This is a genomic window from Phormidesmis priestleyi ULC007 (assembly GCF_003003695.1).
GTDB classification, from domain to species: domain Bacteria; phylum Cyanobacteriota; class Cyanobacteriia; order Leptolyngbyales; family Leptolyngbyaceae; genus Phormidesmis_A; species Phormidesmis_A priestleyi_A.
Genome location: NZ_PVWG01000018.1, coordinates 1 through 57,671, shown reverse-complemented (window position 1 = coordinate 57,671; position 57,671 = coordinate 1). Strand labels below are relative to the sequence as shown.

Sequence of the window (57,671 nt, the reverse complement as noted above, 5' to 3'; positions counted from 1 at the left end):
GACGAACGTCAGCGGTCTGAAGAAACAGCCCGGCAGCAATTTGCAGAGATTGAAGCGATCTATACGGCCGCTCCTATTGGGCTATGCTTCATCAATACCGATTTCAAATTTGTCCGAATCAATGAGCGGTTAGCCGAGATTAATGGCTTGCCTGTGTCTGAGCATATTGGGCGCACCCTGCGGGAGGTCGTGCCAGAGATGGTCGATCAACTAGAGCCGATCTATCGACAAGTGATTGAGTCGGGTAAACCGATTCTTGATTTAGAGGTGAGTGGGATCAATCGTGCCCAACCTGGAGTAGAGCGTCACTGGCTGGTTAGTTACTATCCCCAGAAAGATACGGACGATCGCGTGTTCGGCATCAATGTGATGGTGTTGGAAATCACCGATCGTAAACAAGCTGAAACTGAACGAGGTCAGCTACTTAGAGAAGCTCAAGCTGCCCGCGAAGAAGCCGAAGCCGCAAACCGCAGCAAAGACGAACTCTTGATGATCGTTGCTCACGAATTGCGATCGCCCCTCAACTCAATTTTTGGCTGGGCGCGGCTATTGCAAACTAAACCTTCTGATCAAGCGACATTAACTCGTGCGTTGCAGTCGATCGAGCGCAGTGCCAAAACTCAATCGCAACTGATCGAAGATCTGCTCGATATCTCGCGCATGGTGCAAGGCAACCTGAGAATGGATCGCGTGTTGGTCAATCTGCCCTTTGTGATTGAAGCCGCGATCGACATGATTCGCCCCTTAGCTGAGTCAAAACAAATTCAAATTAAATCAAACATCGATCACGCCGCGAACGAAGTTTTAGGAGATTCTAATCGTCTACAGCAAGTGATTTGGAATCTGTTGACGAATGCAATCAAATTCACTCCAGAGAATGGTCAAGTAGAGATTACGCTAACGCAAAAAGACTCACAGGCAGAAATCTGTGTGAAAGACACCGGAAAGGGCATTAATGCAAACTTTTTACCCTATGTGTTTGATCGCTTTAGGCAAGCTCAAACCAACGTTCCTCGATCGCAAGATGGGTTAGGACTCGGACTCGCGATCGTACGCGAACTGATCGAACTTCACAACGGCACGATTCAAGCTGAGAGCCAAGGAGACGCGCAAGGTGCAACCTTCACGGCAAGATTGCCCCTCGTCAACTGTTGCTTGCCGCTCTCTGATCCTCAAAATGGCGCTTCTGAAGGCTTTGACCAACTGCAAATTTTAGTGGTTGATGACGAACCCGATAGCCTTGAATTCGTCAAATTTTTGCTCGAAAACGAAGGCGCGACGATCACCACAGCAACCTCAGCAGACGAGGCGATCGCCGCCTTTCAACAACTCACCCCGACGTTGATTATCAGCGATATTGCAATGCCGCTAAAAGACGGTTATGAAATGTTGCGTGAAATTCGTGCCCTAGAAGCAGGTCACAATGTTCCGGCGATCGCGCTGACTGCCTATGTGGATGAAGATGTCAGGCAGCAAGCATTTGCCGCAGGCTATCAAATTCATCTACCTAAACCGTTGGATATTGGGCAGTTAATCGAAGCGATCGGGGCGCTGACAAAACAGTGCCCAACTCAACGTTAAAGATGGTGGATTAAATAAGACCCGGATTTACCCTCACCCCAGCCCTCTCCCGCAGGAGAGGGAGCCAGAGTCCGGTAGGGCTAGGGGCTGTGGGCGAAAGGCTAAAACTAATCCCAATTTGATTTGTGAATGCGACCGATTCGCATGAGGACACGGCAGCGCCATGTCCGTACAAAAAGCGTAGGGGTATGGCATGCCGTGCCCCGTCGGATTAAACGATCCGTCGCAATTGCTTCCAAAATTGGTATAAAATGTAGCTTGAACAATGTAGGGTTCTATTTAATTCACAAGTTTAAATACCCTTCAATCAAATAATCTCCCTCGATCGCGCTCCATTGGACTCGCTCTAAAGTCAGTGCTTGAGTCATGTCCATCAGTCCTAAGTCGCCGACGGGTGAAGGGGCACCGATGCCGCCAATAATTTTGGGCGCAATAAACGCCAGAATTTTCTGCACACAGCCATCAGCGATCGCGCGAGCTGCCAACGTGCCGCCACACTCCCATAAAACAGCAGATAAGCCGCGATCGTACAAATGTGTCATGGCTGCAAATGGAGTTAGCTGCTCAAGCTCCATGACTTCGACTCCTTGGTCAACTAAGCGTTTCTGAATATCTGGATTCGCTCCCAAACTTGTCAAAACAAGCGTCGGAACCGTTTGAGTTTGCCAAAGGTTTGCACTTGTGGGCAGATCGAGCGATCGACTCATCACCACTCGTAAAGGATTGTGAGCAGTCGCGCCATGAGTCGTCAAATGAGGATTATCTTTGCGAACAGTATTACCGCCAACGACGATTGCCTCACAGGTCGATCGCACCTGATAGACTCGCTGTCGCGATGCCGTTCCGGTGACCCAACTACTATGCCCGGTTGTGGCGGCGATTTTGCCATCTAAAGTCATGGCATATTTCAAAATGCCAAACGGACGGCGGTGCAGAATGCGATGGACAAATGCCTCGTTTAATGCTTGACACGCCGCCTCTTCTACGCCGATCGTCACCCCGATTCCTGCCTCCCGCAGTCGAGCAATACCTCCACCCGCTACTTTAGGATTTGGATCGACCATGCCCACCACCACCCGTCTTAGCCCTGCCGCAATCACCGCTTCAGAGCAAGGAGGCGTTCGCCCATAGTGATTACAGGGTTCTAGATTGACGTAGAGTGTTGCACCTTGGGCAAGTTCTCCAGCGTCTCTCAAGGCAAAAATCTCAGCATGAGGGTCGCCCGCTTTGGGATGAAACCCTTCGCCTACAATTTTCTGGTTTTGCACAATCACCGACCCAACTAATGGGTTAGGTGCCGTCTGACCCTGCGCGGCTTGGGCAAGTTCCAGACATCGCCGCATCATGGCCCGATCGAATTGCTCTTGTTCGGCGGTCTGGCTATCTATGCTCAAGACGATCGCGATGTAGAATATTGGCTCAACACTTCTTGCCCCCAGCGCACCAGTTTTTCGGGTCCTTCCATCATCAGCAGATATTGCCCCCGGTTGAGGTGATGACGATAAACACTAACGGTTGTGCCTTCGCCAAACAGGCCAAACAGTCCGCCCACAAAGGCTCCAAAAAACCCGCTAACTACCCCAGCAGTCGGGATTAGCCATAGAGGTTTCAGGCTATCGAGGTTGCTGTAGCCGTGACTTTGCACTAAAACCAGCACAAAAGCAATCAGCGAACCGATCGTGCCTGCCACGATTGACCAGCTACGCGCTTGACGCATAACAATTTGCATCGGTCTGAGCAACCCGATGTGGTCAGGGTTGCTATAACCCTTGCCCACGATCGCCAAATGTTCGGGAGAAATGCCGTAGTAGTGCAGCAATCGATATGCCTGAAAAGCAGAGGCTTCATCTGGAAATATCGTGACTGCGAGATGAGTCTGTCGGCGCACGAGACCCGTTTTTCGCAAGAACCTGGTAACTGTCACAAAGTGAATGGGGGAAATGGCGGTTTCTGTCTGAATTCTAAACCGTTGCGATAGATTTGCTCAGTATCAAACAGACTAATTTAATTATTTTTCACCCTTCGCGCCTGCCTGTCTACTCTTCTCTTTTCCCCTTTCCCGCTACCATTGAGATATCACATTTCTGCTGTGGGTTTGTTCTATGCCTCCTCGTTGGTCTCGGATTCCCGATCGTAAAGATGCTGACTATCGTCGCCTTGATGATCGTATGACGTTTGCCACTCACGTCCCCCTGTTTACGGCAGTCAATTCTGGGATGTGGTTTTTTAAGATTTTGCAGAAGGCTGACTGGTCTTGGTCAGTCTGGGTGACTGGCATTTGGGCGGCGATTTTGCTGGCTCACGGAATTTATGTGTTTGCGATCGCTGACTATTCTGAACCTGTGGCAACAACTCCAGCCCCAGCAACAGGCTTCAAGCCACGAGAGAAATCTGCAAAATCATCCAAAGGATAGGGGTCGCTAGGAGGAGTTGACCGTTAGTAGTTAATTATCACTCAAACCTTTTTAATTTACTCTTATGGCAAAGTTAAGCACGTCTGAAACAATCGAGTCTCTAGCGGCAGACATTGGCGAAAACATCTACATGGATGTTGCAAAGTGGCATCTTTATTTATCGGATGCCCATTTGCACACCGTTTTAGCAGAAAAGCTTTATCCTCTAATGTCTGAGAAATCGATTCAAGAAGAACAGGTATTAGAGATTCTTCGCGGCATCCCTGTAAAGCTGGGCGGCGGTAAGCGTGAGGTGCCTCTGATCGACCTGCTGCCGATGCAATGCCAGGTCAATCTGATCGATTTAGTAGAAGAGTTCCAGCGAAATTTGTAGGGACATAGCATGCCATGCCCGGTGTTGCAAAATTAAGGGCGATCGCTGCGATTGCTTAAACATTGCGTTTGACTATTTCATCAAACAAGTGTCAAGTTCAGAATATTGAGAAAATAAACCATCCACACTGGCAAGCTTCGCTCTATATTCCAAAGCTGTCGCAATAATCAAGCGATCGAACGGATCTCTGTGAACAGGAGATAAATCGACTGCACGGCAGGCAATCTCAGGAGTTAAAGGGAAGAGCGTGATTCCTGCTGGTTCTAACGCATCTTGAAACCATTGATTAGCAGGACAAGGCAGCTCTAGTCGTCCTCGCCGCTGTGCTAGAGCAATTTCATAACATGAGATTGCTGATACACCGACTTGTCTAGCTGTTGCGATGATATCTCGCCAATGGGATGGAAATCGCTCAAACTCCTGAGTCATTGACCAAAACCAAATGTGGGTATCAAGCACAATCACTTGAGACATTCCCAATCCTCTTCATCCACGATCGGACTCACAAGGTCGCCCAAGGTTTTGCCCTTACCCGCGATCGCATCTGGCGGAAATCGACGTTTCACAGGCAATGCAGTCTCCTCTAAAACTGTCACAATCACACGGGCAGACTGCACCGAAGGCTGTTCTCCTAACCACTTCACCTGACCATTGTCATAAATCGCTTCGTAGCTTTTCAGCATGGCTATTTCCTAGGTAATCTCGATACGCTAATTGTATCGATCGTCTCCCTGTTTATTCTCAGAGCATTAAGCGATCGAGACATTGACTGCCAGCTTTTGCCCTAATCGGAGCCAATGTGGTTGAGAACTGTCCTGCGAAGATTGCAGCCATTGCAGATACAATTCTTGAGCTTGGGCGAGGTTGAGATTAAGCCGAAGTTGCTGACCTAGATCGAGCAAGCGTTCTAAACGCAGAACTTCTCTCGCTGCGGTTTTAGAATCAAAGTGCAACAGTTGCCAGAGCGATCGCTGGATAAATCGCTCTAGGATTTGTTTTGCTTCGAGCGCCGTCAGATTGCAGTGGAGGTGGTTGGCTTCGGTCGCGATCGCTTCCAATTCGAGCAGGTGATTTAAACTTGCGTCGAGACGATCACTGGCAGCATCGCTGGTTTCTTGTTCGAGCGATCGCAGTGCTAACAGCAGACGATGACTCAGGGCAATCTCTGCGGCGACCTGCAATTCTCGCGGTGCGGGCAACTCGTCCCGATGGAACGCCATCAGCACTCCATAATTGTCTCGATAAACCTGTGTGTAAAGCTGATCCAATCGAGTCAGGGTTTCTTGAGTCAAAAGCTGCATAATGCGGTGACGCTCTTCGGCAAACAAGGTCTGCAAACTGTAGGACTGATTGCCAAAAATCTGACTCATCGCCAAGATAGTCTGTGCCGCGCTGCCTTGCTTGAGCGATCCCATCAAGGTTTCTTTGAGCGAGGTATAGCTACGTCGCCCTGCAAACGGCTGAATGCAGCAGTGAAAATCCCAGCCGCCTAGGTGCAGCACAGCAAACACTAGATGAGCGGTTTCGCGGGTGATTTCTGACGTGAGATGCAGTTGCCCGATCGCCAGAGTGAGAGAACCCATCCGCTGCTGCTGATAGTCGAGTTGATGCGCCTCATAGCAATAGACCCGCTCTTCTGTGGTGTATGAGGTAAATAGCGAACTGATGGCGTAGTGTGACGCGACTTGCTCAAAGCTAATTTGGGCAGACACGACGAGTTGACGATAGACTTCGGCACCATTTTTGAAGGAGTCTACGTTGCTCGGTGCCAGCGCTAGTCGCTTCACAAATCCTTTTTCAAGCTGCACTCCGGCGACATCTCCGGCGAGTTCTAGCGCTCTTGAGGCATAGCGAAGAATCTGCGTTCCTTCGGGGCGTGACAGTTCTTCAAAAAACCAGCCGCAGCTTGTGTACATCAGCATGGCGTGGCGCTGCATTTCTAGCAGCCGCAAAGCGTCGATGCGTTCGGCAGCGGTGAGCTTGTGAGTTTGGTGCTGGGCTAAGAAACGATCGACATTGGTGGAGGTACGATCGCGCATAATTTGAATCGATTCATCTCGCGCTAACCAGGGATCGCGAAAAAATTTCTTGCCTGTGTCTTCGTAGACTTTGGTTAACTGATCTCGCAGCCAATCGAGGGCATCGCGCAACGGTCGTCGCCATTGCTGATTCCATAAACCGCCGCCGCCACAGCCACAGTCATCTTGCCAGCGATCGACCCCGTGAGCGCAACTCCAAGCCGTGACGGGCTTTAGTTCGACTTCCCAAGTCGGCGGCGTAAGGCTGAGATAGTGGGCGAAGTTGGTGACCGTCCAACCTTGATGCGAAAACTCTTCATCGAATGCGTAGGCGAGACATTTTTCAGTCCCAGCTTTGTGGTGTCCAAAGGTTTCGCCATCGGTTGCCACTGCGATTAGTTGAGTAGGTCGGTGATCCCCGCGCACGGCTTGACCTAGCCGACTCGCAAGATTGTGAGAACTGCTGAGGGCGCTGTCAAATCCCATATCGCGCGAGATCGGGCCGTCGTAAAAGAAGATATCAAGGTAAGCATCGGGATCGGGTTCCAGGTTCCAGGAGTCAGAGAGCGAGCGATCGCGTCCTTTTTTTAAGAAGCAGCGATAGGGACGAGTCGTATCAATTTGACTGCCGCCGACTTCGCTCCAGAGGTTGGGTTCAGACGCGACTAGAGGACGGCAGCGCTGCGCTTGAGAAGGCGCGAGGATGATGAATTTGATGCCTTCAGCAATCAGTGCCTCGACCGTTGCATCGTCAACGGCAGTTTCAGCCAGCCACATGCCTTCGGGATCGCGCCCAAAGTGCGATCGAAAGTCTGCTTTGCCCCAGCGAATCTGAGTCTGCTTATCTCGCTGATTTGCTAACGGCAGAATCATGTGATTGTATGCCTGCGCGATCGCGTTTCCATGCCCGTTAAGTCGATCGCAGCTCTTGCGGTCGGCTTCTAAGATGCGCTGATAGACTTCGAGATCATGACGCTCGATCCAACTCATTAAAGTGGGGCCGATGTTGAAGCTCAAATATTCGTAGTTGTTGACGATCTTGACGATATTGCCGCGATCGTTCAGCACTCTGGCAAAGGCATTGGGGCGATAACATTCGTGGTGAATCCGCTCATTCCAATTGTGGAAAGGGGCAGCGCTGGGCTGACGCTCGATCGCATCCAAATAAGGGTTTTCGCGAGGCGGTTGATAAAAGTGCCCGTGAACGGTGATGTAAACTCCGATCGCGCGCTTGAGAGGGTTTTGCGAGTCGGATAGCGTCAACGGTTCATGACCTGGCGTGAACTCAATTTCAGAATGGGGATCGGTATCCACTTGAGTCTGCGGAGTTGCATCGATCGTCATAAAAATACTCTTAGGTGAAGGAGAAACCTGGAAGTCGGTGAGATTCAAAAACTGCAAAGCGATCGCACCGAGCTTCTAAAAACAAAGCTGACCCGCACGATAGCGGAGTTGAAAAGAGACAAAAATCTGACTAAAAGCTTAAAGTTGTGGGGATCAACTCAGTCTAAAGGGTGACACCGCTTGATCAACTTTTAAAAACTAGACTTCTCTAGAATTCCCACAGCACTGAAGCTTTGCAAGAATAACTGATTGAATCGCAAGTTCTAGACCAATTTAAGATGAACTTAAGGTTTACAGGGTCATTGCTTGAATCGCTAATTTGCAAAATCACCAAGGATCGTAAATTAAAGAATGTCGGTTACTTGCAAGGCTAATGGGCATAGCAGTGCCATGCCCGTTCGTAAATCTGCCTCTTAAATTTAATTCACGATCCTAAGCTCCGATCGCCGCAGACACTTCCCGATCCGAAATCTTGGTTTGATGGCTCCAGGTGGCGAGATCAGAGAGGGAACGATCGCGATACACGCCATAGCGTTCTTGCTTGTTGCGAATCTTCTGCGGCAGCGCGGGCAAAATGCCAAAGTTGGGCGGCATCGGCTGGAAGTGCTTGGGCGACGCGGAACTGATGAAGTCAAACAAAGAACCCATCATTGTTGTGACAGGGAGTGAGACGGTTGGCAGTCCCAAGGCGATACGAGCGGCATTAGTACCAGCCAACCACCCTCCGGCAGCAGCAGCCGTGTAGCCTTCGGTGCCACTCAATTGCCCAGCAGCAAGCAGCGTCGGGCGTTGTTTAAATTGCAGTGTGGCGTGCAGAAGTTTGGGAGAATTGATAAACGTGTTGCGGTGCATCACACCCATGCGGACAAACTCAGCATTCTCTAAACCGGGGATCAGTTTGAACACGCGCTTTTGTTCGCCCCATTTCAGGTTGGTTTGAAAGCCGACCATATTCCAAAGCTGTCCGCCCTTGTCTTCTTGACGCAGTTGCACCACTGCATAAGGTCGATGGATCTGATTTTCGGGCGCACGGAAATCGCCGAGGCGATCGTCAAACAGTCCCACGGGTTTGAGCGGGCCATAGCGCATCGTGTCTTCGCCGCGTCGTGCCATCTCTTCGATCGGCAAACACGCCTCAAAAAACTTGGCGGTTTCTCGCTCAAAATCTTTGAGTTCTGCCTGTTCTGCCTGACCTAATTCTCGCCAAAAATGCAAATATTGGTCTTTGTTCATCGGGCAGTTGAGATAGGCGGCTTCTCCCTGATCGTAGCGAGATGCCAGAAATGCCACTTCAAAATCAATCGATTCGCCCACGACGATCGGGCTAGCAGCATCGAAGAAACTCAGATATTCCATGCCCGTAAAGCGACGTAGATCCTCCGTTAGGGCGGGACTGGTCAGCGGCCCCGTTGTGAGAACGACAATTCCTTCGGCGGGAATTTGAGGAAGTTCGCCGCGACGCAATTCGATCAGTGGATGGTTGGCGAGAGTGTCAGTCAGGTCTTTGCTAAACTGGGCGCGATCGACCGCCAACGCTCCCCCCGCCGGAACTTGATGTTCGTTAGCTTTGCTAATGACGATCGAGCCTAGCCGACGCAATTCTTCATGGAGTAGACCCGATGCCCGATCGGTGGCTTGTGCCCCAAACGAGTTGCTGCACACTAACTCAGCTAAATGCTCACTGTGGTGAGCTGGGCTAAGTCGTTGAGGACGCATCTCGTGCAAAATCACAGGTACGCCCGCTTGGGCAATTTGCCACGCGGCTTCGGTGCCCGCAATTCCTCCGCCAATCACCTGAATCGGTTGCAAATCTGTCATCAGAAAATAGTTGTAGGTTGACACACTTCGTTAACCTAAGCATGGAGGTCGCCTCCCATGCTTGGCTTCAAAACCGGACGTGAGAGTTTCCGCTTACTCGGCTCCTCTCCAGATTGACCCTGGGTATGGGTACTCAATTGAGTTGAGAGATTGCCGTTTCCACCGTGTATCCAGTTGTGACAGTGACGGTTGAATGGCTGTCAAATTCTCCATTTTGGTATTGCGATGATTTCCATCAAGGTGATGAATTTCAATCGCGTCATCCAGATGGAAATGAAGTCCCCATTCAGCACATTAGCCTTTCTGACGCTTGATGGCAGTTGAGACTCTGTGCTGATGCCAGGGTATACACCCCGTCTTTTACTCCAGTACGTCCAGTTCCCATCGTAGAGGGATACCGTTCCTTTGACCTTGACGTGGCGCTTGATGGGAGTTTCGGCGTGTTTTAAGAGCTTCAGAACTCCATCGCTGAATCTCCATCCTTCACCTTGTCACCACAAAGGGTCGGAATTTCACCGATACGAACATTGTTGGAGTCGAGGTTCAACGGGACTTGCGTTCCTGTGGCTCCTTGCCGCTAATCCCCCAATCTAGAAATAGATTAGTTTCTAGCGAACGAGTCGCACCCGTCCTTTTAGGGCAGGGGAGTGTGTCAACCTTTACCCTTGTGAGTCTTTGGCTCTGGAGGCGACTGAAGCGCCTGATCTAAGACGATACGGGCCTCTTCTGCCTGGGCGCGAGCTTCTCGATATCGCAAATTTGCTTGAGCATAAGTTTTGAGAACTTTGAAGCCATCCTTGAGTTGGATGACTTCTTCCTCGCTCACAAAATCGTCTGAAAACAAAATATCAAGCTGTTCGCGCACTTGTAGCGCCTCAGTGCGAGACTCTTGAACCTTCAGCTTGAGCGTGGCGAGGCTGCTCAAAATCTGAACGGCTTGATTGAGTGAATCTTCATCACCAGCAGCGATCGCTCCGGGGTCTTTGACTTCAATAAACTGTTTCGGACTGAACCCATCTGCTAAATCAGTCGGCAGTTTACCGTCATCCATCAATTCCATGAGTTGATCCATTGCCTTTTCACGGGCTTTTGCGGAGTCTTTGCCCGAAACTGTGAGAATGACTTCGGGGCTTTGAGCAAGCGTATATTGAACCATTGGAGAAGCTAATAACCACAGCACTGGCTTGATTTTAGAGCCTCAAACAGAAATGAGGGCAGAAAATCACGTTCAGTTGTGCGGCAACGAGAGGGCACGACCTATCATGCCCATACCCCGCGCTCTTTCTGGATGAGCATTGCTGTACCCTGATGAGGATCTGTACACGTAAATCGAATTAGGATTATTTTTTCTTAAGGCGCTTATCTTGTCGTCTTCTCGTGAACGCGACTAAGCCAAGTGCCAGTGTAGACCCCAAAAACGTCGATGGTGTCGGAATTGGCTTACCCGGAGGAAGGGTATCTTTGGGCGGAGGCCCTGGTGGATTGGTTCCTGGTGGATTGGTTCCCGGTGGATTGGTTCCTGGTGGAGTAGTTCCCGGTGGATTGGTCACCCGCGAGGAATTATCCTTTTTATGGTCATCCGGTGCCAGGAGAGCGATCATTGCCCCCAGTGCACCTAGACCCCCAATCAGTCCACCGTCTCCCCCCCCGCCAGATGCACCCGGCGGCACACTGCCAGGAGGAGCACCTGCTATCACACCCGGAGGCTCACTTGCCTTGGGGGCACAGGCACTATCGCGCAGTCTGACAATGTAGTCATCAAAATCTTCGTCTTGCTGCTGTCGAGTTTTGACTAGTTTTGAGCCAGTGTCATCCCACGCTATGAGCATGCCGTCTGGGTTGCAAAGATCGGCGGGTTTGCCTGCAAAAACAACTTGCCGTTCTTGATTGGGGTTAAGGGTGTCTGTGGAGTAAACAATCCCAGCGGGGCGACCATTGAGAGTGGATTCTAAATAGAAAACATAATTATTGTTCGCCCGAAACGTGAACTTGGAGATCGGTTGGGGGACGGTATTTCCGGGGGTGCCTGCAAAGTCTAATCGAGTATCTCGATCGTTTACTTTTGTCGAGGGGCGACCTACCGAAGCAGATGCGTCAGCAGGCTTAACTTCAACCAATAGAGGGATCTTTTCGTTGGTGTCAACGTTGAGGACTCCAAACGTAGACTGATAAGCCCCATGAGACTCTAGAAAGCTTGGCTCAAGGGTGGTATCCCGATCGAACTTAATGCCACCGTTGCCGATCGCGATGTCTGCCGCGATCGCTTGGGCTGAGAAGTTGCTTGCTAGCCAGCCAGCCAACACTCCGATCGCAATTTTGGACTGAAAACAAGGTCTTTGAGACGATTTTCGAGTTTGATTACTCATTAGAGGAACACCAGAGAGACTGCGGTCAGATCGGGGGGTACTTAAAAACTGCACTCTTAAAGTCATTGCTATAGGGCTTTTTTTCAGCAGGGTGAAGAAAATTGAGTACTGGGGAAAACACCTAAGTGATGATACTGTAGCGTTCTGTGCCCAATGATGCTGCACTGTGGGTCAAACACATGGAAACTACATAATGCTCCACAAAGAAGCTTTACATAGATTTATTTGCGCCCAACGTAAAAACTTTGAATCGACAAACATCAGTCGATCGGAGCATCCACCAAAGGGAAAACTTACACCCTGAGAAGTACGTTCGTTACACCCTTTTTGCACATGCAAGATATTCGCTTAAACGTAAAAGACTGGCAAGGATTATGAACATCTTTGAAGCCAGATCGAATACGCAATCTTGAGTAGCTTAGTATATTATTCTACGCAGTTTTACTATCAGTGTCAGGAAATTTATTAGGTTAAATTGTAAGGAGTTAACCCTGACCCCAAAATTCACTCGTCTAGCGTTAGGAAAGCTTTAAACAAACCTTACTGAATTGAGCGTTTGGCGACTCTGCCATTCTGTCCCGGATGGCTCATGTTAGGAAAGCTTTAAACAAACCTTACTGAATTGAGCACCGCTTTCTAGATAGTTCAAAGCTTCACGGACTTCGTTAAACGAAAAGACTCGATCGACAATGGGTCCAAGCTGGTGCAGCGCGATCGCTCGATTCATAGTTTCAAACATATCGCGACTGCCCACATAGATGCCTTGAAGCCGAATGTTTTTTTGCAAAATCGTTACAGTACTCACATCCCCTTGAGATCCAAACAAGACGCCAAACAAACTAACGTGCCCTCCTATAGACTCTAGACATCACTGGCATCAAAATAACCTTGCAGATTTTCTGGCTCAAATTGGCGCAAAATGCTGGTTGCTTTGCGAGTCAGTGCATCTGACCCTTTGACGACCACGATATATTTGCCAGCGTTGAGGCGATTGCGATAGGGCAAGGCATCTCCACTGCCCACCACCAGCCCTACGCCACCGCCAATAAAAAAGCTGCCCATTGCGCCCCCGATCGCGCCCAGCACCCCACCGATTAGCTGATTTCCTAACGCGCCCGCCCATGGAAACGTGTCCAACTTAGTGATGGAGTTAAACAATAAGCCAGCCGCAAACCCAAATGGCACCAACCAAACCGCCATTCCCTTGGCTTGTTTTCCGGCTTGCTCGTTGGGGTCAATCAAGCCATATTCGTCGGCACTTTTATAGCCTCTGCCCAAGATTGATACTTTGTCCATCGGCAAGCCGTCTTTTTCTAGCGCAGAGTAAGCGGCTTCTGCCTGAATGCGATCGTCCAGCACTGCCACAAGATAATTCATAAAAAACTCTCAATATTGGCTTCACAGTTTTAGATTAGCAGGGGTGAGGGGCAAGTGATTTGTCGTTTTGAAAAAATGCTGCAATCTGAGAACTATTACTGAGAACTATTACTAACTCGTTTCAATTGAAATGCCAAAAACTTCTGTACTGACAGACGATCGCCTCTACCGGATCGCTTTATTTACCTACTCCACAAAGCCTAGAGAAAGCGTTCCTCACACGTTGGAGTTAGCAGAGGCGTTGCATGGTTTAGGTCATTGCGTTTGCGTCTATGCGTTGGATAAAGATGGAAAAGGATTTGATTATCCGCTATCTTGTGACTATGGGGCTGTGCCTGCTCGATCGACACCGACTGACATTGATAAACTTATTCAACAACGCATTCAAGAATTTGTAGACTATCTGAGTCAGGCTCAACTTGTTTATGATGTCTATCACGCTCAAGATTGCATTAGTGCTAATGCGTTAGCAAAACTCGTTCAGCAACAGCAGATTCCTCACTTTGTGCGAACCGTTCATCACATTGAAGATTACATTAGCCTTTATCTTCAGCAATGTCAGGATCGATCGATTCGTGAATCAGATCTCTGTTTGTGTGTAAGTGAGAAATGGCAAAATGAACTTCAGCAACATTATCAGATTCACGCTCCGCGAGTGATTAAGGGTGTTAACTTAAAGCGATTCTCTCCTAATTTCAATGGTTCTGAACCACTGTTTAAAGAGCGATCGCACCTAACAGGATCTCCCATCTATTTAACGGTGGGCAGCATCGAACCTCGAAAGAATTCAATTCGATTGCTGCAAGCCTGTAAGCAAGTGTTAAACGACTATCCAAACGCTCAGTTAGTCATCGCAGGCGGAGCGACGTTATTTGATGATGTCTCTAGTGGTTAAAGATTATTTCGTTCCCAATCATGACTATGATCTTGATGATTTTGTTCAGCGATCGCAGACAGCACTACAAATCGCCAGCGATCGGGTTCAAGCAAAATATGGTAGACCGTGTGGTTTAGCGTTGGGGCGATTGCAAGAAATCGAAGCGAAATCTGCTCAATATCGTGATCTGCTTGGCTCTAAAGTTCGAGTGATTCAGTTCATTGAGTGAAGATTTTCCAGCATTCTTGCGCGATCGCCCAATCTTCTTGAGTGTGAATTACCAATACTCGAATTGTTGAATCCAGCGTTGCAATATCTTGATCTTTAGGATGATTAGTATTTTTTGAGTCGTCAAGTTTCAACCCCAAAAATTCAAACGCTTCACAGGCAGCCGATCGAACTTCTGGATTGTTTTCACCTACGCCTGCTGTAAAAACTAACGCATCTAGTCGATTTAAACTGGGCAGCATCGCTCCAATTTGGGCACGAAGCCGATGAATATAAACATCAAACGCTAGTTTTGCGCGGGGATTGTTTTGCTCGATCGCGGCTCGAATTCGTCGCATATCGGCAGAGACTCCAGACACGCCCTTTAAGCCAGATTCTTGGTTGAGCATCCGATCGAGCGTGTCAGCATTAAAGCCTTCTTGCCGCAGTAAATGAATCAGAATTCCGGGATCAACTGACCCCGATCGAGCGCCCATCATCAAGCCTTCTAGCGGTGTGAAGCCCATTGTGGTATCGACGCTACGACCATCCCGAATCGCAGCTAACGAGCAGCCATTGCCCAAATGACAGGTGATCAATCGCAAATCTGATGCGTCGCGTTGCAGAAGTTGAGCGGCTCGATCGGCACAATAGCGATGACTAATGCCGTGAAATCCATAGCGCTGAATGCCTTTCTCAAACCACTCGTAGGGAATTGGATAAACCGTCGTCGATGAGGGCAATTTAGAGTGAAAAGCCGTATCAAAAACGGCGACTTGTGGCACCGATCCGAGAACGTGTTCGATCGCGTCGATGCCCTCTAAATTGGCTGGGTTGTGAATCGGAGCAAAAATGGCGAGACGAGCGATCGCTGCTTTCACTTCTGCGGTAACTCGGACACTTTCTCGATAGTCCTGTCCGCCATGAACGACCCGATGACCCACGATATCAATGTCTGAAGGCTGCTGAATCACGGCGGTTTGACCACTCCACAGTTTATCGAGCATCTGAGCGATCACTTCGGGTCGGTCTTGCCCCGGAATCTCTGCTTGTAAAACGGCTCCCTGCTGAGTTTTGACCTCAATTTCTGCAAAACTCTGATGATGAGTCCAATCGACTTTGGCTTCCCAAATCGGCTGTGGTGGCTGATTGGGCAACTCGCCATCTAACTCATAAAGACAGCTTTTTTGACTACTTGAGCCAGCATTCAGCACTAAAATTTTCATGTTCCCTGCAATGCTTGCAACGCCTCACTTAGGTGATTGCGATCGCCCAATCGCTCTAATAAAGGCCCGTGACGATCGAATTTTACAACGCTGACCGACGCAACCGGAGCCGCAATGCGAGTGCGAAACCGCCCCAAGTCAACGCCTAGCAAGCTACACAAAATAATCCGAATCGTGGCTTTGTGCGATACAACTAAAACATTTCCATCGGGGTAATGCTGCTGAATTTCAGTAATCACAGAGGACGATCGGTTGGCAATTTCGACTGCCGTTTCTCCGCCTGTTGGAGCATTCCAAGCGGGTTCTGCCAACCATTTCACATACTCTTCTCTATAAGTTGCCTGAACGGCTTCAACGGTTTCTCCTTCCCATTTACCATATTTGATCTCTTTCAATCCATCTCGCAATTGCATTCCGATTCCAACTGCGTCACAAAGCGGTTTTGCAGTGGCGATCGTGCGTTTCATCGGGCTGACGAAAATGGCTGTCCAAGGAGTGGCTTGATAGGCGATGGCAAACGCTTCTGCCATTTGTGTGCCTTCGTCAGTTAGCTCAGGATCAAGAGCGCCGCAGTAGCTATTTTCACGGCTGAAAGGGGTTTGTCCGTGACGGAGAAAGTAAAGTCTTAGGCTCATCGATTGTGATTAGTAGATGGAGTAAATTGTGGAGGCTAATATGATGTCAGTTCGACGAGTTTTTTCGCTTCGTTGTCAGGGGCTTCTGCCCCCTAAATCCCCCAGAATGGGGGATTTAGGGGGCGATTCCCAAGGGAGAGGGCAAGTCAGCCTTACGCTATGAATGAGCCGAAGCAGCCGAGTCATCCATTTCGCCTGTGGCGATCGCCTCTTTGTCAGAGGTCTGTTCTACGGTGGTTTTCGGCTGTGATTTCTCAGCATTAGAACCACTGTAATATTGCCATTTCCAATCTTCTACCTCTGGCATATCTTCACCATGCTCAATAATGTAATGCTGATGATCAATTAGTTTATCTCGAATCATCTGTTTCACATAAGCGGCACGATGTTTTAGTTGAGGAACTCGATCGATGACATCTTGCGCTAAATGGAAGCGATCGAGATCATTTAAAACCACCATGTCGAAGGGGGTTGTCGTGGTTCCCTCTTCTTTATAGCCTCGGACGTGTAGATTATCGTGATTGGTGCGGCGATAGGTTAAGCGATGAATCAGATAAGGATAGCCGTGAAACGCGAAAATGATTGGCTTGTCGGTGGTGAAAATCGAGTCAAACTCACGATCGGAAATGCCGTGAGGATGCTCGGTCTGAGGTTGCAGCGTCATTAAATCCACAACGTTGACCACGCGAATCTTGAGATCGGGGAAGTGCAACCGCAAAAAGTCAACGGCTGCCAGCGTTTCCAGAGTCGGGACATCGCCTGCACACGCCATCACTACATCGGGTTCGCAGGCTTGATCGTTACTCGCCCATCCCCAAATTCCCAATCCTGCGGTGCAGTGTTTGACCGCCGCATCCATATCGAGCCATTGCAGTTCGGGTTGTTTTCCGGCGACGATCACATTGACATAGTGGCGACTGCGTAAACAGTGATCGGCAACCGAGAGCAATGTGTTGGCATCCGGGGGCAAATAAATGCGAACGATCGTCGCTTTTTTATTGATCACCACATCCAAAAAGCCCGGATCTTGGTGCGTGAATCCGTTGTGATCTTGTCGCCAAACGTGGGACGTTAGCAAATAATTGAGCGACGCGATCGGCTTTCTCCAGGGAATATGACGACAGGCTTCGAGCCATTTGGCGTGCTGATTAAACATCGAGTCAACGATGTGAATAAACGCCTCATAGCACGAGAAAAATCCGTGACGACCTGTGAGCAGATAGCCTTCTAGCCACCCTTGACAGAGATGCTCACTCAACACTTCCATAACGCGACCGTCACGAGAAAGGTGATCATCACCGGGCAAAATCTCGGCAGCCCAGACGCGATCGGTGGCTTCTAAAATAGGCGTTAATCGATTCGAGTTATTCTCATCAGGACTCAACACTCGAAAGTTGCGTTGCTCTGCGTTTAAGTTCATCACATCGCGCAGAAACATTCCCAACACGCGAGTTGATTCCGCTGCGACCGTGCCGGGATCTTTGATATCGATCGCATAGTCATTAAAGTCGGGCAATCTGAGATCTTTGATCAATAAACCGCCGTTAGCGTGAGGATTTGCCCCCATGCGCTGATCGCCCACTGGAGCCAGTTCCGCCAATTCGGGGATCAGTTTGCCTGTTTGGTCAAAAAGTTCCTCTGGCTTATAGCCTTTCATCCACGATTCCAGCATTTGTATGTGTTCTGGCTTGCTGGCAAGCTCTGATAGTGGCACCTGGTGCGCTCGAAACGTGTTCTCGATTTGAACGCCATCGACGACTTTTGGCCCTGTCCACCCTTTCGGAGTCCGCATCACGATCATCGGATATTGAGGACGATCGGTGAATCCATGCGTTCGAGCTTCTCGCTGAATGCCCTGAATCTCGGTGACGATCGTATCCAGCGTTTCCGCCATTAGCTGGTGCATCGTTGCCGGATCACTCCCTTCTACAAAGTAGGGTTTGTATCCGTAACCAATGAACAGGTGTTCTAACTCTCGATCGTCTAACCGCGCTAAAACCGTCGGGTTAGCAATCTTATAGCCGTTTAAGTGCAGAATTGGCAACACTACCCCATCTCGCACCGGATTGATAAATTTATTGGAGTGCCAACTCGCCGCTAACGGGCCTGTCTCGGCTTCACCATCGCCCACCACAGCACAGACAAATAGATCAGGGTTGTCAAACACCGCACCATAAGCGTGAACCAACGCATACCCCAATTCACCCCCCTCGTGAATCGAACCCGGTGTCTCAGGAGCCGCATGACTCGGAATTCCGCCAGGGTAGGAAAACTGCAAGAACAGTTTTTGCATCCCTTCTTCGTCTTGCGTAATGTTGGAGTAAAACTCGCTGTAGGTGCCTTCTAGATAGGTGTTTGCTACCATTCCCGGCCCGCCATGCCCCGGCCCAGCGACATAAATCGCGTTCAAGTCATAGCGTTTGATCAGTCGATTGACGTGAGCATAGATGAAATTTAGACCGGGCGTAGTGCCCCAGTGACCGAGCAATCGCGGTTTGACATGCTCCAGTTTGAGCGGTTCTTTAAGTAAAGGATTGTCGCGCAAGTAGATCTGCCCGACCGACAAATAGTTCGCAGCCCGCCAGTAGGCATCTATCTTTTGCAGGTCTTCTGGAGACAGAGGAGCTTTGGTTGAGATCGAGTTTGCAACGGTCATAGTGAATATCGCCAATGACGTTTCGGGTCAATTGTGATTCATTAAAGCAAACTCTGAATCTGTCATGAGTCGTAGGGATTACATTTGGCTTACGATCGTGGATTAAATAATATCGCGGTTACTTGCAACACCAACGGGCACGGCAGTGCCATGCCCCTACTTTATTTAATTTACGATCCTTATCGTCCTAACCATTCGGTCACAAGTTCTGGCTGATTTTTAGAGGCGAAAACTCGAACCGCGTGATAGTTAACCTTTTCTCGCAGTCGATAAACCTGTTTGATGGGCATATCAAGATCTTGGGCGATCGCCTCCTGCGATCGCCCTTGCAAATAAAGTTTGAGCCACTCAGCCGCCAGGGGATCAACTCGCTCTGCTAAATAAGACTCAAACTCTTGCGCGATCGTCTGTCGCAGTTCTTGCTGTTGTTCTTGCGCCTGCGCTTCTTGATAGTGAGTGATCGCCTGCCCGTCGAGCAAGCTGACTGACCCTTCAGAGTCGTCGGGCGCAATCTCTTCTGAGACTAGGCGAATAAAATCGGCAACCGGAACTTGAGTCATACCGCCACGCTGAGAGCGTCGCAGATAGTTGACAAAGCGATAGACCAGCAGCGGCTGATTGCGAATCGGGCGGAGACAATATTCTTCGGTGCTGGCTAAAACAAGCGCATTGCGAAGCCGGGGATCGCTCGTACATTGAGCAATCCAGGCAATTTGCTGCTGCATATAGTGATCATTTTGCAGCAATTCTTGGATCACTTCTTGCAGCACATCGACGACCGATCGCTGACGATCGCGCGAGAGCGCAATCCAAGTGCGGATTTTGTTGCGAATCAAAAATAGGCTACTCAATCGCTGAATCAGCCCCTTATAAGCACGTTCGGGGCCTGCGTCTAGATAGCGCTGACACAGAATGCGATAGCGATAATCCATCGCTTGTTTGGCGATTTCTAGCTGATGGGGAAGCAAGTCGTCAAACCGCACTTGGTCTTCTCCTAAAAGCCATTGAATGATGGTTTCGTGAGTTGATCGACTGCTCTTGGGCAGATCACTCTGTAACTGTAAACGCCATCTGTCAGCAATTTCTTCTGCAAGTGTCATGGAGTTGCCGTCCTCAATGCCCTGTTATAGAGTTTGCCTTACAACCCCGGTCAAAATCACTTACCCATTCGGGTAATACTCAAAGGTCTTGACTCATTCAACCTCCAGGCATCAAAGGTTGAACTCTAAAGTATAAAACTTTGTCTGCAAATTGTTTCCAACTCGACAGAATTATCAAGTTTCAATGAATTACGCAAAGAATCGTAATCGCCAGAATTTTGAGTCTTAAGCTCGGTTGCTCCGTAATTCCTCGGAGGGAGAATCATCAGCTTCTTTTAAAGACGCATTCATTTGCTGCAAAGTTTCGGTCAACTCAGACAGTCGAATGAGGGTATCAGCCTGGTTTGCTGCTAACGTTTGCATCGCATCGCTCAAGGCAAAAATTTCATAGCCCTGCTGCTGAACTTGAGACGACAACTCATCTAAGCGATCGGCGAGTTGTTCGATCGCGTCAGTCGCTGCCAGCACGGTTTCTGCAATCTGCCCAACAGTAGCCTCTAAACGATCGTCCGATTCTGTCACGCACCAAACCTCTTTCCCAAATAGACTACGGCTCTACGTTCTTCAACCCTAAGCGCTTCATCAGAACTTCACAAAAAGTTTAATTTATTCAAGCAACAAAAAGATTTGAGGAAGTGTTGCGTTTAGCACTGTCGCTCACTAAGACGTTAACTATATTCTGGGATACGCATGACTGGACAGGCATTTTCAGTATTTTCACCGTTCCCATCACTGAAACTAGCTCGACAGTACGCGCTAAATCTTAATCAGGGGTTGCCGATTTTATGATTACGGCTTCTGTTCACCTTAACGTCCCGCATCGATCGACTTGCTCTATTGTCAAACGAGCGATCGACGTGATGGGCAGCCTCATTGGGCTAGGAATCGTCGGCTTAATTTTCTTGCCAATGGCGATCGTCATTCGGCTCGATAGCCCCGGCAATATTTTATATAGTCAGGAGCGATATGGGCTGATGGGCAAGCCGTTTCGCATCTATAAATTTCGTTCAATGGTTAACAATGCAGAGGCGCTAAAGACCCAAGTTGAGAACGAGGCACAAGGGCTGATCTTCAAAAATCAGCAAGACCCTCGGATCACCAGAGTCGGGCGGTTTCTCCGTCGCACCAGTCTAGATGAGCTACCGCAATTTTGGAACGTTTTGACTGGAGAAATGAGCCTGGTAGGGACGCGCCCGCCCACTGCTGATGAGGTGATTCACTATAGTGAACATCACTGGCAGCGTCTAACCGTTAAACCAGGGTTGACGGGTGAATGGCAGGTTAACGGTCGATCGACCATTACTGACTTTGAGGATATTGTCAAGCTTGATTTGCGCTATCAGGCTCTCTGGACACCGCTCTATGATCTGGTTTTGATTCTAAAAACCCTCTACGTCATTTTTGCTAGGGTAGGCGCATTTTAGGATTGTGGATTGAATAATGTTGGTTATTTGCAAGGGCGACGGGCACGGCAATGCCATGCCCTACGTAATTTCACGATTATTTTGCTCCGTGACGCTTTTGGTGCCACTGCCAGGCGTGGGTAAGAATCTGACTGATGTCGGGATATTCGGGCTTCCAGCCTAGAATGGTTCGGGCTTTTTCGCCACTGCCTACCAGCGCAGGCGGATCACCAGGGCGACGATCGTGCTCGATGGCAGCGATCGGGGTTCCCGTTACCTGACGCGCACTCTCAATTACCTCTCTGACTGAGAAGCCACTGCCGTTGCCCAAATTAAACGTTTCTGAGTGTCCGCCTTTTAACAGATATTCCAACCCCAGCACGTGTGCTTGAGCCAGATCAGTGACGTGAATATAGTCGCGAATGCACGTTCCGTCCGGGGTCGGATAATCGGTGCCAAAAATTGAAATTGAATCTTGCTTGCCCAATGCGGTCATTAACACCAGCGGGATCAAATGGGTTTCTGGCGCATGGTCTTCGCCTAACTGCCCCTTAGGGTCTGCACCTGCGGCATTGAAATAGCGGAAGCACACCGATTTGAGTCCGTATGCCTGGTCAAAATCAGCCAAGATCCGCTCGACCATCAGCTTCGTCGCCCCGTAGGGATTAATCGGATTTTGAGGGTGGTCTTCTGGGATCGGCACCGTATTGGGAACGCCATAAGTTGCACAGGTCGAAGAAAAGACAAATTTGTCGATCGCCGCCGCCGTCATTGCTTCTAGCAGAGTCAGGGTGCCCACCACGTTGTTGCGATAATATTTGTCGGGTTTAGTGACTGACTCGCCCACATAGGCATAGGCCGCAAAGTGCATGACTGCCGCAAATTTGCGCGAGGAAAACAGGCGATCGAGCAGCGCCCGATCGTTAGTGTCGCCCACCACTAATTCGACGTTGAGCACTTGATCTACGAGGTCTTGATGTCCATAGACCAGGTTGTCGAGAATGACGACGTGATACCCGGCGCGTTGAAGGGCTAACACCGCATGGGAGCCAATATACCCGGCTCCTCCGGTGACTAAAATGGCTGGTTTATCTGATTGCACGCTAGATCCTCACGAAATTGCAGTTCTTTTCAAGGCTTAGGAATTCGTTCTAAATCCTAAAACCTTATTCAATAAAAGCCCCGGTTCTCAGGACAAGCTCATCAAACGCTTACAGAAGGTTTAAGTGAGATTGCCAGGATCTCGCCAAACTTTTAGCGGGTTGTCTGCTTGATCCCAGATCTCGATCGCCGTTATTTTTTCTTTTTGCTCCCAAAAAGCTCTTGCATTAGGAGAAAAAAGATTACAACAAACACAATTCCTGCCAGAATTAATTCCACCGATCGTTACCTCACTGTCTACAACACCCTTCTAACTGACCAAAATTCGCGCTGCTTAGATTTAAGCTTGCGTTTGGGAGTGACAATCCTGCATTTTGCACGACTTTTACCCTTTTTGAGCCAGGTTAGCGCCGAGAATTCTACTAAAGTTCTGCACTTTAAACTTCAGTTTGAAAAAAATTGCGGCGATCGTACTTAATTTTGGATGACAAATCGGCAATTTTCGGTACAATCCTAGACGAAATGGGGTTTTGAGGCATAAATGCCTTCCTGAATGCATGACTGATAGATTAACTTCGTGCTTTATGAATTGAGTCTAAATACTAAACGAGGTTCGCCACAGAACTTTAAGGAATTACAGCATGGTCTTATTGGTAACAGACGTATTTGTGCTCTTGACCCAGGTGTTGCTTTGGATTGTCGTGGGGCTTTTCACCTGGTATGTTTTGCTCAAAGCACTGCCTAGAGCATTTTTAGGCGGATTAGTTATTTTGCTGCTGCTAGGAGTGGCTGCCATCACTTTTTATCGAGGTGGCCCGGCTGAGGGGCTATTTGGAGATATTTGGCAGGTTCTTGCTATTCCATTTAGCCCTTTGGGGTTAATTCTGATTTTCTTGCTAATCGTCTTACCAGGAATTTTTAGGGGGACGGTTTCTAAAACGGGCTTAATCTTGCTCAGAATTGCAATTCCGTTGCTGCTGATTTTGAGCATCCCGGCGGTGTCTTATTTTCTGGGTCAACGCGCAGAAGCTCAAGCCCTACAAATCACTCGTGCGGCTCCGGCAGAGGCAATAGGAGGACGGCGCGTCATCGTGCTGCTAGGTCAAGGCACGACTCGGCTCCAGCTTCGCCCGCGAACTCAGCCTGCTCCTGCCCCGACACCCAATCAAAACGCTCAAGCACCGCTGATTCAGCCGCCACAGCCATTAACTGAAAATGCCTACAATATTCTGACTCAGCAGCCGACTCAACTCACCGAGCAGGGCAATCGCTTAATCTATGCGGCGCGACTTTATCAAGAAGAAGTGACGCGGGGCAACAATCCTCTGCTGGTGGTGAGTGCTGGGTCTAGAGAGGAACGCGATCGTAAACAGGGCGAGACGCGAGAAGGCACCGCAGAATCAAGAGATATTGTGAGATTTTTGCAAAGTCAGGGCGTTCCGTTGGGCGGCATTTTAGAAGATAACAATAGCCCTACCATGCACGACAGCGCGTTCAACGTCCGAGCATTGCTGCGCTCTCGACAGGTCAACTTTGGAAATCAGCTTTTTTTAGTCACCTCTGCGATCGAGATGAGTCGAGCGGCACTGACGTTTAATCGAGAGTTTAATAATCAGGGATCAGAAACAGTCGTCACGATCGTTTCTCGCCCCACTGATTTTCATACGCTGCCGCAGCGCGACTCACTGCGACGGCGCACTCAGGGTCGAGATTTAACTGAGCGCAGTTTTCGCTTAGGTGATTTGCTGCCCAACACTCAGGCATTTGTTCTGAGTTCCCGCGTGATCAATGAATACATTGCCTCTATCTATTATTTCCTGCGGGGTTGGATTAGACCCGTCAGCACCATCTAAACCCAATTCCAAATTGCGATCGAACGTAGGGGCACGACATGTCGTGTCTCTACATTGGAGATAGCGATAGGATGAGAGAGTTTCTAAATTTTTGATAGAGTCCCTAATCATGGCGCGTTCCCAACTTCAAAAACTAGGGGTTTATTTACGTCCCCACTGGCGCAATACGGCGTTGGGCATCGGCACTTTGCTAGTTGTGAACGCGCTGGCGGTTTACATTCCGCTGTTGATTCGAGACGCGATCGACGAGTTAGGAGTCACCTTCAGCGTCGATCGTGTTTTATATTTTGTGGGGCTGATCTTGGTGCTTGCCTCAGTGATGTGGTGTGTGCGAATGATCTCGCGAACTTTGCTGTTTGGGGTAGGGCGGCAAGTTGAGTTTGATCTCAAGCAAAAGATTTTTAATCATTTGCTCAGGCTAGAGCCGTCTTATTTTGCGACGAATACGATCGGAGATCTAATCAACCGAGCGACGAGCGATGTCGAAAACATTCGGCGCTTGCTTGGCTTTGCGGTCCTGAGTTTGGCAAACACAACCTTTGCTTATGCCCTGACGCTGCCTGTCATGATGCGGATTAACGTGAGATTGAGCTTGATGGCAATCTCGGTCTATCCGTTTATGTTGATTTTGGTGAATTTGTTTAGCCATAAGTTGCGAAATCAGCAGCTTGCCGTGCAAGAAGAACTCTCGACCATGAGCGAGTTGATTCAAGAAGACATGAGCGGCATTGCGCTGATCAAGATTTATGGTCAAGAAGAAAACGAGCGTAAGGCGTTTCGGCAATTAAATCGGCAGTTGTTGAATGCGAATCTGGAACTGGCAAAGACTCGCAATACGCTGTTTCCAATTCTCCAAGGTTTGGGTTATTTAAGCGGATTGATCTTGCTGTGGTTTGGCGGTGGCGCGATCGCCAGTGGCACAATCTCGGTCGGTGATTTCATCGCGCTCTTGCTGCTTGTTGGACAGTTAGTGTTTCCGACAGCGCTGCTGGGCTTTACGATCACAGCTTACCAACGGGGTGAAGTGAGTATCGATCGAGTCGAATCTATTCTCACGGTTGAACCCAAAATTAAAGATAAACCTGATGCAATTCCGTTAGCGATCGACCAGGTGAAAGGCAGATTAACGGCGCGAGATTTGCTTTACACCTATCCCACCAGTGAGCCAGAAAAGGCAGTTCCGGCGCTCAATCACATCAGCTTTGAGATTGCTCCAGGGGAAACTGTGGCGATCGTGGGGGCGATCGGCTCCGGCAAATCCACCTTGGCAAATGCGCTTCCTCGCTTATTAGATATTTCGCCGGGTCAATTATTTTTAGATGGATATGACATTACAAGTTTGCGGATTGAAGATTTGCGAAGCGCGATCGCTTATGTACCGCAAGAAAGTTTTCTATTCAGCACGTCGATTAAAAACAACATTCGCTATGGCAAGGTTCATGCAGAGTTATCTGAAGTTGAGTTAGCGGCAAAACAAGCGCAAATTCACGATGAGATTCTTAACTTTCCGCAGCACTATGACACGATCGTCGGTGAGCGAGGCATCACCCTTTCTGGCGGTCAACGACAACGGACTGCTCTTGCCCGTGCGCTCTTAGTCGATAGCCCGATTTTGATTTTAGATGATGCGCTGTCGAGTGTAGACAACCAAACCGCTACCCAGATTTTGAGAAATCTCTCAGAAGGAACCCAGCGTAAGACGGTAGTGTTTATTTCTCACCAACTTTCGGCGGCGGCATCTGCCGATCGGATTTTCGTGATGGATCAAGGGCAAATCATGCAATCGGGAACTCACGGGCAATTGCTAGAGAAAGACGGCTTGTATCGAACTCTGTGGAATCAAAATAAGCTCGAAGAAGCCTTGAAATAGGCAGAAACATTAAGCCCAGAAATAGCGATACCTCAAATCCTCAGTGGAAGCAGTAGCCGAAGTTACTGATACCTTAAAGTTAAATTATCTTAAAGTTGTGGATTAGTCAGTTTGCTTTGAGGCTATTAATAGGGCAATCAGGTTTACAGCAGAGATAGGGTGTACCTAGTGATGAGTACAGATTCTAATCAGAAAATTGACTATCTTTACAAAGAGTATACAAGACTCAGCGAAAAGTGTGATGAACTTATCAAGAGTACTTTTGATGATTTCAAACTCTTTGGAGCAGCAGGTGCAGTGATAGTTATATGGAAGCCTATTTCTGACCTAATTGCACCTATAAATTCTAAGCTTGATTCTAGTTCTATTTTGTTTTTAGGTTTCTTAAGCATATTAGCAGTTATCGACATAATTGGATATTTGTTTCTGATTAAGCAGGCTTATGGATGGTATTTTGTTTACAACCTTCAAGCTTATGAAATAGAGATAAAGAAATTTCTAGGAGAAGCAGAAGACTCACAGCTTTTCAACTTTAATATGGGAAAGAGTGAGCAGAGGTTTATTACAGGCGTTTATAAGACTTCATTTAGGTCTCTCCTGATAGTCTTCTTTATTGTCGGTACTCTTCTACCATTTATAGCATTGTGCTATTCAAAGATGCTGTATGCAGTGATTTATTTACTACTATCATTGATAAGTTCGATAACCTACTACCAACTCTTTAGACGAATGATGAAGCAATTTTCTGACAAAAGTTATCTTTAAATTCTAAATACTGAATGCTTATGGAGAGGTGAGGCAATGTAGAAGCATTGAACTCGTTAGGATAGATGAACGCACTGGAAACTTATACGTACTTGTTGAAGAAAATCTTGATTTTGAGATTAAACCAACTGGAGGATACGAGCCATGACATCTGCAAACTATAATGATTTGATGAGCCTTGATGAGCTACGTCATTATGTTTTGACTAATCGAGAAGACTTAGCAGCTTTTCAAGTGTATATCGATCGTTCAAAAGCTTCAGGACGAATGATTAGCATCGATCCAAAAGATGCTGGATGGGAAAGATTTAGCACGTCAGATGCAACGAGCAACCTTTGATGATCTCGGCTCAAACTAACAAATCTTTTCCGACTAAACGCAGCGATCGCACCATTTCAACGACAGTAGATCTTTCTCCTAGTTGTAGGCTGTGTAATGCGACAACATGAAGCCCTTGCAATACTGACCAACCATCAGAACACGCTGAAAGATTTTGGCGTGAAGTCTCTTATTCTGTTTGGTTCAGTGGCAAGAGATGAAGCGCGAATAGACAGCGATGTTGATCTGCTAGTAGAGTTCGATCGTCCAATTGGTTTGTTCACGTTTGTCCGTCTAAAACGATACCTAGAAGAGATTTTAGAGAGTTCGGTTGATTTGGGTACGCCCGACTCACTCAAACCTTACCTACGAGAGCCTATTTTCCGGGAGGCTATTCGCGCCTTCTAGAGATTGGCAAAATAGAGTAAAAGACGTGTTGGATGCGATCGCACAGTTTCAACGACAACTACCACCGCTCGATCAATCTCATCGCTCCTCACCCGTTAGAATTAAGTCTCTATCGTTTTTAACCAAATTCTTTGTTATCTCAACCGTTGAAAGTGGTCGTGATTGGAGGAGGAGCGGCTGGCTTCTTTGGTGCGATCACCTGTGCCCAAACCAACTGTAGCGCTGATGTGACGCTGCTCGAAGCGAGTCGGCAACCGCTCACCAAAGTGCTCGTGTCGGGTGGCGGACGCTGCAATGTCACCCATGCCTGTTTTGATCCGGCAATCCTGGTGCAGAACTATCCCAGAGGTAGCAAAGCGCTGCGGGGTGCCTTTAGTCAATTTCAAGCTAAAGATACGGTCGAGTGGTTTACAGCGCGAAACGTCAAGCTCAAAACCGAAGCAGACGGGCGAATGTTTCCGATTACAGACAATTCTGCCACGATCGCTCACTGTCTAATTCAACAAGCTCAAGACGCTGGAATTAATGTTTGTCTAGGAGCCAGCGTTAAATCAGTTATCAAAAAAGATGGCGCTTTTGAGATTGAATTGCGATCAGGCGAAGTTCTCAACGCCGATCGATTATTAATTGCGACGGGCAGCAATCCCCAAGGCTATCAGATTGCGAAAGAGTTGGGACATACGATCGAGCCGACTGCCCCTTCTCTGTTTACGTTTAACTTGACGGACGATCGCCTAGAAGATTTGTCAGGAATTGCCGTCGATCCGGTGCGGTTGCGGTTGCAGGTAGGCGACACCAAACTAGAGCAAACTGGAGCGCTGTTAGTGACGCACTGGGGCTTGAGCGGCCCGGCGGTGCTGAAGTTGTCTGCGTGGGGTGCTAGAGTTCTGCATGAGCATCGTTATCAAGCCACGCTGGTGATTAACTGGTTGCCCAAGCAAAATCCAGAAGCGCTGCGGCAAGAATTGTTGGCAGTCAAATCGCAGTTGCCGAGACGAGCGATCGGGTCGAGTTGCCCAGTGCTGTTACCTCGTCGTTTGTGGGAAAAACTCACGGCTGCTGTCGGCATTCATAAAGAAGCTCGCTGGGCAGAACTCTCAAATAAAACGCTCAATCTGCTGATTCAAGAACTGACTCAAGGGAAATACACTGTTAATGGAAAAGGAGTATTTAAAGAAGAATTTGTCACCTGTGGCGGCGTGAATCTTAAAGAAGTCAATTTCAAAACGATGGAGAGTCGCTGCTGTCCGGGGCTTTATTTAGCGGGCGAAGTGTTAGACATTGATGGCGTTACGGGCGGGTTTAACTTCCAAAGCGCTTGGACGACGGGCTATATTGCCGGGCAAGCGATCGCAAGAGATTCTCTCGTAGAACTGACAGAACAGCGATCGTGATTTAGCGTGAGTGCGATATCCTGAGATTTAACTTCAAGACTTGACCCGATTAGTAACTTAGGATCGTGGATTAACAACCTGTAAAAGTCCTCTGATTTGTCGTCGCCGAGACTTTTGCCCCCTAAATCCCCCACGAGTGAGGGACTTTGAAACCAGAGTATTAGCTCAAAGTCCCCCAGAATGAGGGATTTAGGGGGCAAAAGCCGACCCAAACGCAGCGACAAAGATTGGTGTACACCGTAGCTCCTGAGGGGGAGGGCGAGAAGTTACACCTTAATAAATCCACGTTCCTAAGTTGATCGACAAAGCAGCGTAAGGCAAACTGGAGGGCGAACACTATGTGGAGCGAAGCTAACGCCAATGACGCAAGCCAAACCCCGATTTAGAACGATTGAGGAATATCTTGACTATGACGATGGCACTGACACCCGTTATGAACTGGTTAATGGGGAGTTAGTTGAGAAGGGTGCTGAAAGTACGTTGAATACTCAGATTGCTGTTTTTCTGATTGCAGCTTTTTTGCAACTGGGCATTTCCTATAGTCGATTGGGAATCAAGCAGCAAATTTCTGTCAGTAGCAGCGAAGTCACAGCTAGGGAGCCTGACTTGATGGTTCATTCAGAAGAATCTGCGATCGCTATCAGTGGTCAGAAGCAAGCTCTACTCACTTTTGAGATGCCTATCCCGTCGCTGGTGATCGAAGTCGTCTCACCAGGGAAACCAGGTAGCGATAACTACAATCGTAACTATGTTGAAAAACCGAAGGAGTATGCAGCGCGAGGCATTCCTGAGTTTTGGCAGATTGACCCAGATAGAACAGTATTAGCAGTGTTGACTCTCAAGGATGAGGCTTATCAGTCGAGAAAGTTTCGAGGGGACAATCAAGTTGTCTCTGTTATGTTTCCTGACTTACAACTGATGGCTGATCAAATCTTGAGGGCGGGAGGATGACAAAACGCAAAGCGGTCACCTCAAATCAAGCGATCGCTACCCTGCACGATCGGGTGTCGCTGATCGAGGTTGCTACGCCGCTTTTACTCACTACTCTGATGTCTAATCCGCGAACTGCGCCGTTTATTCTCACACGATTGAATGACCTGACGGCGATCGTGGCACCCGGCAAACTCGACGAATTATTAGAACGTCTTAAAAAGTTGGGGCAACTCCCCAAAGTGCTGTAGGAGGTGATGATGGTTCCTTTGCGATTTGACACCTATCTGACTCAACTCGCGCAACCGATCGTCCAAGACATGGCGAAGTCTTGGGGGTTTAGAGGCAAACAAACGTCTAAAAGTGAGTGCATTGCGGCGATCGCTCGTGGGCTAAAAGACGCAAAGCAGATTCAGCAATTAATCGCCGAGTTAAAGCCTTATGCACGATTGGCATTAGAGCTGGCAAAAGCCCAAGGCGGCAAAGTTTCGGTTCGCACGGTGATGATCACGGCAGCGCTGTTGGGAGTTGAGCAGCCCGATCTCACCAATAAATTTGGCAACGAAGCGATCGCTTATGCTCACGAGTTGATTCGTAGCGGTGTATTTATCGCGACTCATTCGATCGATGGTTATTATGGCTATGGGCTAAATTTTGAACAACTGCTCTCTGATGAACGAATTCTAGAACAGGTTAGCGAACCTCACTTTCCGACCTTAGATCTCAAAGAAACCGCCGCCCCTAAAATTTCTTCTTATCGTCGTCCTGCCAGTGTGGTGTTGACGATTTTGGGCTTTATGCAGGCAGTCTCAGGGTTGGGAGGTCTGAAGCTAACTAAATCGGGCACTCCTCAAGTCAACAGCCTCCGCAAGTTGACTAAGGCGCAGCGTTGGGAAGAAGACGGTACAGAAATCGATGGGTTTTGGTTTCCGCAACCGACGATCGCCCTAACAGCAGCGAGTGTCTATTCAGGAATTTTGACTACCCACAGGGACGACACTCAGCTAGAGTTAGCTGCGCCGATCGAAACCTTTGCCAATCGTCCTTACCCGGTTCAGATCAGTCAACTGTTGGTAGGGTTTAGCGTCGCGGCTGAATGGACTGAATGGAAAGCCAGCAGTTTTTTTGATGCCAGCAGCTATATTGAGGCGCGTCAGATTTTATTGCTGGTGCTAAAGCTGTTGCCGTCTGATCAATCTGCCTGGTTTAGCCTTGATGATTTAGAAAAATTTCTGTTCGATCGCATCGGCGATCGCTTCTCACTGACCGGGTTTATTCCATCCCAATTTCGTGCGGCGGGAGTTGACCCAGAAGAAAGCGCTAAACGCTGGAGAGATCGGCAGCGCAAAGAATGGCAGCAACGCGAAAAACATTGGTTTCGCTACGCATTATCAACATGGTTGTATCTGTTAGGAATCGTCGAATTAGGCTGGAATTCACGATCGGAATTCTCGAATCAAAATGAGGCGATCGTCAGTTTTAGAGTCACCGAGTTAGGGCAAATGATTTTGCATCCCGATTTGGCTGCATCGTTTGTCGAGATGGCTCCGCAACCTGCATGGATTGTGCAACCCAACTTTGAGCTTTTGGTCTATGTTGATGAAGTCGCCCCGTCTCAAATGATCTTTCTCGATCGCTATGCCGATCGTCTCGACATTCAGCAGCACACTGCCCATTATCGCCTCACCCGTGAGTCAGTTTATCGAGGGTTAGAGCGCGGCGGATCGCTAGAAGAATTTCTCAACGCACTGCGAACTGGGGCAAAGGTTCCGGTGCCGCAAAATGTAGAAATCGACCTTCAACAATGGGGAGGATTGCGAGAACAAATTACATTGCGACGCGAAACGCAGATGATTGAGTTTGCAGATCATCAATCAATGCAAACGGCAATGAATCAGGGAGTGAGTGGCAAAATCTTGGGCGATCGCTTTCTGCTAATCGATCAAAACACGCCAGCGATTGAGGCATTGATCAAACAAAAAATCCGCTATGACCAGCCGTTAAGTCGCTGCTTAAAAATCGGTGAAACCGGAGAAGTAACGCAAGTAAAGTCAGTCAAGGATCTGCTATTAGAAACGCAGCTACAGCGATGGATGGAGAAAGATTCAGATAACACTTGGACACTGACTCAAGCCAGTGTCGTTAAAGCGGCGCAAGCAGGCAACAAAGCCAGTGATATTCTTGACTTTTTAGAAGCCAGACGCACTGACGAATTGCCACCCTTATTAAAAGTGGCGTTAACTGCCTGGGCAGGTCGTCCACCCACGCTTGAGATGGCAGAAATTGTCGTTTTGCGTTGCACCAACTGGGAGGTATTTGACGCGATCGCCCGCAGTGAGATACTACGATCTCGTTTCGTGGCGCGGCTGTCTCCCGATTTATTGCTGGTCGATCGTTCTCAGCTTAAAAAGCTTAAACAAGATCTGGAGTGGTTGGGCATTCAGCCGCTTGAGCAGTTGCGAATGGATTAAATTAGCGTCTATAAGCCTAAACAATACCGAACGGCTGCTTCAACTTGCTCCATCTTCTCGGCAGAGATCTGTCCAGATGGTTTTGAAGGAAACCGATCGGCATCTAGAGATCGAAGCTGAAAGCAGAGAAAAACAGTTTCTAGAGACAATCCGCTTTCTGCTGTGAAAACGCGAACATTGGTTGGATAGTCACGAGAAATATTTTCGCCTTTAGTTCCGACGACCCCAGTAACAACGAGGGGTAGTTGATTAATCGCATCAATAGACAAAACTAGAACAGGACGTTTAAGTAGCTGAGTGGAATTAAATAGAAGACCCTCATCCCCAACCCTTCTCCCCAAGAAGAAGGGAGCAAGATTCAAAGTCCCTCTCCCTAGGGAGAGGGATTTAGGGTGAGGGCGATTTGGGCATCTTACATTTAATTAGGTCTGTCTACTTACCAGCTTGTTCCCTGCCCTGAACCGGGTTGAGATTGACAAAGTAGATTTGTCCCCGCTGAATGCTCATTGAGAATTTAGTCCATCCATTTCAGCGATCGCAAACTCTAAATCAATGGCAGCAATTTCAGCTTGAATCTCTGGGTCATTTGCCATTTCTGCTATTTTTTTATCCCAGTTCATTCGTTGCGTAGTGTTTTGATTTCGTTGAACCAGAAAATCAACGAAATTCTCAACTTCAATCACTTTCTCAGGGGGAAGTTGCCGGATTTTCTCTAGCAGCTTTTGCTCAGAAGTTATAAGTTTGTTCATCCTGATTGTGCTTCTCTAAATGGTATGTCGATCCTACCTTATGAACGATTGGGCACAATCGTATCGCGCTTTGCTATCGATCTGAGCGATCGCCCGCAGTGAGATACTACGATCTCGTTTCGTGGCGCGGCTGTCTCCCGATTTATTGCTGGTCGATCGCGCTCAGCTTAAAAAGCTTAAACAAGATCTGGAGTGGTTGGGCATTCAGCCGCTTAAGCAACTGCGAATGGATTGAATTAGGTCGAGATCCTCACCTTATTTCATGGGAACGACTATCGCAGTCTACCCATTAGGGAAAGTATCGGTAAATCTCTCTTCGATGCAATACACGAGCAAAAGTGATTGTTTCCTTAAGCGTGAACAAGCCAATCCGATAATCACCGACGCGAATCCGGTACGCATCGTCAACCCCCTTGAGCCTTTTCAAACTGCTGATTTCTCCCAGAGATGTAGATCGGGGAATCTCTTCAAACACGAGCGCATTAATAGCTTCAAAGCCGGGTGTGCTTTTGAGCGCTTTCAAATCCTTTAGAAAGCTGGGTAAATATTCAACCTTCACTCTGCTGCCATTTCCTTGAGTGCTTCCTCTAAGCTCAAAGGAATTTCGTTACGAACCTCAGCCACTGCGCGGTAAAGCCCTTCATCTTCAAGCGCTTCAATCAATTTCTGATAATCTGCAACATCAATAACGACTTTGCGGATGTGCCCCTCAGCATCGGTAATGAATTCTTGTGCAAAGGGATAGTCTTTAGCTTGAGCGTTCATTCACTTTGTTTCTCTAGCAATCCATCAATTTTAGTCTGTAAACGGTTGTGCATCACCGTCTACAATACAACTAGAATCGAAAAAACTTTAGTACTAACTATGGTGTCTGATGAAACAGACAATAGAAATTTCAGATGATCTCGTTCTGCTGATTCAGAGCTATTTACAAAAAAATCCAGACCTCACGATATCAGATTTGATTCAAGAAGCGTTGGCACCAAAACTTGGGTTAGAACTATTAGAAAAGGATTCTGTAGCGAGTGAAGTTGCGGCTCCACAACCCAAACAGGTTGAGAAATTTATGGCATTATCAGGAATCGTTAAACAGGCCCCGCACCACTCTGATGAGCGTGCAGAGGATTACGATTGAAGCAAATTGTTTTAGATGCAAGAGCGTTAATTGCCCTGTTCTATGAGAACGATCGCTATCATGCAGAAGCAGAACTTGGATTTCGTCAGCTTTTTCAACAGAAAACGATTCTTTGGATGCCCCTTCCAATTCTCTTTGAGGTCTATAAGTGGTTGCTGAATCATCAACGCTATGAGATTGCTTGCGATGCACTGACGCTCATGCTGGATGTTCTGCAACCTGTTTTTCTCGCTCAATCTGATGTGCTAACGCTACAGCGAATGATTCAGTCATTACCAGGTTGGAGTGGGAGTTTAGAGGATGCATCTGTTGTGATTCACACTGCTCAACGTCGTCGTTGCCCAGTTTGGACGATGAACTACCGAGACTTTGGCACAATTCAAGATCTACAATTTTGGACACCTGAACAAAAGTAGAAGGGAAATGCTGATTCTGCAACACCCAAAATTGCTCGATCGGAAGAAGACATGACCCATCACAAAGCTATAGTCTGAATCTTTTACACACTTCTTTAAAAGAGTCAGTCTGAATCTTGATCCACAATGACTCGTTTACCCCAAAATTATCCGCTTCTGTTATTCAAGGAAAGCCAGATTATTCTCCGTCTCGCCATTCCGGTGATGGCGGCTCAAGTTGGGCAAAATCTGATGACGTTTGTAGACACCGTAATGGTCGGGCACTATAACGCGCAACATCTCGCCGCGATCGCCGCAGGAACGATGTTGTTTTTCCCGCTTCAAGTGTTTGCAAATGGCGTTTTAATTGCGCTGTCTCCGATCGTGGCTCAGTTTTATGGATCGGGTGAACGACACGAGATCGGTGCCTATGTGCGCCAAGGTCTTTATTTGAGCCAGTTCATCGCGCTGCCGATTGTCTTGATCGTCCGGCATCTTTCTCCCGCGCTCAGTTGGATGGGCATAGAGCCAGGTGTCGTTGCGATCGCAGATGGTTATATCAAAGCGATTAGCTGGGGTCTTCCGGCAGCGTTTGCGTTTATGGCGCTGCGGCTGTTTAACGAAGGCATCGCCGTCATGAAGCCCGGAATGTATTTCACACTGGTGGCGCTGGGGTGCAACATTGTCGGCAACTCGGTGCTGATCTACGGTCGGTTTGGCTTTCCAGAACTTGGAGCCGTAGGAGCCGGATGGTCAACGGCAGTATCGTGGTGGATTATGCTCGCGTGTATGAGCGTCTATGTCGTGATCAATCGGCAGCTTAAACCCTTTAATCTGCTAGAGCGATTTGACCGACCCAGCGCGAGGAAACTCTTAGAACTGCTAAAAGTGGGGATTCCGATCGGGTTGAGCCTGATTCTAGAAGTGGGGATGTTTGCCGTGACCACACTGCTGATCGGCGGGCTAGGAACCAATATTTTAGCGGGGCATCAGGTGGCGCTTAACATTGCCGCTATGACATTTATGGTGCCGTTGGGGTTATCGATCGCGACTACCGTTCGAGTTGGGCAGTTAGTCGGGCAGGGCAATTTTATAGACGCACGATTTAGCGGCTTGACTAGCCTCGTGATTTCGGTGGCGATTATGACGAGTGCGTCTCTGGTGCTGGTTTGCTTGCCGATGACGATCGCCGGACTTTACACTAACGATCCGCAGGTGAAAGCGATCGCAGTCCAATTGCTGATGATGGCGGCAATTTTTCAGATTTTTGATGGGCTGCAAGTCGTGGCGATCGGCGCACTGCGAGGTTTAAAAGATACGCGAATGCCCATGCTGTTTAATTTAATTTCTTATTGGGTGGTAGGGTTGCCGATCGGCTATTGTCTCGGCATTATTGGCCCCTTTGGCGCTCAAGGACTATGGGCAGGATTCATCGCCGGACTTTTGATGTCTGCATGCTTGAACAACATTCGGTTTTTTCGGTTGACTAGAAACGTTTAGGAACGTGGATTTATTAAGGTGCAACTTCTCGCCCTCACCCTAAAGAGCTACGGTGTACACACAAGTCTTTGGCACTCGTTTGGGTCGGCTTTTGCCCCCTAAATCCCCCATTTTGGGGGACTTTGAGCCAAGACTCCAGTTTCAAAGTCCCCCACTCGTGGGGGATTTAGGGGGCAAAAGTCTCGGCGATGACCAATCATAAGACTTTTACAGGTTATTTAATCCACGATTCTTAGCAGGGGTAGTTTAAGCGTGAAAGTAGCTCCTTGTCCTTCTCCAAGGCTATCAGCTTCAACGGTGCCGCCGTGTGATTCGACTAATTGCCGAACGATCGCTAACCCCAACCCCAACCCGCCAAAGTGCCGAGTCGTAGCGCTATCTGCTTGCCGAAAAGACTCAAACACAAACGGCAAAAAGTCAGGCACAATCCCCTTTCCGGTGTCGCTGACTTGAACTTGAGCGTGATTATCAGCGACCTGCTTTAAGTCAACAACGATTTTTCCCTCGGCAGGTGTAAACTTGATGGCATTTGACAAAAGATTCCAGACCACTTGCTGAAGTCGGTTCGCATCGCCTGACACCCAAATCGGCAGGGAAGGCGGCTCAAATTTAACCGCGATCGTCTTGGCTTGAGCCGCTAATTGCAGCGTGTCGATCGCTGACTGAATCGTCACATTTAGATCAACGGCGGCAATGGTGAGGCTGAGTTTGCCCTGCACAATTCGCGAGATATCTAATAAGTCGTCAATGAGTTGCGTCTGTAATATTGCATTGCGCTCGATCGTTTCTAGCGCTTGCTCGGTTCTGGCAGGGTCAAGGGTGCGCGATCGCAGCAGTTTTGCCCAGCCTAAAATTGGGTTAAGTGGAGTCCGCAATTCGTGAGAAAGAACGGCCAGAAATTCGTCTTTCATGCGGTTAGCGGCTTCGGCTTGGGTACGGGCTTGCTGCTCATGGGCAAGCATTTGGGTGCGGGTTTCTTCGGTCTGTTGGCGCTCTAGCTCGGTTGTAATTCGCAGGGCAAAAATCGTCAGCAGAGACTCAGCAAGCTGCACATTTTCTAAAGGTTTGCCATCCATCATGCTCAGTAACCCGATCGCAGAACCCGTTGAGTCAAAAAAGGGAATCGCAATATAACTTTCGATATTGAGAGGAGCCAATAAGGGTGCGTCAGGAAATTGCGCTTGTACTCGATGCGGATAGCAGCAAATCGTGCGTTTTTCGATCACGGCTTGACAGGGCGTGTCTTTAAGCAAATAGTCAAAATTTTCGCTAATTTCACCCTGAGCGCACACTGCGATCGTTTGAATGGCTTTGTCTTCGTGGTCAACCACTAGCCCAATAAAGGCATATTCAACGTTTAAAACTTTGGCAAAGTGCAGCACGAGCGCTTGAAAAAATGCGTTGCCCGTCACCGCCGAAACGCCTTGGGTAACCGTCAGAAGAGCAGCATCGGCCTGAGCAATTTTTTTGGCGGCAAGCCGTAGCTCTAGCTCATCAACCACCATCGCGGCGAGATCGATCAACGTCGCTTTTTGGGCATCGCTTAACGCTTCTCGCGGGTTACCGTCTAGCAAACAGAGGGTGCCCAGGTTATAGCCATCATGGGTCATCAGGGGCGCACCTGCATAAAAGCGAACGCCTGGTTCACTGATTGCAAAAGGGTTGCAGGCAAAACGATCGTCTTTGCGAGTGTCAGGAACGACGAGAATGTCGTTATAGAGCAACGCAAAATTGCAGATCGCGTCGCCCCGTGGCACTTCGCAAAGATCAAACCCATAGCTCGACTTAAACCAGGCACGAGAGTGATCGACTAACGAAACCAGCACGATCGGCATATCAAACAGTCGTGCTGCGAGTGTTGTGATCCGATCAAACGCAATCTCAGTAGGGGTGTCGAGAACGTGATATCGCCGCAGTGCTTCCAGGCGTTCGGCTTCGTTAGTGGGGAGGGGAATTGAGGGGAAGCGATCGGGAGGCAGCGCGTCAAGCATTTAGACAAGTCGGCTCGATGTGACGGTCAACACTACTTATTATCTAACCACAAGTAGAATCGCCTATCTATCAAGAGAACGATCCCGCTTAAAGCAACCCTAGCTTTCAGTAAAACAGCGCTTGCAGTCAATTTCTGCGTGGTTACTGAACGGGTTTCGCAGGCGACTGAGCTACCTGCAACGCTTTCACTAAATCAGCCAGCGAGGTTTCTAACTGCGTTCCTGCATCCATCGCCACCCATCCTTCTGTGGTCAACTGCCGAAACTCAAAGTGTAAGTGAGGCCCGGTTGAGGCTCCGGTGCTGCCGACCCGCCCAATCACCATTCCTTGCTGCACGATATCTCCGGGTTTGACGAAGATCTCTGATAAGTGACCATAAAGCGTCTGCTGAGTGCCTTGATTGTGGTTGATTGCCACCGCTAGTCCATATCCACCAAAAAGGTCTGCAAACGCTACTTGACCTGCATAAGCTGCCAAAACGGGCGTTCCCATCGGTGCGCCTAGATCGGTGCCAGAGTGAAAGCGACTGTCACCTGTGATGGGGTGAACGCGCCAGCCAAAAACAGACGTAATCGCTGAGGGAATCGAGAGCGGAAAAATTAATCGAATATTGCCATTGCCGAGGCGAGCAGGAGGGCGAATCGTGCGATTGTAGTAGTCGCGCACGGTGCTATATTCTCGCCCGATCGCCGTGGTGCTACCCGGACTCGAACTCCAACCAATCCCCCTTGCTGAAACGCTGACGGAACCCAAATGCGTCGGAGTGACGTTGACGGGCGCGCTGACTTGATCGACCTGCACGACCTGAGCCGCAGGTGTAGGGTCGCGACGCTCGGTTGCCCCTACGCTGTAATGGGTGCGATCGATAAACAAATCTCCACTCTCGACGGGGGCGATCGCGCTAGGTGTCACCACCGGGGCCGCCAATTCAGGGGCAGGATCTAACGAGGCAGGAGCGGCTGGGGCTGGGGCAGAAGGAGCTAGTTCCAGAACGGGTGTCTGAGTTTGAGCGAGGGTTATGTCACTGCCCAAAAAGCCTGAACTGACCACACAACCGAGTCCGCACAGCAAAAGATAACGCTGATATCGTTTTTGAACGGTGGAAGCGGACGTTTTAGGATGAGTCATGGGGGCAATCCTCAAGGACATAAAGGGAAATGGTTGACACTTAATCTCTCGACAAGTCTTCTGGAAAGTAAGACTCTTTATACAAACACGACGTTCTTTATAAGTTATGCCTAATTCAATCAACAATGTGACAGATGATATTACATCAATGCCTTTTAGTTTATTGTGCCTTGAACTTATGCGATCGGAGCCAGAAAACCCGCAGCAATTAGAATTATTGATCTTCGCCTCTGCCTGCGGAATCACTATCGGGCAGCGATATTGCTAACGGCTCGTTGCAATTGGGCAAGAGAGAGGTTATAACCAATGATTGCACTGACCCGGTTGCCTTCTGCACGAGTCAAATCTGTCTCTGCGTTAATCACATCGGTTTGGGTTCCTACACCTGCTTGGAAGCGCAATCGAGCTAGTCGTAGTGCTTCGGCTGCCTGTCCGAGAGCCGTAGTTGTGGTGTCAATGTTGGCGCGGTTTGCCTGCAAATTGGTATAGGCTTGCTCAACCTGAAAGCGGACGTTGTTGCGGCTTTGGGCAAACCGAGATTCGGCAATTTCTTTGTTTCGCTCTTGCTGGGCTGCGCGGGCTTGAGCGGCTCCACCATCAAAAAAGTTCCATTGAGCTTGCAGAGCCAGGGTGTAGCCATTGCCTACATCCTTGACGGGTGCCTCAAAGCTCTTGAGCAGGTTGTAGCTAGCTGTCGCACTGACAGTCGGGCCTAACGCTGCTAATGCCGCTCGGCGCTGTTGCTCACTGACCTCTCGCTGCACTAATTGCGTTTCTAGTTCAGCTCGATTTTTATAAGCCAGGACGATCGTGTCTTCGATCGGCAAACCCCAAGTGCCAGCAGGCTGCACGGGGTCAGAAGTTGAGACGTTGAGCGACTCTGGTAAACTTAGACGCACAGCCAGTTGACGACGATTGATACCCTGAGTGGCGATCGCGTTGGTGAGTTGCTGTTGAGCATTGGCAAGTTGAACCTGCGATCGCAGCACATCAAACCGAGTGCCCAACCCTGCACGCTCTTGCGCCTGTGTGTCACTCAAACTTCTTTGGGCATTGATCACGGCTGCCTGATTAATTCGCACCTGTTCATTGGCACTTTGCAAATTGTAATAATCAGTTGTCGTGTCGAGTCGTAACTGCTCACGAGTCTGCTCAACCGTCAACTCAGCGGCTCTTACCAGCCGTTCTGCGGCCTTTCTTTGAGCACTGTTTCGACCCGATGTAAAAATGTCATAGTTGAGTTGAATCGCTCCACTCAGGCTGGTGCTGGGCGGGTTGGTGCTAGAAGCCCCAAATAGCTGAGATTGCGGTGATTGTGCTTGCACCTTTGCTGAAATGTCACCCGATGCACTCTGAGAGCGATTTAAACTAGACTGAAGTCCCACCGTGGGATAAAGCGTAGCTTGAGCTTCGCGTAACGCCGCTCGACTGCTTTCTAGCTGAAGTCTAACTACTTCAAGGTCACGGTTATTGCGCTCTGATAGCTCGATCGCTTGCTGCAAGCTGATCAGTTGAGTTCCGGCTAGGCGCACTTCGTCGGGGCGAGTCGGAAATAATAGCGGGTTGGCGGGTGAATTGAGGTAGGCAGGGGCAGGGGTTGGGTCAGATTTAGAAGTTGTAGGCGTAGGGGTAGGTGTGCCGGGGGTTGGTGTAGTGGTCGCTGGAGTCCGCGGAGATGACGCGGGAGGATTAGAGGGCGGAAGCGGAGTCGATCGGGGAGGCGTGACAGGCTTAGGAGTCTGAGCAACGGCTGAGTCTGAAGCCTTTTGTGGCTCGTTGGCAAAAACCTCGACGATTTTGGCACCCTCAAAGGACGGTTGGGCGATCGTCGGTTTCGTCTCCGATCGGGGCTTTTTCGCCTCAGCTAAGAGGGAGGGCACTTTTTTGGCACGTTCAGCCGAGACTTTCTGCACGCTGCCGCCAAAGGTTTGGACAATTCTGACGATCGTCACAGGTTTGGTAGGGGTCGAAGCAGCTTCACCCTCAAAGGTGGCGGCGATCGTTTTGAGGGGGGGTGACTGAGCGGCAAGATTAGAGCGTTTCTGGGGCTGACCAGAAGGCGATGTCTGTGAATAAGCTGCACCCACAGAGCCAAAAGCGATCAAAGCTCCCACACCCACTTGAATTAAATGAAGAAACATTTTCATACGATTCTTGGTTAGCCCACAGACTAAAGAAACTAGCTTTACAGACTGGTTGAGACTGAGATTTAACGTTAATTCGATGAAGCTTTTCGCTGCGGTTACAAATCTGGGTTGCCCCCTAAGTCCCCCAGAATTGGGGAATTTAGGGAGCAGAAGCCCTAAAGAACGAAGCGAAAGAACTCATCGAACTAACGTAAATTCAAGGAGCCTATCTCTCCCAGCGATAAATTTCAGATCGACAACCTTAAGCAGGATAACGCTTGTGCTGTCGATCAAACAAACGATTTAGCTTAATTGCGTCCGAAATTTGTAGGTGCTAATTGCCAGCAGAGCGACTGCAAAAGCCGTAAGGGCGATCGCTTCGGGGTAAAGCACCTCTAACCCGTTGCCCTTGAGGAGAACCCCACGAACAACCTTGACATAGTGCCGCAGTGGGTTAAACAGCGACAATATCTGAAAAAATCGCGGCATACTTTCAATGGGCGCGATCGCCCCTGACAGTTGGATCAGCGGCAAATTGATAAAAAAAGAAGTGAGAATCGCCTGCTGCTGGCTCCGCGAAACCGTGGCTAAGAGAAATCCGATCCCGATGCCCACGCAGATATAGAGTCCTGAGAAGCCCATGAATAAGAAAAAGTTCCCTCGAAAGGGGACGTGAAAGACCAGAGTGGCAACGGTCACTGCTAGCATAACCTCTCCTAACAGCAAGACAAATAGCGGCACCACTTTCGCCAAAATGATCTCCCATGCGGCGGCTGGAGTCATCAACAATTGTTCTAAGGTGCCCGTATCTTTTTCTCGCACGATTGCCGACGTGGACACAAGCGAGCTACCTAAATTCAGCACCAGTCCCAAAACGCCGGGCACGATAAACCAGCTAGAAATCAATCCTGGATTGTAGAGAATGGTGACTTGGGTCTCGATCGGCGCTTGATTTTGAGGAGCCAATTGCTGACTGAAGTGATTGATAATCTGGGCGGCGTAACCACTGGCAATTCCGGCAGTGTTGGCATCGACGGCATCAATCAGAACTTGCACTTCTGCGGGATGATCGCTCTTGAGATCGCGGTTAAAGGTCGGTGGGATTACCAGCCCAGTTATGATTTCGCCTCGCCGAACTTGCTCACCCAAAATCTGCTCATTGGGTGGAGCGCGATCGACTCGAAACACACCATTTGCAGTTAAGGCTGACACCAATTCTCGACTCATCGGCGTGTTGGAATAATCAACCACTCCTAACTTGAGGTTTTGCACATCGGGATTCAACGCCAACCCAAAAATCAACAGTTGTATCGTTGGCGGAAACACCAATAGAAAAATCAACTGTTTATTCCGCAAAATCTGACCGATTTCTTTAACGGTCAATGCCCAAAAACGACTTTCGATTAAACGACGCAGCAGTTTCATCACTCAAAGCCCTCTAACCTGGTAATTGCATTCGACCCAGAATGCGACGGGCGATGTTAAACAGCACAAACGCCAACACTACCAAACACACCTGAGCCACCCAAACGCCTTCCCATCCCGTGCCTCGCACAAAGGCATCCCGGCTGATCTCAATAAAATAGCGAGCCGGAACAATATTAGTCACGAGTGACAACGGAAACGGAATGTTACTCAGTGGATAGATAAATCCTGACAACAGCAATGCTAATAAAAAGCCTGCGGTTGCTACACCTTGAACGGCAACACTCCGATTATTAGCCCGGACACCAATGAGCAAACCAAACATAATGCTGGCGATCAAAAAGATACCCGTCCCGATTAAAAAAGGACTCGGATCACCCACAAACCAAATGCGAAAGATTGCACATCCTAAGCCGATCACAAATATCGCTTGCCCAATGCCAACCACCAAATAGGCGAGACATTTGCCTAACAGCAACTCAGCCGCGCTGATGCTAGAAGCGTAGGCTTGCAAAATCGTGCCCTGTTCTTTTTCTCGCGACATCGCCAACGCTGCCAACAGTGATGGATAAATCGCCAAAATCACGCCAAACACTCCCGGCACAATGTAGAGCGATTCTCGCCGCCCCGGATTAAACCAGAGACGCAACCGTGGTGTGATTTTGCTCGTTCCTGACATCAGATTCTGATCTTGCAAAAAAGATCGCGTGAAGGCTTGAATGCTGTTCTTAATGACTCGCGCATTGTTGACATCGGTGCCGTCAATTAATACCTGTAGCTGACTGGTTTTTCCGGCGGCGATGCCTCGACTAAAGTCAGGCGGGATGATCACAGCAGCTTTAGCAATGCCGCGATCGAGCGCATCCTGCATGGGGTCATCTCCGCTCCACTGGGCTGGCACAAACTGATTGGTTTGATATAATCCCTCGGTATATCGTCGGCTGAGATTGCTGCGATCGAAGTCTTGCACGACGATCGCAATATTTTTTGCCTCTAATCGGATGGCAAATCCGAAGATAAACAGCGTCATCACAGGTAAAATAAACGCCAGCGCCAGGGTGAGGCGATCGCGACGAAACTGCGCTAATTCTTTGGTGCATTGGGCGAGAATTCGTTTCATGTTGGCTACGGTTCCTCTGGAGTTGCGCTTTGCGCTAACCGCTGCACGACTCCGATAAAAGCATCTTCGAGCGAGAATGGGATTGGACGCAGAGAATGAATGGTGAGATTGGCAGATTTGAGCAGCGATCGCACGATCGGAATGTCACGATCGGGATCGTCAAGGACTATATGAAGGCGATCGGCAAAGATCGAAACTCGCCAAGACTCCATCTGCTGTTTGAGTAAATTAGAAGCCGCTTGAGTTTGGTCGATGACCACTTCAATCAACTGTCCTGGTTGGGATGCTTTGATCTGGCTGGGCGACCCTTCTGTCACGATTTCACCCGCCACCATAAAACTCATGCGATTGCACTGTTCGGCTTCTTCCAAATAGTGGGTGGTGACTAAAACGGCCGTACCATTGCGGGCGAAATCGTTGATTAACTTCCAGAATTGACGACGCGCTAGTGGGTCAACGCCAGAGGTCGGTTCGTCGAGAAACAGAATATCGGGTTCGTGCATGACTGAGGCACCAAACGCGACGCGCTGTTTCCAACCGCCCGGAAGCTGTCCGGTGAGCATGGTTTCTCGTCCGTCGAGTCCGCAGGTGGCGATTACCCAGTCAATTTTTTCGCGTCTCAGCCTGCGAGGCACTCCATATACGCCGCTATAAAATTCCAGGTTTTGCAGAATGGTTAAGTCATCGTAGAGGGTGAATTTTTGGCTCATGTAGCCAATTCGTCGCCTGAGTTCGCTGCTGCGGAGATTTCCGCGTTCTCCTCCGAGTGAAATATCGCCAGAACTGATGGGCAGCAATCCACACAGCATTTTAATCGTGGTGGTTTTTCCGGCTCCGTTGGCTCCAAGTAAGCCAAAAATTTCGCCGTAGCGCACTTCGACATTGACATTTTTAACGGCCCGAAAGCTGCCAAAACTCCGATTTAGGTTGTGAGAATAGATCGCAAAATCAGAGGAAGATCCTGTAGTGACGTTTCGATTGCCGCCTCGCGATCTCGGAAACTCAAAAAACTCCGGTGCCGATCCCTGCTGGCGCAATCGAGTCACAAACACATTTTCTAGTGTGGGTTCAGCGAGTTCGATCGTGTCTGCTTGCAGGTGGTTTTGGCGAAATAATTCACGCACCTGAGATTCTCCTGTTTGCGGATCACTCACCAGCACATCTAAGCGATCGCCAAACGTCTGCACATCCACGATCGCATCGGACTCAGATAGCGTAGTCAACACTTGCTCGGCTGCCTGCAACTGGGGCGTATGCACTTCGAGGCGATGCAGTCCTAAACTGTTTCTCAGTTCGGCGGGTGTGCCAATCTGCTGAATCTGACCGTCATACATCAGCGCCACTCGATTGCAGCGTTCTGCTTCATCTAGATAAGGAGTTGCCACCACGATCGTCACCCCTTCTTCGGATGACAGTGCTGCCAACACATCCCAAAACTCGCGCCGGGAAACGGGATCAACGCCCGTCGTCGGTTCGTCAAGCAACAGCACTTGAGGCTGGGACACAAGCGCACAGCACAACGCAAGTTTTTGCTTCATGCCGCCCGATAGCTCTCCGGCAAGGCGATCGCCAAATTTCTCTAAATTCATCAAGCGCAGATATTTTTCGCGCCGCTCCGAAAATTGACGATCGGGCACTTGCCGCAATCCACCCACATAGCGCAAATTTTCGTCAATGCTGAGATCCAGATACAACGAAAATTGCTGAGTCAGATAGCCAATTTTTAATCGCGCATCTCGTGGCGGTTGTCCCAACACCTGCACATCCCCTGCTGTCGCCTCCATCACGCCGCCGAGAATGTGAAACGTCGTCGTCTTGCCTGCACCGTCCGGCCCAATTAGCCCAAAGACTTCGCCGCGTCGCACCGAGAAATCAACTCCCTGAACTGCCGCCACCCGATCGTAGTGTTTGTGCAAACCGATCACGCGAATCACATCGTCTGAAGCCGCAGGATCAGTGGGCCGAACTTCTGTGATCTGGCTATTCGTCACCGTTTTTTGAGTCATGACTCCAGCCTCCAGAGGGCATCATTTAGTCTCTAAAGTGATTTCTCCGTCGGCTGGCATTCCAGGTTTAGCAAAGCCTTTGGTATCGTTGATCGTCAGCTTCACCCCAAACACTTGGTTGACGCGATCGTTGCGAAAATAAATATTTTCTGGCGTAAACGATGCTTTGGGATCGATCGCCGACACCTTAGCCGTCAGCCCTTGACTAGGATTGGAGTCGAGAAAAATCTTGGCAGGTTGACCTACGCGAACTTTGCCAATCTCGCCCTCTGGCACATAGCCCCGCAGATAAACCGAAGTCAGATCCATCACCGTTAGCATCGTTTTGCCCGGAGCGACCACTGCCCCAGGCTCGATCGGGCGGGCTGTCACCACGCCTGCGATTGGGCTGGTTACATTCAAATAATTAAGCTGCGCCTGAATTTCTTTTTGCTTCTCTTGAGCGGTTTTGATCTGAGCTTGCGCCTGTTTGAGTTGAGCGACTGCCTGCTGGCGCTGTTGATAAAATCCCGACAGTTGAGCGCCTCGAATGTCAGGATTAATGCCCGTTGTCTGCACCTGCGTAAAGCCGCCTTTAGCTGCACTCAGTTGATCACGAGCCGCATCCACGCTTGCTCGACGCGCTAAGAGTGTTGCCTGAGCAGTTTCCACCGATGCTTGAGCCGTCTCAAAGGCGGTTTGCGCTTGGTCAAACTGCTGTCGATTGACCGCACCTTGAGAAACTAGCTGGGCATAGCGATCGCGATCTGTGGCAGCAAATCTCTGCGACGACTGAGCTTGTCTGACCTGCGCCTCAGCTTGTTTGACTTGGGCGATCGCTTCTGCGAGTTGAGCGTTTGCCGCTGAAACAGTGGATTGTGCCTGACTAATTCGCCCGGTGGCATCGCCTTTCGACTGTTTTAGATTGAGTTCTGCTTCCCGAATCTTGCTGTCGATGCCATCAATTTGAGACTGGGCTTGCTGCGCTTGCTGTTGGGCAGAAGTTATATTTGCAGTTGCGCCTCTAAGCTGTGCCTGAATTTCTTCATCATTGATTCGCACCAAGACCTGTCCTTTCTTAACTTCGTCGCCTTCGCGCACCGCAATAAAATTTACCCGTCCGCCCGTTTTTGCACCGATGTCTGTCTCATAGCCCTCGATCCGACCGCTTAAATGCAGGGTCGTTGGCTCTGGATGAGGCATCAAACGCCAGACTCCATAGCCGATCGCCGCGATCGCCAGACCGATCGGAATCACTAACAAAGGTTTAGGAATCCGCCGCCCTTCAGGCTTTAACTGTGGCGAATCTGGAAGCTGGTTGATCGGTGGGGGAACAAGCTGAGTCATGGTGATAGGCCTAGAGGATGCGCTATGAAAGAAACTCTTGGCAGTCAAAAATAAAATGCTTTAAGCTTTCGATCATACTAGACCGTCTAGTATGATTAAACAACGCTCGTTAGAAAAAGTTAATACGCGAAGAAATGGTTTCCTGCCCATCGAGCAATAATCTGTGATTCATGACCTCATTAGACGTTGTTCCTTTTAGCATCACCCCTAAGCAAGAACAGATTTTGCAGGGAGCCATGCGCGTGTTTCTCAGTTGTGGCTATGCGGGCACCAGCATGGATCGTGTTGCCACAGAAGCGGGCGTTTCCAAGCAAACGATCTACAGCCACTTCACCAATAAAGAAGGGCTGTTTAAAGCGTTATTAGAGTGGATGACACTCTCCCGATTCCAAGAAGTCTATGACGGGGGGCAGTTGCGGGGTGAGCCTGCGATCTTATTGAGGCAAGTTGCCAAGATTTACGGCTCTAAAGTTGCAGATCAAAATTATTTGTGTTTGATCCGGCTGGTTATTGCAGAGTCCGATCGCTTCCCAGAATTAGCAAAATTATTCACAACCACGGTCATCAAGCAAGGGCGACACTTACTCAGCCAATATTTTGAAACCCATCCAGAACTCGGCATTGCTGACCCTGAAGCGATCGCGCAAATCTTTTTCGGTTCTCTTGTGTCTTATATGTTGGTGCAGCACATCCTGCACGGCAAAGACGTAATGCCAATGGACTACGATCGCCTAGTCACAAGCTTAATTAATCTAATTCTCGCGCAATCAAACCAGGATCACAAATCAGGTTCCAACTATCAAGCTGACTCCTAACTTTTTCACGACTTCTGCCTAACAAGACTTTTTGCTGGATATTGGGCTATCTCTATCTATCCAGCTACAACAATCTAATTCCTTCGACACCTTGCAGCTTGGCATCAAAAGAAGCGGTTTCTACACACTTCATTTGTTGATTTACTTTCAGAATCAAATAGTCTGAGAAGTCAGCCCCTCCTCGCTTCATTTGTTGAACTGCCCACCATGCCGCTTCTTGATTCTCAAACACAAAAATGTTAGTTCTTAGCAGTTTCTCCACTGTATCAATCAGCTCTGATCTGCTAAGTTTATAGCCCGATCGCAGCACCCAGACCACTTCACAGAGAACAATATTGTTGATAAAACAAGTCTCGGTCGTATCTAGAGCATTATTAATATACTGATCAGCCAGTTGCCATTGTTCCTCGTTATCTCGCAACAGATATCGGAGGATGACGTTTGTATCTAGCCCTCTCAACTTGATTCTCCAGCACATCGAGCGATCGCTTCATCCATTTTCTCAATAGAAAGAGGTTTTCTCTCTGGCTTATATAGCATTGCAGATAGCTGCCGAACATCGATTTTTGCAGGTTGAAGATAGACTTTGCCATCTTCAGAGATCACAAACTCGACTCGATCGCCCGGATGCAGATTTAGCAATTCACGAACATCCTCTGGAATTGGAGTCTGTCCATCGCTACTAACCTCTGTGGTAAACATTTCCACTAGATTTTCCATGCTCTATAATTTGTATTAAATCTTTCAATCCAGTCTAGGATATTGGGTGATTTAGGCTTACCCAAGCAAATTTGCACGAGGATTAAACGTTTCTAGCTGGCGCAGCTTTTCATAAAGTTCGCGTTCTTGAGTTGTTAGCTCTTTAGGCATGACGATTTGCAACTCAACAATTTGGTCGCCCCGTTCTTTAGGCGCGTCGCCCCGCGCATCACTGCCGACTTCGGGATAGCCTTTGTTTGCCAATCGCAAGCGCTGACCCGATCGTACACCGCCCGAAATCGTCATTTTCACCAAACCATCTAAGGTTGGGACTTCGATCGCGCCGCCCAAAACTGCCTCACTCGGCGTAATCGGCAACTGACAGACGACATCAGAACCTTCTAACTTAAAAAATGGGTGCGGCGATACCTCAATTTTGAGATACAAATCTCCGCCAGACATCCCCTGCCCTTTTAGCCGAATGCGCTGCCCTGTGATCATGCCAGCGGGCATATTGACTTCGAGCGATCGTCCATCTTCTAGCCGAATGCGCTCCCGTCCACCTGAATAGGCTTTTTCTAGCGGCACAGTCAGACGCGCTTCAGCATCGCGACGAGTCGTAGTCGATCGGGCACTCGGCACGGTATAGCTCGTTTTGCTGCTGCCGGGACGATAATAGTCAGTTTGAGGCGGTCGGGTGCTGGTGGTATTGGTGGTGACTCGCCGATTTAACAACTGATCGACAAAATCGTTGAAGTTGCGATATTCGCCAAAATCGACTTCTTGAGCGCCATTACCAGTCGTTTTATTCCAGACATTCTTCGCCGCTCTTGCGGCTCCTTGAAACCCTTGCTGTTGCCAGAATTTTCCGAACTGATCATATTGCGATCGCTTGGTGACATCCCCCAACACCTCGTAAGCTTCGCTGAGTTCCTTAAACTTGTCCTCCGCCGCTTTATTGTCGGGGTTGACATCGGGGTGATATCGACGCGCTAACTTTCGATACGCTGTTTTGATCTCATCGCTCGACGCATCTCTTTCGACCCCCAAGATTTCGTAATAGTTTCGGAAATTCTGCATAGCATTAGAGCAAGTTTGAGGTTTGAAGTTTAAGGTCTGAGGATCAAGTTTGGGGCAACTTAGCCCTCGTCATTCAGCTACTTTTTTAGAGCCAATCGTCTTCGTCGTCCCAATTATCTCGATCGTAGTTGGGGCGACTCGGACGCTTTTTAGAAGTGTCGCCTCGGCTAGGACGACGACTCTCGGAAGCGTTGTTGCTATAGGGATCACTTTGAGAATCGCGTCTGGGCAAATCAGTGTCACCATTGCGTCTCGGAGCTTCGTAGTCACGACTTCCAGTATCACTACGCGATGGGCGGGCGGGCGGATAATCACGATCGGCTCTAGGCGAGTCGGCATCGCGATTGCGTCTCGGAGCATTGTAGTCGCGGTCGCTATGAGAATCGCGAGAATCTCGATTAGGCGCGTTGTAATTGTCATTTTGCCGGGGTGAATCGTAGCCACGATCGCGGGGCACGTTGCCATCGTTGCTTTGTCTGGGCGCATCATAGTCGCGGTTGCGGCGCGGCTCACTCGCTGGATAGTCGCGAGGCACAGAATTATAGCCGTCTCGCGAGTCACGTCTCGGTGAGTCATAGTCGCGTCGAGCGGAGCCATCGTAGGGATCTCGACTCCCAAACGAGTCACGACGCGGCGTATCCCAATCGTTATCTCGTCGTGCGCCATAGTCATAAGGGTCGCGACGATCGTTGTAATAATCGTAATCGTCGTCATCGTCCAGAAAGAAATTTTTAATCGACTCAAAGAATCCGCCTTCTTCGTCACCCTGATTTTGCTGGTAGACTTCGCGATTTAGGTCGTAGAGAGCGTCTTTGAGGTCAGCTTCAGCAAGGTCAACGCCGCGATCGTTGTTGTCTGCCAGAGCCTCGCGCAGTTGCCGAGTTAATGGCTCGATGCGAGAACGGTAGCTGCTGACAAACTGCATCCCAAAATCGAGGGTGGCTTCTCGCAGTTGCCGTTCGGCTTGAAAGGTGAGCGCTTCAGCCCGATTGCGCTTCTCGACTTTTTCTTTGCGAAGCCGATCGACCTCTGCAAACTCTTCGGCGTTGCGAATCATCTGCCGCACCTCTTCTTCGCCCAGTGTTGAAGCGCCTTGGACGGTGATGCTTTGCTCTCGCCCGGTTGTGCGATCCATCGCGGTGACTTGCAGAATGCCGTTGGCATCCACGTCAAACGACACCTGCACTTGCGGAATGCCTCTCGGTGCAGGCGGAATGCCCATCAGCTTAAAGCGACCGAGCGATTTGTTGCCCGATGCCATATCTCGTTCGCCTTGCAAGATGTGGACTTCCACCATTGTCTGGTTGTCTTCTGAGGTCGAGAAGGTGTCTGATCGGCGAGTCGGAATCGTGGTGTTGCGTGGAATCAATTTTTTCATGACTCCGCCGATCGTCTCCAACCCAAAAGACAGCGGCGTGACATCTAGCAGCAGAATGTCTTTGATTTCACCCGCGAGAATTCCTGCCTGAATCGCTGCCCCAACCGCGACGACTTCATCGGGATTGACGTTTTGATTGGGTTCTTTGTTGATAATCGATCGCACGACTTGCTGCACCATCGGGATTCGAGTCGAGCCGCCCACTAACACAATGTCATCGATATCCATCGGGGTCATGCCCGCATCGCGAAACGCCTGTTTGAGGGGTCCGCGCAGCCGAGAAAGTAAGTCGCCACAAAAGCCTTCAAACTGCGATCGGGTCAAGCGAGTTTCAATATGCAGGGGGCCTTCTGCATTGGCATCGATAAAGGGTAGGTTAATCTCGGTGACTGCGACCCCAGATAGCTCAATTTTTGCTTTTTCGGCGGCTTCAGTTAGGCGCTGCAAGGCTTGACGATTTCGCCGCAAATCAATTTTTTCTTTTTCTAGAAATTCTTCTGCTAAGAAGTCCACAATTTTTTCGTCAAAGTCATTGCCTCCTAGCTGCGTGTCGCCGCTGGTGCCTTTGACCTCAAATACGCCATCGCCGACTTCGAGAATGGATACGTCAAATGTGCCACCGCCCAAGTCAAACACTAGGATAGTTTCACTTTGTCCCCGATCGAGTCCATAAGCTAACGATGCCGCAGTTGGCTCATTGAGAACGCGCTTCACATCTAAGCCTGCAATTCGCCCAGCGTCACGGGTTGCCTGTCGCTGCGAGTCATTAAAATAAGCCGGAACGGTGATCACGGCTCCGGTAATCGGTTCACCCAAATATCGAGCGGCTTCGGCTGCCAACTTCTTGAGAATCATTGACGAAATTTCTTCGGGGGCAAAGTCGCGATCGAGCCGCGGACATTTGATCCGAATATTGCTCACTTCGTCTTTGCGAATCGTATAGGGCACGCGCTTCGACTCAGGTGACAGTTCGCTATATTTGCGACCAATAAAGCGTTTGACCCCAAAAAAGGTGTTTTGGGGGTCGAGCACCGATTGCCGTCTTGCCATCTGCCCGACTAGCCGTTCGCCCTCCTTATTAATGCCGACGACGGAGGGCGTTGTTCGCATTCCTTCTGCGTTGGCGATCACAACAGGCTTTCCGCCTTCCATGACTGCTACCACCGAGTTTGTAGTCCCCAAGTCAATACCGACTACTCTTCCCATGCCTTGCGATGCTCCTCGCGTGTCTAACTAAATGTTGAGAACTTTTGCTGGATTCATTCTATCTTGCTAGTGAGGAAGTCAAGAGATTCCGTCTAGCGATCGTTCCTATAGCTCGACCTGCTTTCTAGCCTCAGTGCAAGGCTTCAGTTTATTTGCTGGGTCGCTCTAATTCCTTCTTTAGAACAAATCTAGCTGAGTCGGAGTTTGCTCAAGTGAGTCCCACGGGAGCGGCGGAATGGAAATGTTCTGTTTTTGAAGGAGATGCTGAAAGTGACGAGCAGTTTGCGGCGATCGCTCCTCAACAGGACAATGCACAAAGAAATAAACGGTCGTTCCTTGTTTGAGCCAGCGATCGACGATTTTGACCCATTCTTCTAAATAGACTTGATTCATCTCTAGATTGGGATGGCTGATGAACCGAATTAGACTGAACGGCGCAGTGACGATCGGTTGCAGTGGCACGTTGGGTTTTCGGCGCTCAGAACCAATCTGCGGATCGTCAGGTGCATTATAAATAGGGCGAGTGTCGAGCAAAACTCGTCCCACGTTGAGATCTTTTAGCATCGCATTGAGGCGGCTGTTATGAGGCTCTTTAAACCAATCGAGATGCCGAACTTCGACCGCTAGAGGCGATTTATTTCTAGCCCAACCTTCTAGAAAACTTGCCAAATCATCGAAATTTGCAGGACTGTAGCTCGGAGGAAGTTGGGCAAACATTGAACCTAAACGATCGCCCAATCCTTGCATTTGTTCTAAAAACTTCAACGCGCCCGGAAGCGAAGGTTTTAACAAATGATTGTGGGTTAGCGTTTTTGGCAACTTTAAACAGAACTTAAATCCAGGCGGTGTTTCTGCTGCCCATCGTGAAACAGTCTCTGAATCAGGAATCGAGTAGAAAGTTGTATTGCCTTCTACTGTGGTGAAGCGACGACTATAGAGATTGAGATAGTCTGACGATCGACTCTTGACCGGAAATAAATCTCCGACCCAACCTTTATAAGCCCAGATTGCACAGCCAATGTAAAAGTTCATAATGTTTAGGTTCTACATTCGCTCTAGCACTCGAATTCCTAATAAAGACAATCCCAGTTTTAACGTTCGAGCAGTCAGATCGCACAACATCAACCGAGACGTTTTTATAGAGTCTTCAGCTTGCAAAACGGGACAACGATCGTAGAACTGATTAAATTTTTGACTCAGTTCAAACAAATATTGACACAGCCGATTTGGAAACAGATCTTGACCTACTTGATCTAAAGCATCTTCTAACTGCAACAGATGTTTTGCTAACGTTAATTCTGTCTCTTCGTGCAGCAGAATCTTTGCGTCAGATCCCAAGTTTTGAAAGTCAATCTCACCTTTCCGACTAATTCCTTGAACTCGCACATAAGCATAAAGCATATAGGGTGCTGTGTTGCCCTGAAGCGCCAGCATTTTGTCGTAACTAAAAATATAGTTACTAGTGCGGTTTTGGCTCAAGTCAGCATATTTGACTGCACTAATTCCGACAATTTGAGCAGCGTTAGCAATGAATTCTTCTGTTTCTTGACGACCTTCTTCTTGAAGTCGCGCTTCTAGATCTGCACGGGCACGATCGACCGCTTCATCTAATAAATCGCGTAGCCGAATTGTGTCGCCCGATCGCGTCTTTAACTTCTTGCCATCTTCACCTTGAACGAGTCCAAACTGAACGTGTTCAATGTCCACATCTTCAGGAATCCACCCCGCCCGACGCGCCACCTGAAACACTTGAGCGAAGTGGTTTGCCTGTCCTGCATCGGTCACATAAATTAGTCGCTTTGCCTGATCTTGCTGAATTCGATACCGAATTGCGGCTAAATCTGTCGTCGCGTAATTATATCCTCCGTCTGACTTTTGAATAATTAGAGGTAATGGTTGCCCTTCTCGATTCTGAAAGCCTTCTAGAAAAACGCATTTTGCACCTTGATCTTCAACAAGCAAGCCTACTTTTTCTAAATCTTCAACCACCGAAGCCAAAAGCGAATTATAAAAAGATTCACCGCGTTCGGTAATGCAAATGTCCAGCAGATTATAGATAACTTGAAACTCTTTTCGAGACTGTTCGCACAGCAAATTCCAAGCCCGAAGCGTGTCTTCTGCGCCTGATTGCAGCCGCACAACTTCGTGTCGAGACTTCTCTTGAAAGTCTGGATCTTCGTCGAACCGTTGTTTTGCTTTTTTGTAGAACGCAACTAAATCACCCAAGTCCAAAGCATCCGCAGTGGTCAGTGCTTCCGGGCAAACTTCACGCAAATAGGTAATCAGCATTCCGAACTGAGTGCCCCAATCTCCAACATGGTTTAGTCGCAGAACTTCATGTCCTTGAAACTCCAAGATTCGAGCAATGCAATCACCGATGATGGTCGATCGTAGATGCCCAACGTGCATCTCTTTCGCAATATTGGGACTCGAAAAGTCTACGATCGTCCGCTTCGGCTTTTTGACAGCTTCCACCCCTAAACGATCGTCAATTTGAAAAGCCGAAAGTCTTGCCGCTAGATACTCTGGCTTGAGGGTGAAATTAATAAATCCCGCGCCTGCGATCGCCGGAGGCAAACAAACGTCAGAGACATCAAGCTGCTGAATTAACTCTTCAGCGATCGCTCTTGGTGCTTTCCCTAAACGCTTTGCCAATGCCAATGGCGCATTCGACTGATAATCTCCAAACTTCGGATTGCTCGTCGGAACCAGCATCGGGTCGGCTCCTGCTAGATCTTCTCCAAATGCAGCAATCAAGGCTTGTTCAAAGCGGTTTTTTAGCTGTGCGATTACCCCTTCAGAGGACTGTGAAGCATTCGTAGCATTCATAATTTCAAAGCCTGTAAGCAAAACATCACTCGGATTTAACTATATATAAGATAGCGACCCGGCTCTTTATCATTTAGTAAGAGCGATCGTTTAAGCAAGGAAACCGTTAAACTCTATTAAAAAAATCCTTAATGTTTCTTGATTGATCTAACCTACTCCTGCTGTCTGGAAACTTCCATCTACAGCATGAATCCTTCTATAGTTACTCCGCTAGAAATTGGGAACGCTAAACCCAACTTCTTATGATCTACCACTACTAGAAATTAACGGATGCCCCCATGACACTCAGGCTCAAAATTCTTACCCAAACTACTTTCAAAAGAAAGCCGCTTCAGTCTTCAGAACTTCCTGAAGACTTCAAGCAATCTATTCAGGCTGGCAAAGAGTTTGAACTCGACTCCTTCGACATTGAGCGCGATCATGCTAGATGCTTTTTTTCTAAGGACGCGTTCAAAGATACTAACGTTTGGTATGTTTTTGGCAAACACGCAGAGATCCGAAGAGATGGAGTTCGAGTCTTTCCTAAGCCCATTCCCAATAGCATCAAACTCAATATTCCTTATAAATCTCAACGCGACAATGAGTTAAACCCCAACGGTGCTTGCAACGTCACCTCTCTTACCATGTGCTTTGAGTTTTTGGGCATCAAGCGCAAGACCAAAGTAGGTCAGTTTGAAGACGAACTTTACGATTACGCCGAAAACAATGGGCTGAGTCGCCACGATCCTCACGATCTCGCTCTAATCGCTGAACGTTACGGCGCTCGCGATGATTTTAGAGCCGATGCCACGATCGCTCAAGTCAAAGAGTGGCTATCTGATGGTAAGCCCGTGGTCATTCACGGATACTTCACTGATTTTGGTCACATTGTCGTTCTCACTGGCTTTGACGAAAACGGGTTTATCGTGAACGATCCTTACGGCGAATGGTATTCGTGGGGATACGATCGCAACGCCCTCGGCTTAGAAGACAACAAAGGAAAATCTGTCCACTACTCCTACAGCATGATTACTCGCTTGTGCATCCCAGATGGCAACTTTTGGGTTCACTTTATTTCTAAGGCTTGACAAATCTCATGCTTAGGTCTAACCAAGGCGATCGCGTCACTGGCGCACTGCTCGAAATGTAATCCACCCCAGTTTCCGCGATCGCCCGAATCGTCTCGATCGTCACATTCCCCGAAGCCTCAATCTTAATCCGCTCATTGCTCTGCCGAATTCTTTGCACTGCACTCCGCATCAAATCAAGCGGCATATTATCTAGCATAATGATGTCTGCCTGATGCTGCAAAGCCTCTTCAACCTGGTCTAAGTCTTCCGTCTCGACTTCAATTGATAAGGGATAAGGAATGTGAGCGCGAACTTGTGCGATCGCCGCTCCAATTCCACCCGCTGCCACAATGTGGTTATCTTTAATCATCACGGCATCATCTAGTCCCATCCGGTGATTGACTGCTCCTCCAACCTGAGTCGCATATTTTTCTAGCACCCTTAACCCTGGCGTTGTCTTCCTCGTATCCACCAGTCGAGCAGGAAGATCTTTAATTTTCTCCACATACCTACGAGTCATTGTTGCGATCCCGCTCAACCGCATCGCTAAATTGAGTGCAACCCGTTCTCCTGTAAGCAATGCATCAAAAGGTCCTTGAATTTCGGCGATCGTCTCTCCTTTTTGATAAACGCCTCCTTCTATAGCTAGCGCTTTGAATGTCACGCACGGATCTAATAAGTAGAAAACTCTAGCAGCGATCGGTAATCCAGCCACCACCCCATCCTCTTTAACCATCAAGATCGCATGATTTTGTCCAGTGCCAGAAGGAAAAAGGCTTTGAGTGGTGCGATCGCCCCGTCCAATATCTTCTATGAGCCAGTCTTGAAGATAGCGATCAAGAATAACGAAAGGCGGTGATGCAGCAGTTGAAGTATTCACGACGATCCCAAGACTGACACAACACTAATCTGTTAATTGGTTCTCCGATCAAGAATGCATAAGTTAGCAGAGCGCTTTATTCAATTGAAAGCCCTTTCGATGCTAAATCTAGAAAGCTATTTTCTACACTATTAATAATGCCCGCTTTGTGGTACGTGAGCCATTTTAATCGGCGAATTGCGTTACTTCCTAAAAGCCTAAGGTTCTCTAAACGCTTGCTGACTGTTCGCTTCAGCTTTCCTTTGCTGATTCCCCAAACTTTCCACAGATTTTGCTTGACACGGTTCGCCTTGCCAAGTTATATTAGTCAAGCGGGTGAGAGGAACGG

The 57,671-nt window shown here is 48.8% G+C and carries 55 protein-coding genes (1 of these 55 running past the window's edge); 21 read left to right on the top strand and 34 right to left on the bottom strand.

Annotated features, from left to right (window positions below):
* Positions 1 to 1,581, top strand: partial view of a hybrid sensor histidine kinase/response regulator gene (locus C7B65_RS15770; protein WP_073069666.1) — the 3' portion only. It extends 792 nt beyond the left edge of the window; only the last 1,581 of its 2,373 coding nucleotides appear in the window; the start codon falls outside the window, past its left edge; it ends in the stop codon at positions 1,579 to 1,581.
* A 284-nt stretch (positions 1,582 to 1,865) separates the two neighbouring features.
* Here C7B65_RS15770 and ribD read toward each other — a convergent pair whose 3' ends face one another.
* Together ribD and C7B65_RS15760 are read right to left on the bottom strand one after the other, a co-directional pair.
* A complete protein-coding gene (gene ribD / locus C7B65_RS15765) occupies positions 1,866 to 2,975 on the bottom strand; it encodes a bifunctional diaminohydroxyphosphoribosylaminopyrimidine deaminase/5-amino-6-(5-phosphoribosylamino)uracil reductase RibD (protein ID WP_317615792.1) in 1,110 nt (369 codons plus the stop codon).
* Positions 2,972 to 3,469, bottom strand: a complete 498-nt coding sequence (locus C7B65_RS15760; protein ID WP_244913216.1) for a hypothetical protein — start codon at positions 3,467 to 3,469, stop codon at positions 2,972 to 2,974. Before C7B65_RS15760 ends, ribD begins: the two co-directional genes overlap by 4 nt.
* 214 nt (positions 3,470 to 3,683) lie before the next feature.
* Between C7B65_RS15760 and C7B65_RS15755 the strand changes: the two genes are divergently transcribed.
* Both C7B65_RS15755 and C7B65_RS15750 read left to right on the top strand, forming a co-directional pair.
* Positions 3,684 to 3,995 carry a 2TM domain-containing protein gene (locus C7B65_RS15755; RefSeq protein ID WP_073069664.1) on the top strand — a complete coding sequence of 104 codons (312 nt, stop codon included), beginning with the start codon at positions 3,684 to 3,686 and terminating at the stop codon, positions 3,993 to 3,995.
* Between the two features lie 64 nt (positions 3,996 to 4,059).
* On the top strand, positions 4,060 to 4,368 hold the full coding sequence (locus tag C7B65_RS15750) for a DUF3181 family protein (protein WP_073069663.1): 309 nt from the start codon (positions 4,060 to 4,062) through the stop codon (positions 4,366 to 4,368).
* 72 nt (positions 4,369 to 4,440) lie between these two features.
* On the opposite strand, the gene C7B65_RS15745 is transcribed toward C7B65_RS15750, so the two are convergent.
* The 8 genes from C7B65_RS15745 to C7B65_RS15710 all read right to left on the bottom strand — a co-directional run bounded on the left by C7B65_RS15745 (position 4,441) and on the right by C7B65_RS15710 (position 13,291).
* Positions 4,441 to 4,842: a type II toxin-antitoxin system VapC family toxin gene (locus C7B65_RS15745; protein ID WP_073069662.1), complete on the bottom strand. Its 402-nt coding sequence runs from the start codon at positions 4,840 to 4,842 to the stop codon at positions 4,441 to 4,443.
* Positions 4,830 to 5,051 carry a hypothetical protein gene (locus C7B65_RS15740; RefSeq protein WP_073069661.1) on the bottom strand — a complete coding sequence of 74 codons (222 nt, stop codon included), beginning with the start codon at positions 5,049 to 5,051 and terminating at the stop codon, positions 4,830 to 4,832. The genes C7B65_RS15745 and C7B65_RS15740 overlap by 13 nt, the downstream gene beginning before the upstream one ends.
* Positions 5,052 to 5,117: 66 nt before the next feature.
* A complete protein-coding gene (locus C7B65_RS15735; RefSeq protein ID WP_244913215.1) occupies positions 5,118 to 7,787 on the bottom strand; it encodes a DUF3536 domain-containing protein in 2,670 nt (889 codons plus the stop codon).
* A gap of 375 nt (positions 7,788 to 8,162) precedes the next feature.
* Positions 8,163 to 9,548: an FADH(2)-oxidizing methylenetetrahydrofolate--tRNA-(uracil(54)-C(5))-methyltransferase TrmFO gene (gene trmFO / locus C7B65_RS15730; RefSeq protein WP_073069807.1), complete on the bottom strand. Its 1,386-nt coding sequence runs from the start codon at positions 9,546 to 9,548 to the stop codon at positions 8,163 to 8,165.
* 652 nt (positions 9,549 to 10,200) lie between these two features.
* Entirely contained in the window at positions 10,201 to 10,728 is a 528-nt protein-coding gene (locus C7B65_RS15725; protein ID WP_280523186.1) for a hypothetical protein, read from the bottom strand.
* Between the two features lie 160 nt (positions 10,729 to 10,888).
* Positions 10,889 to 11,914 (bottom strand): hypothetical protein, encoded by a 1,026-nt coding sequence (locus C7B65_RS27865; RefSeq protein WP_181314413.1) that lies wholly within the window; start codon positions 11,912 to 11,914, stop codon positions 10,889 to 10,891.
* Positions 11,915 to 12,506: 592 nt separating this feature from the next.
* Positions 12,507 to 12,719, bottom strand: a complete 213-nt coding sequence (locus tag C7B65_RS15715) for a zinc-binding dehydrogenase (protein WP_223257283.1) — start codon at positions 12,717 to 12,719, stop codon at positions 12,507 to 12,509.
* A gap of 56 nt (positions 12,720 to 12,775) precedes the next feature.
* Positions 12,776 to 13,291 carry a hypothetical protein gene (locus C7B65_RS15710; protein ID WP_073069657.1) on the bottom strand — a complete coding sequence of 172 codons (516 nt, stop codon included), beginning with the start codon at positions 13,289 to 13,291 and terminating at the stop codon, positions 12,776 to 12,778.
* A 130-nt stretch (positions 13,292 to 13,421) separates the two neighbouring features.
* On the opposite strand from C7B65_RS15710, the gene C7B65_RS15705 reads away from it, so the two are divergent.
* Complete coding sequence (locus C7B65_RS15705; RefSeq protein WP_073069656.1) at positions 13,422 to 14,186, top strand: MSMEG_0565 family glycosyltransferase; 765 nt, start codon at positions 13,422 to 13,424, stop codon at positions 14,184 to 14,186.
* Positions 14,170 to 14,397, top strand: coding sequence for a hypothetical protein (locus C7B65_RS15700; RefSeq protein ID WP_244913214.1), 228 nt, complete (start codon positions 14,170 to 14,172; stop codon positions 14,395 to 14,397). Before C7B65_RS15705 ends, C7B65_RS15700 begins: the two co-directional genes overlap by 17 nt.
* Here the strand turns inward: C7B65_RS15700 and C7B65_RS15695 are convergent.
* The 5 genes from C7B65_RS15695 to C7B65_RS15675 form a co-directional block, all read right to left on the bottom strand.
* The gene (locus tag C7B65_RS15695; RefSeq protein WP_073069654.1) at positions 14,387 to 15,601 is read right to left on the bottom strand and encodes an acetate kinase; all 1,215 of its coding nucleotides are present in this window, start codon (positions 15,599 to 15,601) and stop codon (positions 14,387 to 14,389) included. The two genes, C7B65_RS15700 and C7B65_RS15695, sit on opposite strands and share 11 nt — an antisense overlap.
* Positions 15,598 to 16,236, bottom strand: a complete 639-nt coding sequence (locus tag C7B65_RS15690) for a histidine phosphatase family protein (RefSeq protein WP_073069653.1) — start codon at positions 16,234 to 16,236, stop codon at positions 15,598 to 15,600. The genes C7B65_RS15695 and C7B65_RS15690 overlap by 4 nt, the downstream gene beginning before the upstream one ends.
* Positions 16,237 to 16,393: 157 nt before the next feature.
* On the bottom strand, positions 16,394 to 18,892 hold the full coding sequence (locus C7B65_RS15685) for a phosphoketolase family protein (RefSeq protein WP_073069652.1): 2,499 nt from the start codon (positions 18,890 to 18,892) through the stop codon (positions 16,394 to 16,396).
* 179 nt (positions 18,893 to 19,071) lie between these two features.
* Entirely contained in the window at positions 19,072 to 19,992 is a 921-nt protein-coding gene (locus C7B65_RS15680) for a HetZ-related protein 2 (RefSeq protein ID WP_073069651.1), read from the bottom strand.
* A 225-nt stretch (positions 19,993 to 20,217) separates the two neighbouring features.
* Positions 20,218 to 20,514, bottom strand: a complete 297-nt coding sequence (locus C7B65_RS15675; RefSeq protein WP_073069650.1) for a hypothetical protein — start codon at positions 20,512 to 20,514, stop codon at positions 20,218 to 20,220.
* 263 nt (positions 20,515 to 20,777) lie between these two features.
* Between C7B65_RS15675 and C7B65_RS15670 the strand changes: the two genes are divergently transcribed.
* On the top strand, positions 20,778 to 21,416 hold the full coding sequence (locus C7B65_RS15670) for a sugar transferase (protein WP_073069649.1): 639 nt from the start codon (positions 20,778 to 20,780) through the stop codon (positions 21,414 to 21,416).
* Positions 21,417 to 21,492: 76 nt separating this feature from the next.
* Here the strand turns inward: C7B65_RS15670 and galE are convergent, their stop codons facing one another.
* Positions 21,493 to 22,497: a UDP-glucose 4-epimerase GalE gene (galE, locus tag C7B65_RS15665; RefSeq protein WP_073069648.1), complete on the bottom strand. Its 1,005-nt coding sequence runs from the start codon at positions 22,495 to 22,497 to the stop codon at positions 21,493 to 21,495.
* 640 nt (positions 22,498 to 23,137) lie between these two features.
* Between galE and C7B65_RS15660 the strand changes: the two genes are divergently transcribed.
* The 10 genes from C7B65_RS15660 to C7B65_RS15620 all read left to right on the top strand — a co-directional run bounded on the left by C7B65_RS15660 (position 23,138) and on the right by C7B65_RS15620 (position 32,505).
* Positions 23,138 to 24,349 carry a YdcF family protein gene (locus tag C7B65_RS15660; RefSeq protein WP_073069647.1) on the top strand — a complete coding sequence of 404 codons (1,212 nt, stop codon included), beginning with the start codon at positions 23,138 to 23,140 and terminating at the stop codon, positions 24,347 to 24,349.
* Positions 24,350 to 24,458: 109 nt separating this feature from the next.
* Positions 24,459 to 26,219, top strand: coding sequence for an ABC transporter ATP-binding protein (locus C7B65_RS15655; protein ID WP_073069646.1), 1,761 nt, complete (start codon positions 24,459 to 24,461; stop codon positions 26,217 to 26,219).
* Between the two features lie 171 nt (positions 26,220 to 26,390).
* Positions 26,391 to 26,984, top strand: a complete 594-nt coding sequence (locus C7B65_RS15650) for a pepsin/retropepsin-like aspartic protease family protein (protein ID WP_073069645.1) — start codon at positions 26,391 to 26,393, stop codon at positions 26,982 to 26,984.
* A gap of 28 nt (positions 26,985 to 27,012) precedes the next feature.
* The gene (locus C7B65_RS29630; RefSeq protein WP_397428385.1) at positions 27,013 to 27,132 is read left to right on the top strand and encodes a DUF6888 family protein; all 120 of its coding nucleotides are present in this window, start codon (positions 27,013 to 27,015) and stop codon (positions 27,130 to 27,132) included.
* The gene (locus C7B65_RS15645) at positions 27,129 to 27,323 is read left to right on the top strand and encodes a DUF6887 family protein (RefSeq protein WP_073069644.1); all 195 of its coding nucleotides are present in this window, start codon (positions 27,129 to 27,131) and stop codon (positions 27,321 to 27,323) included. Before C7B65_RS29630 ends, C7B65_RS15645 begins: the two co-directional genes overlap by 4 nt.
* 96 nt (positions 27,324 to 27,419) lie before the next feature.
* Positions 27,420 to 27,710 (top strand): nucleotidyltransferase family protein, encoded by a 291-nt coding sequence (locus C7B65_RS15640; RefSeq protein ID WP_073069643.1) that lies wholly within the window; start codon positions 27,420 to 27,422, stop codon positions 27,708 to 27,710.
* Positions 27,711 to 27,841: 131 nt separating this feature from the next.
* On the top strand, positions 27,842 to 29,104 hold the full coding sequence (locus tag C7B65_RS15635) for a BaiN/RdsA family NAD(P)/FAD-dependent oxidoreductase (RefSeq protein WP_223257282.1): 1,263 nt from the start codon (positions 27,842 to 27,844) through the stop codon (positions 29,102 to 29,104).
* A 360-nt stretch (positions 29,105 to 29,464) separates the two neighbouring features.
* A complete protein-coding gene (locus C7B65_RS15630; protein WP_073069642.1) occupies positions 29,465 to 30,055 on the top strand; it encodes a Uma2 family endonuclease in 591 nt (196 codons plus the stop codon).
* Positions 30,052 to 30,285: a hypothetical protein gene (locus C7B65_RS15625; RefSeq protein ID WP_073069641.1), complete on the top strand. Its 234-nt coding sequence runs from the start codon at positions 30,052 to 30,054 to the stop codon at positions 30,283 to 30,285. The genes C7B65_RS15630 and C7B65_RS15625 overlap by 4 nt, the downstream gene beginning before the upstream one ends.
* 9 nt (positions 30,286 to 30,294) lie before the next feature.
* Positions 30,295 to 32,505: a helicase-associated domain-containing protein gene (locus C7B65_RS15620; protein WP_073069640.1), complete on the top strand. Its 2,211-nt coding sequence runs from the start codon at positions 30,295 to 30,297 to the stop codon at positions 32,503 to 32,505.
* 8 nt (positions 32,506 to 32,513) lie between these two features.
* Here the strand turns inward: C7B65_RS15620 and C7B65_RS15615 are convergent, their stop codons facing one another.
* The 4 genes from C7B65_RS15615 to C7B65_RS15595 all read right to left on the bottom strand — a co-directional run bounded on the left by C7B65_RS15615 (position 32,514) and on the right by C7B65_RS15595 (position 34,019).
* On the bottom strand, positions 32,514 to 32,846 hold the full coding sequence (locus C7B65_RS15615) for a type II toxin-antitoxin system PemK/MazF family toxin (protein ID WP_073069639.1): 333 nt from the start codon (positions 32,844 to 32,846) through the stop codon (positions 32,514 to 32,516).
* A 162-nt stretch (positions 32,847 to 33,008) separates the two neighbouring features.
* A complete protein-coding gene (locus C7B65_RS15605) occupies positions 33,009 to 33,254 on the bottom strand; it encodes a DUF2281 domain-containing protein (RefSeq protein WP_073069638.1) in 246 nt (81 codons plus the stop codon).
* Between the two features lie 289 nt (positions 33,255 to 33,543).
* Entirely contained in the window at positions 33,544 to 33,813 is a 270-nt protein-coding gene (locus tag C7B65_RS15600; RefSeq protein ID WP_073069637.1) for a type II toxin-antitoxin system RelE family toxin, read from the bottom strand.
* Positions 33,810 to 34,019 carry a hypothetical protein gene (locus C7B65_RS15595; RefSeq protein ID WP_073069636.1) on the bottom strand — a complete coding sequence of 70 codons (210 nt, stop codon included), beginning with the start codon at positions 34,017 to 34,019 and terminating at the stop codon, positions 33,810 to 33,812. Before C7B65_RS15595 ends, C7B65_RS15600 begins: the two co-directional genes overlap by 4 nt.
* Positions 34,020 to 34,128: 109 nt before the next feature.
* Between C7B65_RS15595 and C7B65_RS15590 the strand changes: the two genes are divergently transcribed.
* From C7B65_RS15590 to C7B65_RS15580, 3 genes are all read left to right on the top strand, one after another.
* On the top strand, positions 34,129 to 34,389 hold the full coding sequence (locus C7B65_RS15590) for a hypothetical protein (protein ID WP_073069635.1): 261 nt from the start codon (positions 34,129 to 34,131) through the stop codon (positions 34,387 to 34,389).
* Positions 34,386 to 34,805, top strand: a complete 420-nt coding sequence (locus tag C7B65_RS15585; RefSeq protein ID WP_073069634.1) for a type II toxin-antitoxin system VapC family toxin — start codon at positions 34,386 to 34,388, stop codon at positions 34,803 to 34,805. The genes C7B65_RS15590 and C7B65_RS15585 overlap by 4 nt, the downstream gene beginning before the upstream one ends.
* Before the next feature lie 126 nt (positions 34,806 to 34,931).
* Positions 34,932 to 36,284 (top strand): MATE family efflux transporter, encoded by a 1,353-nt coding sequence (locus tag C7B65_RS15580; protein WP_073069633.1) that lies wholly within the window; start codon positions 34,932 to 34,934, stop codon positions 36,282 to 36,284.
* 218 nt (positions 36,285 to 36,502) lie between these two features.
* Here C7B65_RS15580 and C7B65_RS15575 read toward each other — a convergent pair whose 3' ends face one another.
* From C7B65_RS15575 to C7B65_RS15545, 7 genes are all read right to left on the bottom strand, one after another.
* A complete protein-coding gene (locus C7B65_RS15575) occupies positions 36,503 to 38,275 on the bottom strand; it encodes a GAF domain-containing sensor histidine kinase (protein WP_073069632.1) in 1,773 nt (590 codons plus the stop codon).
* Positions 38,276 to 38,417: 142 nt separating this feature from the next.
* On the bottom strand, positions 38,418 to 39,404 hold the full coding sequence (locus tag C7B65_RS15570) for a M23 family metallopeptidase (RefSeq protein WP_073069631.1): 987 nt from the start codon (positions 39,402 to 39,404) through the stop codon (positions 38,418 to 38,420).
* Positions 39,405 to 39,649: 245 nt separating this feature from the next.
* A complete protein-coding gene (locus tag C7B65_RS15565; RefSeq protein ID WP_219898590.1) occupies positions 39,650 to 41,545 on the bottom strand; it encodes a TolC family protein in 1,896 nt (631 codons plus the stop codon).
* A gap of 288 nt (positions 41,546 to 41,833) precedes the next feature.
* Positions 41,834 to 42,955, bottom strand: a complete 1,122-nt coding sequence (locus C7B65_RS15560) for an ABC transporter permease (RefSeq protein ID WP_073069629.1) — start codon at positions 42,953 to 42,955, stop codon at positions 41,834 to 41,836.
* 13 nt (positions 42,956 to 42,968) lie between these two features.
* Positions 42,969 to 44,075, bottom strand: coding sequence for an ABC transporter permease (locus C7B65_RS15555; protein WP_073069628.1), 1,107 nt, complete (start codon positions 44,073 to 44,075; stop codon positions 42,969 to 42,971).
* Positions 44,076 to 44,080: 5 nt separating this feature from the next.
* Positions 44,081 to 46,081, bottom strand: coding sequence for an ATP-binding cassette domain-containing protein (locus C7B65_RS15550; protein ID WP_073069627.1), 2,001 nt, complete (start codon positions 46,079 to 46,081; stop codon positions 44,081 to 44,083).
* Positions 46,082 to 46,102: 21 nt separating this feature from the next.
* Positions 46,103 to 47,407, bottom strand: coding sequence for an HlyD family secretion protein (locus C7B65_RS15545; RefSeq protein ID WP_073069626.1), 1,305 nt, complete (start codon positions 47,405 to 47,407; stop codon positions 46,103 to 46,105).
* 170 nt (positions 47,408 to 47,577) lie between these two features.
* On the opposite strand from C7B65_RS15545, the gene C7B65_RS15540 reads away from it, so the two are divergent.
* Positions 47,578 to 48,222 (top strand): TetR/AcrR family transcriptional regulator, encoded by a 645-nt coding sequence (locus tag C7B65_RS15540; RefSeq protein WP_073069625.1) that lies wholly within the window; start codon positions 47,578 to 47,580, stop codon positions 48,220 to 48,222.
* Between the two features lie 64 nt (positions 48,223 to 48,286).
* On the opposite strand, the gene C7B65_RS15535 is transcribed toward C7B65_RS15540, so the two are convergent.
* From C7B65_RS15535 to argS, 6 genes are all read right to left on the bottom strand, one after another.
* On the bottom strand, positions 48,287 to 48,682 hold the full coding sequence (locus C7B65_RS15535; protein WP_181314412.1) for a type II toxin-antitoxin system VapC family toxin: 396 nt from the start codon (positions 48,680 to 48,682) through the stop codon (positions 48,287 to 48,289).
* On the bottom strand, positions 48,679 to 48,942 hold the full coding sequence (locus C7B65_RS15530) for an AbrB/MazE/SpoVT family DNA-binding domain-containing protein (RefSeq protein WP_223257281.1): 264 nt from the start codon (positions 48,940 to 48,942) through the stop codon (positions 48,679 to 48,681). Before C7B65_RS15530 ends, C7B65_RS15535 begins: the two co-directional genes overlap by 4 nt.
* Before the next feature lie 57 nt (positions 48,943 to 48,999).
* On the bottom strand, positions 49,000 to 50,001 hold the full coding sequence (locus tag C7B65_RS15525; protein WP_073069623.1) for a DnaJ C-terminal domain-containing protein: 1,002 nt from the start codon (positions 49,999 to 50,001) through the stop codon (positions 49,000 to 49,002).
* Between the two features lie 85 nt (positions 50,002 to 50,086).
* Positions 50,087 to 52,585, bottom strand: coding sequence for a molecular chaperone DnaK (gene dnaK, locus C7B65_RS15520; RefSeq protein ID WP_073069622.1), 2,499 nt, complete (start codon positions 52,583 to 52,585; stop codon positions 50,087 to 50,089).
* Between the two features lie 177 nt (positions 52,586 to 52,762).
* Positions 52,763 to 53,617, bottom strand: coding sequence for a DUF72 domain-containing protein (locus tag C7B65_RS15515; RefSeq protein WP_073069621.1), 855 nt, complete (start codon positions 53,615 to 53,617; stop codon positions 52,763 to 52,765).
* Between the two features lie 12 nt (positions 53,618 to 53,629).
* Positions 53,630 to 55,414, bottom strand: a complete 1,785-nt coding sequence (gene argS, locus C7B65_RS15510) for an arginine--tRNA ligase (RefSeq protein WP_073069620.1) — start codon at positions 55,412 to 55,414, stop codon at positions 53,630 to 53,632.
* A gap of 278 nt (positions 55,415 to 55,692) precedes the next feature.
* Between argS and C7B65_RS15505 the strand changes: the two genes are divergently transcribed.
* Positions 55,693 to 56,481, top strand: a complete 789-nt coding sequence (locus C7B65_RS15505; RefSeq protein WP_073069619.1) for a C39 family peptidase — start codon at positions 55,693 to 55,695, stop codon at positions 56,479 to 56,481.
* On the opposite strand, the gene nadC is transcribed toward C7B65_RS15505, so the two are convergent.
* Positions 56,471 to 57,343, bottom strand: a complete 873-nt coding sequence (nadC, locus tag C7B65_RS15500; protein WP_073069618.1) for a carboxylating nicotinate-nucleotide diphosphorylase — start codon at positions 57,341 to 57,343, stop codon at positions 56,471 to 56,473. The genes C7B65_RS15505 and nadC overlap by 11 nt on opposite strands.
* Positions 57,344 to 57,671 lie beyond the last annotated feature (328 nt).

Bases quoted from the DNA above. Each gene is read 5' to 3' on its own strand.
- C7B65_RS15525 (WP_073069623.1), bottom strand. From the start codon at position 50,001: ATGCAGAATTTCCGAAACTATTACGAAATCTTGGGGGTCGAAAGAGAT.
- C7B65_RS15705 (WP_073069656.1), top strand. From the start codon at position 13,422: ATGCCAAAAACTTCTGTACTGACAGACGATCGCCTCTACCGGATCGCT.
- C7B65_RS15560 (WP_073069629.1), bottom strand. From the start codon at position 42,955: ATGAAACTGCTGCGTCGTTTAATCGAAAGTCGTTTTTGGGCATTGACC.
- C7B65_RS15580 (WP_073069633.1), top strand. From the start codon at position 34,932: ATGACTCGTTTACCCCAAAATTATCCGCTTCTGTTATTCAAGGAAAGC.
- C7B65_RS15690 (WP_073069653.1), bottom strand. From the start codon at position 16,236: ATGAGCCTAAGACTTTACTTTCTCCGTCACGGACAAACCCCTTTCAGC.
- C7B65_RS15530 (WP_223257281.1), bottom strand. From the start codon at position 48,942: ATGGAAAATCTAGTGGAAATGTTTACCACAGAGGTTAGTAGCGATGGA.
- C7B65_RS15640 (WP_073069643.1), top strand. From the start codon at position 27,420: ATGCGACAACATGAAGCCCTTGCAATACTGACCAACCATCAGAACACG.
- C7B65_RS15545 (WP_073069626.1), bottom strand. From the start codon at position 47,407: ATGACTCAGCTTGTTCCCCCACCGATCAACCAGCTTCCAGATTCGCCA.
- C7B65_RS15655 (WP_073069646.1), top strand. From the start codon at position 24,459: ATGGCGCGTTCCCAACTTCAAAAACTAGGGGTTTATTTACGTCCCCAC.
- C7B65_RS15670 (WP_073069649.1), top strand. From the start codon at position 20,778: ATGATTACGGCTTCTGTTCACCTTAACGTCCCGCATCGATCGACTTGC.
- C7B65_RS15700 (WP_244913214.1), top strand. From the start codon at position 14,170: ATGTCTCTAGTGGTTAAAGATTATTTCGTTCCCAATCATGACTATGAT.
- C7B65_RS15565 (WP_219898590.1), bottom strand. From the start codon at position 41,545: ATGTTTCTTCATTTAATTCAAGTGGGTGTGGGAGCTTTGATCGCTTTT.
- C7B65_RS15750 (WP_073069663.1), top strand. From the start codon at position 4,060: ATGGCAAAGTTAAGCACGTCTGAAACAATCGAGTCTCTAGCGGCAGAC.
- C7B65_RS15680 (WP_073069651.1), bottom strand. From the start codon at position 19,992: ATGACACTTGCAGAAGAAATTGCTGACAGATGGCGTTTACAGTTACAG.
- C7B65_RS15745 (WP_073069662.1), bottom strand. From the start codon at position 4,842: ATGTCTCAAGTGATTGTGCTTGATACCCACATTTGGTTTTGGTCAATG.
- C7B65_RS15620 (WP_073069640.1), top strand. From the start codon at position 30,295: ATGGTTCCTTTGCGATTTGACACCTATCTGACTCAACTCGCGCAACCG.
- C7B65_RS15590 (WP_073069635.1), top strand. From the start codon at position 34,129: ATGAAACAGACAATAGAAATTTCAGATGATCTCGTTCTGCTGATTCAG.
- C7B65_RS15555 (WP_073069628.1), bottom strand. From the start codon at position 44,075: ATGAAACGAATTCTCGCCCAATGCACCAAAGAATTAGCGCAGTTTCGT.
- C7B65_RS15755 (WP_073069664.1), top strand. From the start codon at position 3,684: ATGCCTCCTCGTTGGTCTCGGATTCCCGATCGTAAAGATGCTGACTAT.
- C7B65_RS15605 (WP_073069638.1), bottom strand. From the start codon at position 33,254: ATGAACAAACTTATAACTTCTGAGCAAAAGCTGCTAGAGAAAATCCGG.
- C7B65_RS15540 (WP_073069625.1), top strand. From the start codon at position 47,578: ATGACCTCATTAGACGTTGTTCCTTTTAGCATCACCCCTAAGCAAGAA.
- C7B65_RS15685 (WP_073069652.1), bottom strand. From the start codon at position 18,892: ATGACCGTTGCAAACTCGATCTCAACCAAAGCTCCTCTGTCTCCAGAA.
- C7B65_RS15660 (WP_073069647.1), top strand. From the start codon at position 23,138: ATGGTCTTATTGGTAACAGACGTATTTGTGCTCTTGACCCAGGTGTTG.
- C7B65_RS15550 (WP_073069627.1), bottom strand. From the start codon at position 46,081: ATGACTCAAAAAACGGTGACGAATAGCCAGATCACAGAAGTTCGGCCC.
- C7B65_RS15595 (WP_073069636.1), bottom strand. From the start codon at position 34,019: ATGAACGCTCAAGCTAAAGACTATCCCTTTGCACAAGAATTCATTACC.
- C7B65_RS27865 (WP_181314413.1), bottom strand. From the start codon at position 11,914: ATGAGTAATCAAACTCGAAAATCGTCTCAAAGACCTTGTTTTCAGTCC.
- C7B65_RS15740 (WP_073069661.1), bottom strand. From the start codon at position 5,051: ATGCTGAAAAGCTACGAAGCGATTTATGACAATGGTCAGGTGAAGTGG.
- C7B65_RS15630 (WP_073069642.1), top strand. From the start codon at position 29,465: ATGACGCAAGCCAAACCCCGATTTAGAACGATTGAGGAATATCTTGAC.
- C7B65_RS15645 (WP_073069644.1), top strand. From the start codon at position 27,129: ATGACATCTGCAAACTATAATGATTTGATGAGCCTTGATGAGCTACGT.
- C7B65_RS15695 (WP_073069654.1), bottom strand. From the start codon at position 15,601: ATGAAAATTTTAGTGCTGAATGCTGGCTCAAGTAGTCAAAAAAGCTGT.
- dnaK (WP_073069622.1), bottom strand. From the start codon at position 52,585: ATGGGAAGAGTAGTCGGTATTGACTTGGGGACTACAAACTCGGTGGTA.
- C7B65_RS15515 (WP_073069621.1), bottom strand. From the start codon at position 53,617: ATGAACTTTTACATTGGCTGTGCAATCTGGGCTTATAAAGGTTGGGTC.
- C7B65_RS15575 (WP_073069632.1), bottom strand. From the start codon at position 38,275: ATGCTTGACGCGCTGCCTCCCGATCGCTTCCCCTCAATTCCCCTCCCC.
- C7B65_RS15650 (WP_073069645.1), top strand. From the start codon at position 26,391: ATGAGTACAGATTCTAATCAGAAAATTGACTATCTTTACAAAGAGTAT.
- C7B65_RS15505 (WP_073069619.1), top strand. From the start codon at position 55,693: ATGACACTCAGGCTCAAAATTCTTACCCAAACTACTTTCAAAAGAAAG.
- argS (WP_073069620.1), bottom strand. From the start codon at position 55,414: ATGAATGCTACGAATGCTTCACAGTCCTCTGAAGGGGTAATCGCACAG.
- C7B65_RS15625 (WP_073069641.1), top strand. From the start codon at position 30,052: ATGACAAAACGCAAAGCGGTCACCTCAAATCAAGCGATCGCTACCCTG.
- C7B65_RS15570 (WP_073069631.1), bottom strand. From the start codon at position 39,404: ATGACTCATCCTAAAACGTCCGCTTCCACCGTTCAAAAACGATATCAG.
- trmFO (WP_073069807.1), bottom strand. From the start codon at position 9,548: ATGACAGATTTGCAACCGATTCAGGTGATTGGCGGAGGAATTGCGGGC.
- C7B65_RS15710 (WP_073069657.1), bottom strand. From the start codon at position 13,291: ATGAATTATCTTGTGGCAGTGCTGGACGATCGCATTCAGGCAGAAGCC.